At 59.5% G+C, this 57,671-nt stretch carries 48 protein-coding genes (1 of these 48 running past the window's edge); 31 read left to right on the top strand and 17 right to left on the bottom strand.

Annotation, left to right across the window (positions count from 1 at the left end):
- Positions 1–1,222: the 5' portion of an ATP-dependent Clp protease ATP-binding subunit ClpA gene (clpA, locus tag FBY01_RS22585; protein ID WP_007946437.1), read on the bottom strand. 1,049 nt of this gene lie to the left of the window's left edge; the window shows 1,222 of its 2,271 coding nt (coding positions 1–1,222); the start codon lies at positions 1,220–1,222; its stop codon lies off the left edge, out of view.
- 30 nt (positions 1,223–1,252) lie between these two features.
- Positions 1,253–1,636 (bottom strand): ATP-dependent Clp protease adapter ClpS, encoded by a 384-nt coding sequence (gene clpS, locus FBY01_RS22580; protein ID WP_010458899.1) that lies wholly within the window; start codon positions 1,634–1,636, stop codon positions 1,253–1,255.
- 224 nt (positions 1,637–1,860) lie between these two features.
- On the opposite strand from clpS, the gene FBY01_RS22575 reads away from it, so the two are divergent.
- On the top strand, positions 1,861–2,142 hold the full coding sequence (locus FBY01_RS22575; protein WP_042932186.1) for a cold shock domain-containing protein: 282 nt from the start codon (positions 1,861–1,863) through the stop codon (positions 2,140–2,142).
- Between the two features lie 74 nt (positions 2,143–2,216).
- Here the strand turns inward: FBY01_RS22575 and icd are convergent, their stop codons facing one another.
- Entirely contained in the window at positions 2,217–3,473 is a 1,257-nt protein-coding gene (gene icd / locus FBY01_RS22570) for an NADP-dependent isocitrate dehydrogenase (protein WP_010458895.1), read from the bottom strand.
- 494 nt (positions 3,474–3,967) lie between these two features.
- On the opposite strand from icd, the gene FBY01_RS22560 reads away from it, so the two are divergent.
- The 25 genes from FBY01_RS22560 (at position 3,968) to FBY01_RS22430 (ending at position 32,692) form a co-directional block, all read left to right on the top strand.
- A complete protein-coding gene (locus tag FBY01_RS22560) occupies positions 3,968–6,193 on the top strand; it encodes an NADP-dependent isocitrate dehydrogenase (RefSeq protein WP_083377163.1) in 2,226 nt (741 codons plus the stop codon).
- A 213-nt stretch (positions 6,194–6,406) separates the two neighbouring features.
- Positions 6,407–6,853, top strand: a complete 447-nt coding sequence (locus tag FBY01_RS22555; protein WP_010458891.1) for an NUDIX hydrolase — start codon at positions 6,407–6,409, stop codon at positions 6,851–6,853.
- A 59-nt stretch (positions 6,854–6,912) separates the two neighbouring features.
- Positions 6,913–8,037: a tRNA 2-thiouridine(34) synthase MnmA gene (mnmA, locus tag FBY01_RS22550; RefSeq protein WP_010458889.1), complete on the top strand. Its 1,125-nt coding sequence runs from the start codon at positions 6,913–6,915 to the stop codon at positions 8,035–8,037.
- Positions 8,034–8,657 carry a high frequency lysogenization protein HflD gene (gene hflD, locus FBY01_RS22545; RefSeq protein WP_010458887.1) on the top strand — a complete coding sequence of 208 codons (624 nt, stop codon included), beginning with the start codon at positions 8,034–8,036 and terminating at the stop codon, positions 8,655–8,657. The genes mnmA and hflD overlap by 4 nt, the downstream gene beginning before the upstream one ends.
- Positions 8,658–8,783: 126 nt before the next feature.
- Positions 8,784–10,154: an adenylosuccinate lyase gene (purB, locus tag FBY01_RS22540; protein WP_010458886.1), complete on the top strand. Its 1,371-nt coding sequence runs from the start codon at positions 8,784–8,786 to the stop codon at positions 10,152–10,154.
- Positions 10,155–10,240: 86 nt separating this feature from the next.
- Positions 10,241–11,410 carry a cupin domain-containing protein gene (locus FBY01_RS22535; protein WP_010458883.1) on the top strand — a complete coding sequence of 390 codons (1,170 nt, stop codon included), beginning with the start codon at positions 10,241–10,243 and terminating at the stop codon, positions 11,408–11,410.
- A complete protein-coding gene (locus tag FBY01_RS22530; RefSeq protein WP_010458881.1) occupies positions 11,403–11,828 on the top strand; it encodes a GNAT family N-acetyltransferase in 426 nt (141 codons plus the stop codon). Before FBY01_RS22535 ends, FBY01_RS22530 begins: the two co-directional genes overlap by 8 nt.
- A gap of 252 nt (positions 11,829–12,080) precedes the next feature.
- Positions 12,081–12,842, top strand: coding sequence for a secretin N-terminal domain-containing protein (locus FBY01_RS22520; RefSeq protein ID WP_145309601.1), 762 nt, complete (start codon positions 12,081–12,083; stop codon positions 12,840–12,842).
- 499 nt (positions 12,843–13,341) lie between these two features.
- Positions 13,342–14,667, top strand: coding sequence for an isocitrate lyase (aceA, locus tag FBY01_RS22510; RefSeq protein ID WP_010458877.1), 1,326 nt, complete (start codon positions 13,342–13,344; stop codon positions 14,665–14,667).
- 642 nt (positions 14,668–15,309) lie between these two features.
- The gene (locus FBY01_RS22505; protein WP_003223812.1) at positions 15,310–15,723 is read left to right on the top strand and encodes an NADH-quinone oxidoreductase subunit A; all 414 of its coding nucleotides are present in this window, start codon (positions 15,310–15,312) and stop codon (positions 15,721–15,723) included.
- A gap of 10 nt (positions 15,724–15,733) precedes the next feature.
- Positions 15,734–16,408, top strand: coding sequence for an NADH-quinone oxidoreductase subunit B family protein (locus FBY01_RS22500; RefSeq protein WP_010458867.1), 675 nt, complete (start codon positions 15,734–15,736; stop codon positions 16,406–16,408).
- A gap of 72 nt (positions 16,409–16,480) precedes the next feature.
- Positions 16,481–18,265, top strand: coding sequence for an NADH-quinone oxidoreductase subunit C/D (gene nuoC / locus FBY01_RS22495; RefSeq protein WP_010458865.1), 1,785 nt, complete (start codon positions 16,481–16,483; stop codon positions 18,263–18,265).
- A 2-nt stretch (positions 18,266–18,267) separates the two neighbouring features.
- Positions 18,268–18,765: an NADH-quinone oxidoreductase subunit NuoE gene (nuoE, locus tag FBY01_RS22490; RefSeq protein ID WP_007946422.1), complete on the top strand. Its 498-nt coding sequence runs from the start codon at positions 18,268–18,270 to the stop codon at positions 18,763–18,765.
- On the top strand, positions 18,762–20,117 hold the full coding sequence (nuoF, locus tag FBY01_RS22485; RefSeq protein WP_010458862.1) for an NADH-quinone oxidoreductase subunit NuoF: 1,356 nt from the start codon (positions 18,762–18,764) through the stop codon (positions 20,115–20,117). Before nuoE ends, nuoF begins: the two co-directional genes overlap by 4 nt.
- Before the next feature lie 137 nt (positions 20,118–20,254).
- Complete coding sequence (gene nuoG / locus FBY01_RS22480; RefSeq protein WP_083377169.1) at positions 20,255–22,969, top strand: NADH-quinone oxidoreductase subunit NuoG; 2,715 nt, start codon at positions 20,255–20,257, stop codon at positions 22,967–22,969.
- On the top strand, positions 22,966–23,973 hold the full coding sequence (nuoH, locus tag FBY01_RS22475; protein WP_008146046.1) for an NADH-quinone oxidoreductase subunit NuoH: 1,008 nt from the start codon (positions 22,966–22,968) through the stop codon (positions 23,971–23,973). The genes nuoG and nuoH overlap by 4 nt, the downstream gene beginning before the upstream one ends.
- A 12-nt stretch (positions 23,974–23,985) precedes the next feature.
- On the top strand, positions 23,986–24,531 hold the full coding sequence (gene nuoI / locus FBY01_RS22470) for an NADH-quinone oxidoreductase subunit NuoI (RefSeq protein WP_007905075.1): 546 nt from the start codon (positions 23,986–23,988) through the stop codon (positions 24,529–24,531).
- A 9-nt stretch (positions 24,532–24,540) separates the two neighbouring features.
- The gene (gene nuoJ, locus FBY01_RS22465; protein ID WP_145309599.1) at positions 24,541–25,044 is read left to right on the top strand and encodes an NADH-quinone oxidoreductase subunit J; all 504 of its coding nucleotides are present in this window, start codon (positions 24,541–24,543) and stop codon (positions 25,042–25,044) included.
- 2 nt (positions 25,045–25,046) lie between these two features.
- On the top strand, positions 25,047–25,355 hold the full coding sequence (gene nuoK / locus FBY01_RS22460) for an NADH-quinone oxidoreductase subunit NuoK (RefSeq protein WP_010458852.1): 309 nt from the start codon (positions 25,047–25,049) through the stop codon (positions 25,353–25,355).
- Complete coding sequence (gene nuoL, locus FBY01_RS22455) at positions 25,352–27,205, top strand: NADH-quinone oxidoreductase subunit L (RefSeq protein ID WP_010458850.1); 1,854 nt, start codon at positions 25,352–25,354, stop codon at positions 27,203–27,205. The genes nuoK and nuoL overlap by 4 nt, the downstream gene beginning before the upstream one ends.
- Positions 27,206–27,245: 40 nt before the next feature.
- Positions 27,246–28,778, top strand: a complete 1,533-nt coding sequence (gene nuoM / locus FBY01_RS22450; RefSeq protein WP_010458848.1) for an NADH-quinone oxidoreductase subunit M — start codon at positions 27,246–27,248, stop codon at positions 28,776–28,778.
- A 7-nt stretch (positions 28,779–28,785) separates the two neighbouring features.
- On the top strand, positions 28,786–30,249 hold the full coding sequence (gene nuoN, locus FBY01_RS22445) for an NADH-quinone oxidoreductase subunit NuoN (protein WP_010458846.1): 1,464 nt from the start codon (positions 28,786–28,788) through the stop codon (positions 30,247–30,249).
- Between the two features lie 288 nt (positions 30,250–30,537).
- On the top strand, positions 30,538–30,888 hold the full coding sequence (locus FBY01_RS22440) for a toxin (protein ID WP_083377329.1): 351 nt from the start codon (positions 30,538–30,540) through the stop codon (positions 30,886–30,888).
- Positions 30,878–31,192, top strand: coding sequence for a DNA-binding transcriptional regulator (locus FBY01_RS22435; RefSeq protein ID WP_010458842.1), 315 nt, complete (start codon positions 30,878–30,880; stop codon positions 31,190–31,192). Before FBY01_RS22440 ends, FBY01_RS22435 begins: the two co-directional genes overlap by 11 nt.
- Positions 31,193–31,366: 174 nt before the next feature.
- Positions 31,367–32,692: an OprD family porin gene (locus FBY01_RS22430; protein ID WP_145309597.1), complete on the top strand. Its 1,326-nt coding sequence runs from the start codon at positions 31,367–31,369 to the stop codon at positions 32,690–32,692.
- 168 nt (positions 32,693–32,860) lie between these two features.
- Here the strand turns inward: FBY01_RS22430 and FBY01_RS22425 are convergent, their stop codons facing one another.
- The 5 genes from FBY01_RS22425 to FBY01_RS22405 all read right to left on the bottom strand — a co-directional run bounded on the left by FBY01_RS22425 (position 32,861) and on the right by FBY01_RS22405 (position 39,396).
- A complete protein-coding gene (locus FBY01_RS22425; protein ID WP_077748809.1) occupies positions 32,861–33,193 on the bottom strand; it encodes a DUF2790 domain-containing protein in 333 nt (110 codons plus the stop codon).
- 79 nt (positions 33,194–33,272) lie between these two features.
- Entirely contained in the window at positions 33,273–33,473 is a 201-nt protein-coding gene (locus FBY01_RS22420; RefSeq protein ID WP_145309595.1) for a co-regulatory protein PtrA N-terminal domain-containing protein, read from the bottom strand.
- A 235-nt stretch (positions 33,474–33,708) separates the two neighbouring features.
- Positions 33,709–36,864, bottom strand: a complete 3,156-nt coding sequence (locus FBY01_RS22415) for a CusA/CzcA family heavy metal efflux RND transporter (protein WP_145309593.1) — start codon at positions 36,862–36,864, stop codon at positions 33,709–33,711.
- 41 nt (positions 36,865–36,905) lie between these two features.
- The gene (locus tag FBY01_RS22410; protein WP_145309591.1) at positions 36,906–38,099 is read right to left on the bottom strand and encodes an efflux RND transporter periplasmic adaptor subunit; all 1,194 of its coding nucleotides are present in this window, start codon (positions 38,097–38,099) and stop codon (positions 36,906–36,908) included.
- A gap of 49 nt (positions 38,100–38,148) precedes the next feature.
- On the bottom strand, positions 38,149–39,396 hold the full coding sequence (locus FBY01_RS22405) for a TolC family protein (protein WP_010458831.1): 1,248 nt from the start codon (positions 39,394–39,396) through the stop codon (positions 38,149–38,151).
- 410 nt (positions 39,397–39,806) lie between these two features.
- On the opposite strand from FBY01_RS22405, the gene FBY01_RS22400 reads away from it, so the two are divergent.
- Positions 39,807–40,481 carry a heavy metal response regulator transcription factor gene (locus FBY01_RS22400; protein ID WP_010458829.1) on the top strand — a complete coding sequence of 225 codons (675 nt, stop codon included), beginning with the start codon at positions 39,807–39,809 and terminating at the stop codon, positions 40,479–40,481.
- Complete coding sequence (locus tag FBY01_RS22395; RefSeq protein WP_145309589.1) at positions 40,478–41,887, top strand: heavy metal sensor histidine kinase; 1,410 nt, start codon at positions 40,478–40,480, stop codon at positions 41,885–41,887. The genes FBY01_RS22400 and FBY01_RS22395 overlap by 4 nt, the downstream gene beginning before the upstream one ends.
- 126 nt (positions 41,888–42,013) lie before the next feature.
- On the opposite strand, the gene FBY01_RS22390 is transcribed toward FBY01_RS22395, so the two are convergent.
- From FBY01_RS22390 to FBY01_RS22365, 6 genes are read right to left on the bottom strand one after another with little or no spacing between them, the layout of a single operon-like run.
- Positions 42,014–43,756, bottom strand: coding sequence for an ABC transporter substrate-binding protein (locus FBY01_RS22390; RefSeq protein WP_145309587.1), 1,743 nt, complete (start codon positions 43,754–43,756; stop codon positions 42,014–42,016).
- A gap of 48 nt (positions 43,757–43,804) precedes the next feature.
- A complete protein-coding gene (locus FBY01_RS22385) occupies positions 43,805–44,077 on the bottom strand; it encodes a DUF2160 domain-containing protein (protein ID WP_010458826.1) in 273 nt (90 codons plus the stop codon).
- A gap of 10 nt (positions 44,078–44,087) precedes the next feature.
- Positions 44,088–44,888: a carbohydrate ABC transporter permease gene (locus tag FBY01_RS22380; RefSeq protein WP_010458825.1), complete on the bottom strand. Its 801-nt coding sequence runs from the start codon at positions 44,886–44,888 to the stop codon at positions 44,088–44,090.
- An 8-nt stretch (positions 44,889–44,896) separates the two neighbouring features.
- A complete protein-coding gene (locus tag FBY01_RS22375) occupies positions 44,897–45,763 on the bottom strand; it encodes a carbohydrate ABC transporter permease (protein ID WP_010458824.1) in 867 nt (288 codons plus the stop codon).
- On the bottom strand, positions 45,760–46,857 hold the full coding sequence (locus tag FBY01_RS22370) for an ABC transporter ATP-binding protein (RefSeq protein WP_010458823.1): 1,098 nt from the start codon (positions 46,855–46,857) through the stop codon (positions 45,760–45,762). The genes FBY01_RS22375 and FBY01_RS22370 overlap by 4 nt, the downstream gene beginning before the upstream one ends.
- The gene (locus tag FBY01_RS22365; protein WP_010458822.1) at positions 46,857–47,951 is read right to left on the bottom strand and encodes an ABC transporter ATP-binding protein; all 1,095 of its coding nucleotides are present in this window, start codon (positions 47,949–47,951) and stop codon (positions 46,857–46,859) included. Before FBY01_RS22365 ends, FBY01_RS22370 begins: the two co-directional genes overlap by 1 nt.
- A gap of 375 nt (positions 47,952–48,326) precedes the next feature.
- On the opposite strand from FBY01_RS22365, the gene FBY01_RS22360 reads away from it, so the two are divergent.
- Positions 48,327–50,174 carry a sigma-54-dependent Fis family transcriptional regulator gene (locus FBY01_RS22360; protein ID WP_145309585.1) on the top strand — a complete coding sequence of 616 codons (1,848 nt, stop codon included), beginning with the start codon at positions 48,327–48,329 and terminating at the stop codon, positions 50,172–50,174.
- Positions 50,175–50,390: 216 nt separating this feature from the next.
- Here the strand turns inward: FBY01_RS22360 and cysS are convergent, their stop codons facing one another.
- Together cysS and FBY01_RS22350 are read right to left on the bottom strand one after the other, a co-directional pair.
- Positions 50,391–51,773, bottom strand: coding sequence for a cysteine--tRNA ligase (gene cysS / locus FBY01_RS22355; RefSeq protein ID WP_145309583.1), 1,383 nt, complete (start codon positions 51,771–51,773; stop codon positions 50,391–50,393).
- Between the two features lie 15 nt (positions 51,774–51,788).
- Positions 51,789–53,486, bottom strand: coding sequence for a glutamine--tRNA ligase/YqeY domain fusion protein (locus tag FBY01_RS22350; RefSeq protein ID WP_010458817.1), 1,698 nt, complete (start codon positions 53,484–53,486; stop codon positions 51,789–51,791).
- A gap of 260 nt (positions 53,487–53,746) precedes the next feature.
- On the opposite strand from FBY01_RS22350, the gene FBY01_RS22345 reads away from it, so the two are divergent.
- Both FBY01_RS22345 and lpxH read left to right on the top strand, forming a co-directional pair.
- Positions 53,747–54,253: a peptidylprolyl isomerase gene (locus FBY01_RS22345; protein WP_145309581.1), complete on the top strand. Its 507-nt coding sequence runs from the start codon at positions 53,747–53,749 to the stop codon at positions 54,251–54,253.
- Positions 54,250–55,002, top strand: coding sequence for a UDP-2,3-diacylglucosamine diphosphatase (gene lpxH, locus FBY01_RS22340; RefSeq protein WP_077748731.1), 753 nt, complete (start codon positions 54,250–54,252; stop codon positions 55,000–55,002). Before FBY01_RS22345 ends, lpxH begins: the two co-directional genes overlap by 4 nt.
- A gap of 941 nt (positions 55,003–55,943) precedes the next feature.
- Here the strand turns inward: lpxH and FBY01_RS22315 are convergent.
- Positions 55,944–57,473: a DHA2 family efflux MFS transporter permease subunit gene (locus tag FBY01_RS22315; RefSeq protein ID WP_145309579.1), complete on the bottom strand. Its 1,530-nt coding sequence runs from the start codon at positions 57,471–57,473 to the stop codon at positions 55,944–55,946.
- Positions 57,474–57,671: the final 198 nt, after the last annotated feature.

Here is a 57,671-nt window from a genome sequence, read left to right as displayed (position 1 = left end):
CGTCGATGACATCGATGGCCTTGTCCGGCATGTGCCGGTCATTGATGTAGCGCGACGCCAGTTCAGCGGCGGCACGCAACGCCTCATCGCTGTATTCGATGTTGTGGTGCGCTTCAAAACGCCCTTTCAGGCCGCGCAGGATGCCGATGGTGTCTTCAACCGAAGGCTCCGACACATCGACCTTCTGGAAGCGCCGGGCCAAGGCACGGTCCTTCTCGAAGATCCCGCGGAATTCCTGGAACGTGGTTGAGCCGATGCAACGGATATCGCCCGACGACAGCAGCGGTTTGAGCAGGTTCGAGGCATCCATGACGCCACCGGACGCGGCACCCGCACCAATGATGGTGTGGATCTCGTCGATGAACAGGATCGCCTGCGGACGTTTTTTCAGCTCATTGAGCAGCGCCTTGAAGCGCTTCTCGAAATCGCCACGGTATTTGGTCCCGGCCAGCAAGGCCCCCAGATCGAGGGAATAGACCACGCTGTTGGCCAGCAAGTCCGGCACCTGGTTGTCGACAATGCGTTTAGCCAGGCCTTCGGCAATCGCGGTTTTACCCACGCCCGCCTCGCCCACCAGCAGCGGGTTGTTTTTGCGACGACGCGCCAGGATCTGCGCGACACGCTCGACTTCCAGCTCACGGCCTACCAACGGATCGATACGACCCTGGCGCGCGAGTTCGTTGAGGTTGCTGGCATAAGCATCCAGAGGATTGCCTGAAGAAGAAGACTCACCGCCCTCGTCGTCCTGCATATCTTGCTCACCTTCAGAGTGATCGCCATGCCCCGGCACTTTGGAAATGCCATGGGCGATGTAGTTGACGACATCAATGCGCGCAACGCTCTGCTGTTTCAGCAGGAACACTGCCTGACTCTCTTGCTCACTGAAGATGGCGACCAGCACGTTAGCGCCAGTCACTTCGCGTTTGCCCGAGCTCTGTACGTGGAAAACAGCACGTTGCAGGACACGCTGGAAGCCCAGGGTTGGCTGGGTTTCGCGATCTTCGTCATGGACGGGGATCAAGGGCGTGGTGGAGTCGATGAACTCCTGCAGATCGTGCTTGAGTTTGTCGAGGTTTGCGCCGCAGGCACGCAAAACGGTGGCGGCAGCCTCATTGTCCAATAGGGCCAGCAGGAGGTGTTCGACGGTCATGAATTCATGACGCTTCGATCTAGCCTCCTTGAAGGCAAGATTGAGGGTGACTTCGAGCTCGCGGTTTAACATAGCTTCACCTCATACCCAAGTGGTCGGCGATTAACCGTCCTTCTCGATTTCACAGAGTAGCGGATGCTGGCTTTCCCTGGCGTACTGGTTGACCTGCATGGCCTTAGTCTCGGCGATGTCGCGGGTAAACACTCCACATACTGCCCGTCCTTCTGTGTGGACGGCCAGCATGACCTTGGTCGCCAGCTCCCGATTCAGGTTAAAAAACACCTCGAGCACTTCGACGACGAAATCCATCGGTGTGTAGTCATCGTTGAACAAAACCACCTTGTACATCGGCGGCGCCTGTAATGCAGGCTTTGCCTCCTGAACAGCAATGCCTGCGGAATCGTCGTCGTGGGGCTCCGGGTGATCTTTTTGGAGAGCCGGGCGATCCTGATTGAATGTTAGTCGAATCTGGCTGATTGCATGCATGGAAGGAAAGGTTCGTCAGTTGTTCAAATACAGTGGTGGGGGCGGCTATGGACGATTTCAACTCCGACCGCCCGGTCACCTTGACTATCGGCAAAACGGTGTTACAACCAATAGAGCCCACAGTGGGTAAAAAAGGTCCGCGGAGTCAATCTTATTTCGAGATTCGACTGCGGATGTACTGGATGATACTCCAGTGATGGAGTCTGTTGCAGAGGGATATGGGTATGTCAGTCGGCAAGGTGAAATGGTTCAACAATGCCAAGGGGTTCGGTTTCATTAACACCGACGCCAGAGAAGGTCGTGACGAAGATGGAAAAGATATCGACTTCTTTGCCCACTACTCGGCCATTGAGATGGACGGATATAAAACCCTCAAGGCCGGGCAAATCGTGAGTTTCCAGATTGTTCAGGGCCCCAAGGGGCTGCATGCCGTCGAAATCAAGGCTGCGACAACCGAAAATGAACAGACTGCCGCTGTCACCCCGCAGGAAACAGTAACGAGCTGACGCATCATTCAGTCATAAAAAAACCGCCCGACTCAATCACTGAATCGGGCGGTTTTTGTTATGCGGGAACTCGCTTACATATGCGAGATGAGCGCATCACCAAACGCAGAAGAAGACAGCAGCTTCGCGCCTTCCATCAGACGATGGAAATCATAGGTCACGGTTTTGGCGGAAATCGCGCCGTTGGTGCCCTTGATGATCAGGTCTGCCGCTTCGGTCCAACCCATGTGGCGCAGCATCATCTCTGCGGACAGGATCAGCGAACCCGGGTTGACCTGGTCCTTGCCGGCGTATTTCGGCGCAGTACCGTGGGTCGCTTCAAACATGGCAATGGTGTCGGACAGGTTGGCGCCCGGTGCAATACCGATACCGCCCACTTCCGCCGCCAGGGCGTCAGAGAGATAGTCGCCGTTCAGGTTCAGGGTCGCGATCACATCGTATTCGGCCGGGCGCAGCAGGATTTGCTGGAGCATGGCGTCGGCGATGGCGTCCTTGACGATGACGTTCTTGCCGGTTTTCGGGTTCTTGAACTGCATCCACGGACCGCCGTCGAGCAGGGTCGCACCGAATTCTTCAGCGGCCACTTCGTAGGCCCATTCCTTGAAGGCACCTTCGGTGAACTTCATGATGTTGCCTTTGTGCACGATGGTCAGCGAGTCGCGGTCGTTGTCGACCACATACTGCAACGCCTTGCGCGCCAGACGTTTGGTGCCTTGCAGGGAAACCGGCTTGATGCCGATACCGCAGTTTTCGTCGAAACGGATCTTGGTGACGCCCATTTCATCTTTGAGGAACTTGATGACCTTGGTCGCTTCCGGCGAACCGGCTTTCCATTCGATACCGGCGTAGATGTCTTCCGAGTTCTCACGGAAGATCGTCATATCGACATCGCCTGGCTTCTTGACCGGGCTAGGCACGCCTTCGAACCAGCGCACCGGGCGCAGGCACACATAAAGGTCGAGTTGCTGACGCAGGGCCACGTTCAGGGAGCGGATACCGCCACCGACCGGGGTGGTCAGAGGGCCCTTGATGGAAACCACGTAATCCTTGACTGCGTCCAGGGTTTCCTGGGGAAGCCAGGTGTCCTGATCGTAAACCTGAGTCGCTTTCTCCCCGGCATAGACTTCCATCCAGGAAATTTTGCGCTCGCCGCCGTAAGCCTTCTTAACAGCAGCATCGACAACCTTGATCATGACCGGGCTGATATCAACGCCAATACCATCACCTTCGATGAAGGGGATGATCGGGTTGTTAGGAACATTGAGAGAATGGTCCGCGTTGACGGTGATTTTGTCGCCGACTGCTGGAACCTGAATCTTCTTGTATCCCATGCTGAACTCCATTGTTTGGATTGAACATCTGGCTTCGTTCGAGCGTACCCCAGTTAAATCGGCACGCAAACCCTATGTTCCATCCATCTGCCGCAAAGCTGCACAGTTCGCGACGTACAAGCCTGAAAGCAAAGGGAAAAGCGCCAAACTCAAGCACGGTGCAAGACTCTACGCCCCCCTCGCCCCTGCGACCTTTAGACCAATGGACGAGAATCGTTGCATATGAACCATCGGCAGATTGCCAGCTACCTATGTATAATGCCGCCCGCTGACCGCAGAGTCACGATGGCCGACCTCTCTACTACGAGGCGTGGGGCCTGAAAAAGCAGGGTTGTTACCGCAACCCACCCGCTTGACGCTCGACCGATGCACCCAACATCACCGCAAAGAAACCTCGACATTCGGCTCATGGATGACTTTGAACGAACGCGCTTACCCGGCGCCCCTCGAGTTTCTGCGCACGCTTTAGCAAAGAAGAGAGAGTTAATCCGAATATGCCCACCCGCTCGAAGATCATCTATACCTTCACCGACGAAGCTCCCGCCCTCGCCACCTATTCACTGTTGCCTATCGTAGAAGCGTTCACCGCTTCGGCTGATATCGCCGTGGAAACCCGCGATATCTCTCTTGCAGGGCGCATCCTGGCCAGCTTCCCCGAGCAATTGGGTGACAAAGCCGTAGCCGACCACCTCGCCGAACTGGGCGATCTGGCCGTTACGCCTGAAGCCAACATCATCAAGCTGCCGAACATCAGCGCCTCGGTTCCGCAACTGCAAGCCGCAATCAAAGAGCTCCAAGCCCAGGGCTTCGCCCTGCCGGACTACCCGGAAACCGTGGCCACCGACGCCGACAAGCTCGCCAAGTCGCGTTACGACAAGATCAAGGGCAGCGCCGTGAACCCGGTTCTGCGCGAAGGCAACTCTGATCGTCGTGCACCGCTGTCGGTCAAGAACTATGCACGCAAGCACCCGCACAAAATGGGCGCCTGGGCTGCGGACTCCAAGTCCCATGTCGCACACATGAGCACCGGTGATTTCTACGGCAGCGAAAAAGCTGCCCTGATCGACGCCGCTGATGCCGTCAAAATCGAACTGATCGCTCAAGACGGCACCACCACCGTCCTGAAAGAAAAAACCACCGTGCAAGCCGGTGAGATCCTCGATTGCGCGGTCATGAGCAAAAACGCTCTGCGCAGCTTCATCGCTGCCGAGATCGAAGACGCCAAGCAAAAAGGCGTGCTGCTGTCGGTTCACTTGAAAGCCACCATGATGAAGGTCTCCGACCCGATCATGTTCGGCCAGATCGTTGCCGAGTTCTATAAAGACGCACTGGCCAAGCACGCTGACGTGCTGGCACAGATCGGTTTCAACCTGAACAACGGCATCGGCGACCTGTACGCTCGCATCAAGGCCTTGCCGGCCGAGCAACAAGCGCAGATCGAAGCGGACATCCAGGCGGTCTACGCCGTTCGTCCGTCGTTGGCCATGGTCAACTCCGACAAAGGCATCACCAACCTGCACGTGCCGAGCGACGTGATCGTCGACGCCTCGATGCCGGCGATGATCCGTGACTCCGGCAAAATGTGGGGCACTGACGGTCAGCTGCACGACACCAAGGCGGTGATCCCGGATCGCTGCTACGCCACCATCTACCAGGCGGTGATCGAAGACTGCAAGCTGCACGGCGCTTTCGATCCAACCACCATGGGCAGCGTGCCAAACGTTGGCCTGATGGCGAAAAAAGCCGAAGAGTACGGTTCCCACGACAAAACGTTCCAGATCAAGGCCAACGGCGTGGTTCGGGTTTCCGACGGCGCTGGCCGCACTCTGCTGGAGCAGTCGGTTGAAGCCGGCGACATCTTCCGCATGTGCCAGACCAAAGACGCGCCGATCCAGGATTGGGTCAAACTGGCCGTCAACCGTGCCCGTGCAAGCGCAACCCCGGCTATTTTCTGGCTGGACCCGATGCGCGCCCACGACGGTGTAGTGATCGAGAAAGTTCAGGCCTACCTGAAGGATCACGACACCTCCGGCCTGGACATCCGCATCATGTCGCCAGTCGACGCGATGGCCTTCACCCTGGGCCGTACCCGCGAAGGCAAGGACACCATCTCGGTGACCGGCAACGTACTGCGCGACTACCTGACCGACCTGTTCCCGATCATGGAACTGGGCACCAGCGCCAAGATGCTGTCGATCGTTCCGCTGATGAATGGCGGCGGTCTGTTCGAAACCGGCGCCGGCGGTTCGGCACCGAAGCACGTTCAACAGCTGCTGGAAGAGAACTTCCTGCGCTGGGATTCCCTGGGCGAGTTCCTGGCCCTGGCCGCTTCCCTTGAGCATCTGGGTGTTACTTACAACAACCCGAAAGCGCTGGTGCTGGCCAAGACCCTGGATCAGGCCACTGGCCAGTTCCTGGACAACAACAAGTCGCCATCGCGCAAAGTCGGCAATATCGACAACCGCGGCAGCCACTTCTACCTGGCGCTGTACTGGGCCCAGGCCCTGGCCGCCCAGACCGAAGACGCTGCACTGCAAGCGCAGTTCGGCGAACTGGCCAAGACCCTGGCCGAGAACGAAGCAACCATCGTTGCCGAGCTCAACGCCGTTCAGGGCAAGCCAGTGGACATCGGCGGTTACTACCACGCTAATGCCGAGCTGATCAGCAAGGCCATGCGCCCAAGCAACACCTTCAACGCCGCGATCGCTGCGTTGGTTTAAGGTTGTAAGGATGCAAAGAAGCCCCGGCCCAGTGCCGGGGTTTCTGTTTGTGCCCCACACTTTTCATCTATGAAATACGCACCAATGTGGGAGCGAGCCTGCTCGCGATAGCGATATATCATTCAACATTGATGTCGACTGACCCACCGTCATCGCGAGCAGGCTCGCTCCCACACTGTTCTTTATTCCAATATTAGAAACCGAGGAAGCTTCATGGATTGGCTACCCCACATCACCGTCGCCACCATCGTCGAAGACAATGGTCGCTTTCTGATGGTCGAAGAACTCAAGCACGGACGAACGGTGCTCAACCAGCCGGCCGGCCATCTGGACCCGGACGAAACCCTGATCGAAGCCGCCGTGCGCGAAACCCTGGAAGAAACCGGCTGGGACGTCGAACCGACCGGCGTGGTGGGCATTTACCTCTACACCGCCCCCAGCAACGGCGTGACCTACCAGCGGGTCTGTTTCACCGCAAAGCCGCTCAAACATTACCCCGACTATCAACTGGATGACGGCATCGTCGGCGCAAAATGGCTGACGCGTGACGAATTGCTGGCACAGCGCGCAAACTGGCGCAGTGAGCTGATCATCCGCTGTATCGATGATTATCTGGACGGCCAGCACTACAGTCTCGAACTGATCCGCCCTTCTCTTTAGCCTTGCGGGCTTCGGCCTGTTAGAATCGCGTCCTTTTTCAAGACACTCATTGAATCCCTATGCGTGATCCAGCCCCTTCTGACACACAAAAGAAGCGCGTCATTGTCGGCATGTCCGGCGGCGTGGACTCTTCCGTTTCCGCTCTCCTGCTTATCGAGCAGGGTTATGAGGTGGAAGGCCTGTTCATGAAGAACTGGGAAGAAGACGATGGAACGGAATACTGCACCGCCATGGACGACCTGGCGGATGCCCAGGCCGTGTGCGACAAGATTGGCATCAAGCTGCACACCGCCAATTTCGCCGCCGAGTACTGGGACAACGTGTTCGAGCACTTCCTGGCCGAGTACAAGGCCGGTCGCACGCCAAACCCGGACATCCTGTGCAACCGCGAGATCAAGTTCAAGGCGTTCCTCGACTACGCCATGGTGCTCGGCGCCGACCTGATCGCTACCGGCCACTACGTGCGCCGCCGCGACATCGATGGGCGCACCGAACTGCTCAAGGGCCTGGACCCGAACAAGGACCAGAGTTATTTCCTGCACGCCGTCGGCGGCGAACAGATCGCCAAGACGCTGTTCCCGGTCGGTGAACTGGAAAAGCCCGAAGTGCGCGCGATTGCCGAGAAACACGAACTCGCCACCGCGAAGAAAAAGGATTCCACAGGGATCTGCTTTATCGGCGAACGCCGCTTCAGTGACTTCCTCAAGCAATACCTGCCGGCCCAACCGGGCGAGATCAAGACCACCGAAGGTGAAGTCATCGGCCGTCACCACGGCTTGATGTATCACACCATCGGCCAGCGTCAGGGCCTGGGCATCGGCGGCTTGAAAGACGCCGGTGACGAGCCATGGTACGTGCTGATCAAGGACCTGGAACACAACGAGCTGATCGTCGGCCAGGGCAATGACCATCCGTACCTGTTCTCCCGCGCCCTGCTCGCCTCGGACATCTATTGGGTCAACCCGATCGATCTGACCGAGCCGCGCAAGTTGACCGCCAAGGTTCGTTATCGCCAAAGCGATCAGCCCTGCACGCTGGAAAAAACCGCCACCGGCTATCGCGCCACCTTCGATGACCCACAGCGCGCGGTCACCCCGGGCCAGTCCGTGGTGTTCTACGACGGTGAAATCTGCCTCGGCGGCGGCGTGATTGAAGTCGCAGAGCCATGGAGCAGCAAGGCATGAACCCCACTCAGGAGCAACTGACGGCGCTGGGCGGCGTGTTTCTCGCCGCCGTCCTCGTCGACAAGATTGCCAAGACCGGCCAGACCACCGAAGCCGGCCTGACCTGCATGCTCGGCAGCCTGCTGATCCGCGACCCCAAGGACACCCTGGAAGTGTACGGCGGCGACGACCTCAATCTGCGCGAAGGCTATCGCGCATTGATCGGCGCTCTGGAACGCGACCCGAGCACCCTGCAGCGCGAACCGCTGCGTTACGCCCTGGCCATGCTGGGCCTGGAGCGTCAGCTGGCCAAGCGCGACGACTTGCTCGATGTGATCGGCAAGCGTTTGCCGCAGATTCAGTCCCAGGTCGAGCACTTCGGCCCGGCCCACGAAAACGTGATTGCGGCCTGCGGTGCGCTGTACCAGGACACCCTGAGCACCTTGCGCCAACGGATTCAGGTCCACGGCGACATGCGCAACCTGCAGCAACCGAGCAACGCCTCGAAAATCCGCGCCCTGTTGCTGGCCGGGATTCGTTCGGCGCGCCTGTGGCGGCAGTTGGGCGGCCATCGCTGGCAGCTGGTGATCAGCCGTCGCAAGTTGCTCAAAGAGCTTTACCCGCTGATGCGCAGCAGCTGAACCGCGCCCGCAACACCGCTTTAGATCTGTAACGCGTAATACGCCGGTCAGTTGGCAACGGACCGGCGGATTTTTTCATGTATGATACGCGCCCCATTTCGTTGCCCGACTGTCCGAGAACACCCCATGCAGCTTTCTTCGCTCACTGCGGTTTCCCCTGTTGACGGCCGCTACGCCGGCAAAACCCAGGCCCTGCGCCCAATTTTCAGCGAGTACGGCCTGATCCGTGCTCGCGTTCTGGTTGAAGTGCGCTGGCTCCAGCGCCTGGCCGCTCACCCAGGCATCAGCGAAGTGCCGGCGTTCTCCGCCGAAGCCAACGCGGTGCTGAACACCCTGGCGGAGAACTTCGCTCTGGAGCACGCCGAGCGTGTCAAAGAGATCGAGCGCACCACCAACCACGACGTCAAAGCCATCGAATACCTGCTCAAAGAGCAGGCGGCCAAGCTGCCGGAACTGGCCAAGGTCAGCGAGTTCATCCACTTTGCCTGCACCAGCGAGGACATCAACAACCTGTCCCACGCCCTGATGCTGCGCGAAGGTCGTGATGACGTGATGCTGCCGCTGATGCGCCAGACCGCTCAAGCTATCCGCGAACTGGCCATCCGTTTCGCTGACGTGCCAATGCTGTCGCGCACCCACGGTCAACCGGCCTCGCCGACCACCCTGGGCAAAGAGCTGGCGAACGTGGTTTACCGTCTAGAGCGTCAGATCGCTCAAGTCGCTGCCGTTCCGCTGCTGGGCAAGATCAACGGCGCTGTCGGCAACTACAACGCTCACCTGTCGGCCTACCCTGAGATCGACTGGGAAGAGAACGCCCGCGCCTTCATCGAAGACGAGCTGGGCCTGGGCTTCAACCCGTACACCACACAGATCGAACCGCACGACTACATCGCCGAGCTGTTCGACGCGATCGCCCGCTTCAACACCATCCTGATCGACTTCGACCGCGACATCTGGGGCTACATTTCCCTGGGTTATTTCAAGCAGCGCACCATCGCTGGCGAAATCGGTTCGTCGACCATGCCGCACAAGGTCAACCCGATCGACTTCGAGAACTCCGAAGGCAACCTGGGTATCGCCAACGCGCTGTTCCAGCATTTGGCGAGCAAGCTGCCGATCTCCCGCTGGCAGCGTGACCTGACCGACTCCACCGTGCTGCGCAACCTCGGTGTCGGCTTCGCCCACAGCGTGATCGCGTACGAAGCCAGCCTCAAGGGCATCAGCAAACTGGAGCTCAACGCTCAGAAGATCGCAGCTGACCTGGACGCGTGCTGGGAAGTGCTGGCCGAGCCGATCCAGACCGTGATGCGTCGCTACAACATCGAAAACCCGTATGAAAAGCTGAAAGAGTTGACGCGTGGCAAGGGCATCAGCCCTGAAGCACTGCAAACTTTCATCGACGGCCTGGACATGCCAGCCGCTGCCAAGGCCGAGCTGAAATTGCTCACCCCGGCGAACTACATCGGTAACGCCGTGGCACAAGCCAAACGCATCTGATCGACCGTTTTACCCGTTTGAGACGCCCGGCAGCGCCGGGCGTTTTTATTCCCGTCTGAAAAGTGCATTTTTTCAATAGGTTACACATGAATCCTGACATTCCTCTTCAACTTCTGGGCGGCATCACGGCGCGCGAATTCCTGCGCGACTACTGGCAGAAAAAACCCCTGCTGATCCGTCAGGCGATTCCTGAATTCGAAAGTCCGATTGACGCCGACGAACTGGCTGGCCTGGCGCTGGAAGAAGAAGTTGAATCGCGCCTGGTAATCGAAAACGGCGAGCGCCCTTGGGAATTGCGTCGCGGTCCGTTCGCCGAAGACGAATTCAGCAAACTGCCGGAACGTGACTGGACCCTGCTGGTTCAAGCGGTTGACCAGTTCGTCCCGGAAGTTTCTGAGCTGCTGGAAAACTTCCGCTTCCTGCCGAGCTGGCGCGTCGACGACGTGATGATCAGCTTCGCCGCCCCGGGTGGCAGCGTCGGTCCGCACTTCGATAACTACGATGTGTTCCTGCTGCAGGGTCACGGCAAGCGCAACTGGAAAATCGGCCAGATGTGCGATTCCGAGAGCAAGTTGCTGCAACACGCGGACCTGCGCATCCTCGCTGATTTCGAAGCCACCGATGAGTGGGTCCTGGAACCTGGCGACATGCTCTACCTGCCGCCGCGCCTGGCCCACTGCGGTGTTGCGATTGATGACTGCATGACCTACTCGGTCGGCTTCCGCGCCCCGAGCGCTTCTGAAGTGCTGACTCACTTCACTGACTTCCTCAGCCAGTTCCTGACCGACGAAGAGCGCTACACCGATGCCGACGCCCTGCCGGCAGTCGATCCGCACCAGATTCAGCACGACGCCCTTGATCGCCTGAAAGCCTTGCTGGCCGAGCACATGAGCGACGAGCGCCTGCTGCTGACCTGGTTTGGCCAGTACATGACCGAGCCGCGCTACCCGGAACTCGTGGTAGGCCCGGAAGAGATCGAAGAAGACGACCTGCTTGCCAGCCTGGAGCAAGGCGCAATACTGATCCGCAACCCGAGCGCACGCCTGGCCTGGTCCGAAGTCGATGACGACCTGCTGCTGTTCGCCAGCGGCCAGAGCCGTTATCTGCCAGGCAAGCTGCGTGAGCTGCTGAAAATGATCTGCGCTGCCGACTCCCTGCACGCTGACAATCTGGGCGAGTGGCTGACCGACGAAGACAGCCGCGGCTTGCTGTGCGAACTGATCAAGCAAGGAAGCCTGGGGTTTGCCGATGAATAAAATTCACGTTCGTGTCGCAGACTGGCAAAAGGACAACGCCGAGATCCGGCGCATTCGTGAGACGGTGTTCATTGCCGAGCAATCCGTTCCGCCAGAATTGGAATGGGATGCGGATGACGCAACGGCGGTGCATTTCCTGGCCTTCGAAGGCGACTTTCCGATTGGCACCGCCCGCCTGCTGCCCGATGGGCACATTGGCCGGGTCTCGGTGCTGAAAGACTGGCGCGGTTTGAAAGTCGGCGATGCGCTGATGCAAGCGGTGATCGGTGAAGCCGAGAAGCGCGATCTGAAGCAGCAGATGCTGAGCGCACAGGTCCAGGCCACGGCGTTCTATGAGCGCCTGGGCTTCAGACAGGTCAGTGAGGAATTCCTGGAAGCCGGGATTTCTCATGTGGACATGGTGCGGCACTCCGCTTAATTCCTTGTGATGGGAGATTACTGTGGCGAGGGAGCTTGCTCCCGCTGGGGCGCGAAGCGGCCCCAAGATTTTTAGGGCTGCTGTGCAGCCCAGCGGGAGCAAGCTCCCTCGCCACAAAAGCCCGCCAGAACACCACAAAACGCCTCGCCATCGACCGATGCCGGGGCGTTTTGCTGTCTACGATTCAACTTGCCCCACGCCGGGCCGACAAACTGGCAATATCAACACTTCAAGATGTCGGAGATAACGGATATGTCCCTACGCACCCTGCTCACCACGCTGCTGCTGACGTGCAGTTTTTCAGTCATGGCAGCCACCGAGATCGTGCCCCTGAATTACCACACCAGCGCCGATATGCTACCCATGGCACAGGATTTCATCGGCAAGGACGGCCAGGTCAGCGCTTACGGCAACCAACTGATTGTCAACGCAGAACAGCGCAAGATCGACGAACTTAAGGCCCTTGTTGCACAACTCGACGTTGCTGCAAAGCGCCTGCTGATCACGGTCGACACTAACGAAAACAACTTCCAGGGCGACCAGGGCTACTCGGTCAACGGCGCCAAACCGAGCCAGACGCGCATCATCAATCGCAGCACCGATAGCCGTGATGGCGGCATCCAGCAGATTCAGGCCAGTGAAGGCACACCGGCGCTGATTCAGGTCGGCCAAAGCGTCCCGCTCACCAGCACTCAGACCGATTCCTATGGTGATCTGCGCAGCCAGACCGAGTACCGCAACGTCACTCAGGGCTTCTACGTCACCGCCAGCGTTACCGGCGACATCGTTCACCTGGCGATCAGTACCAACCGTGACCGCATGAGCCAGGAACGTCCCGATGTAGTGAATGTGCAAAGTACCGACACAACTGTCACAGGACGCTTGGGCGAGTGGATCACCCTGGCCGGTGTGAATCGTCAGACCCAGGCCGATAAACAGGGCCTGACCCGCAGCCACTCGACTCAGGGCCGGGATGACATGACGTTGCGGGTGAAAGTCGATACTTTGGACTAAACCACCGAAAACTGACTGATTAGTCGTATTAGACCAAAGATGTAGTGCCCGAAAAAAAGCACTACAAAACGTTTGACGATACAAAAAAGCAAAGGCATGATGGCCTCGCTCCCGCTAATCAGGGGCCCTGGCAAGGGCCTTCGAGGCGCTGCTCGCATCTACCCCGCGAGCCGCTTCGTGTCTGTACCGCCCACAAGGTGTGTTTGACGAGGTTGCCGACTGGAACGAAGTTGTCCCGAGGGACGGAAGCGTAATTAGGTAACCCGGCTCCACACTGAAGTTCGTACCAAGGCCCACGACGCCCGAATGCGCTCGCCAGTTCGCCCTTACCTGCTCACTTCCCCTCGAGCCCATCGTTCATCCCGTCGCCAATCCCGCCGAATCCGACTTGACCACCTAAGCTTCTGGTCAGCGAGCAGCCTCTTACGCCCCAATTGAATCGCGTACTTGGCAGGAGCAGGAATTTTCCACACAGACCTATGCGACGAGGTTTATCTCCATGGCACTGACACGCGAACAGCAAATTGCAGCCCTCGAAAAAGATTGGGCTGAAAACCCACGCTGGAAAGGCGTGACACGCGCTTACTCCGCTGCTGACGTCGTCCGCCTGCGTGGCTCGGTTCAACCTGAGCACACCTTTGCAAAACTGGGCGCCGAGAAGCTGTGGAACCTGGTCACCCAGGGCGCCAAGCCATCCTTCCGTCCTGATAAAGATTTCGTCAACTGCATGGGCGCCCTGACCGGCGGCCAGGCTGTACAACAAGTCAAAGCCGGTATCCAGGCAATCTACCTGTCGGGCTGGCAGGTTGCTGCGGACAACAACTCCGCCGAATCGATGTACCCGGACCAGTCGCTGTACCCGGTGGACTCGGTTCCAACCGTGGTCAAGCGCATCAACAACTCGTTCCGTCGTGCCGACCAGATCCAGTGGAAAGCCGGCAAAGGCCCGGGCGATGAAGGTTACATCGACTACTTCGCACCGATCGTGGCTGACGCTGAAGCCGGTTTCGGCGGCGTTCTGAACGCTTACGAGCTGATGAAGAGCATGATCGAAGCAGGCGCCGCCGGCGTTCACTTCGAAGACCAACTGGCTTCCGTGAAAAAATGCGGCCACATGGGCGGCAAAGTACTGGTTCCTACCCAGGAAGCTGTACAGAAGCTGACCGCTGCTCGTCTGGCAGCTGACGTTGCTGGCACACCGACCATCATTTTGGCTCGTACCGACGCTAACGCGGCTGACCTGCTGACTTCCGATTGCGACCCATACGACCAGCCGTTCGTGACTGGCGAACGTACTCAGGAAGGCTTCTACAAAGTACGCGCCGGCCTGGACCAGGCGATCGCTCGCGGCCTGGCTTACGCTCCGTACGCCGACCTGATCTGGTGCGAAACCGCCAAGCCGGACCTGGACGAAGCGCGTCGTTTCGCTGAAGCGATCAAAAAGGAATACCCGGACCAACTGCTGTCGTACAACTGCTCGCCTTCCTTCAACTGGAAGAAAAACCTGGACGACGCGACCATCGCCAAGTTCCAGCGCGAACTGTCCGCCATGGGTTACAAGCACCAGTTCATCACCCTGGCCGGCATTCACAACATGTGGCACAGCATGTTCAACCTGGCGCACGACTACGCCCGCAACGACATGACTGCCTACGTGAAACTGCAAGAGCAAGAGTTCGCTGACGCTTCGAAGGGCTACACCTTCGTGGCTCACCAGCAGGAAGTGGGCACCGGCTACTTCGACGACATGACCACCGTGATTCAAGGTGGCACGTCTTCGGTAACCGCCCTGACCGGTTCGACTGAAGAAGAACAGTTCCACTGATCTGATTCGCCTGAGCAAACGGCCGTTGCGGACCGAATAGAAAGCTAACCGCAACGTCGCACATCTGACGCCCCGACTGGTTCGGGGCGTTTTTTTTGCCTGCATTTTTTGAAACACCACCGCCCCCCCCCCGTAGGGGCGAGGCTTGCCCGCGAAGAACGATGACGCGGTAAGTCTGGAGCACCGCGGCGTATTCTTCGCGGGCAAGCCTCGCTCCTACGGGGGAACGCGTGCAGCCAAAAACCTTGATTCAGAGCAGTTTCAAGATCAGGAAAGCAGGGTAAAACAACCCCGCCCGCTACTTGTAGTAACGCGCATATAAGACAACTTCCCCGCCCCAACCTGGATAACCAGTTTAAAAACCATCGCAAACAATAATGATTGTCATTTGGCGGCAACTATGTTCGTTACATTCCCTACAAAACAATATTGATGAAAACCCGGCTAATGCCCGCAACGCATGGGCTGCGTGGCATTGGAGGTGCGCTATGTCCTTATTCCTGTAAATAATTTCGCTATAGGAATTTTACTTGCACGGTGTTGTGCCATAAAATCAGCGGGATTGATTGCTGCGACATATCGTCACTGCGTTGTTTCTTTTTCAAGCTCAGAGACCTTTGCTCTCTGTTAAGGATTTCCAGCATGCCCGAAGCGACAGGACTCATGGCCCACAACTGGGGCTTTGCCATTTTCCTTCTGGGCGTTGTCGGCCTCTGCGCCTTCATGCTCGGCGTCTCCAGCCTCCTCGGGTCAAAAGCCTGGGGCCGCAGCAAAAACGAACCGTTCGAGTCAGGCATGCTACCTACAGGTGGCGCCCGCTTGCGGCTCTCAGCCAAATTCTATCTGGTCGCGATGCTCTTCGTGATCTTCGATATCGAAGCCCTCTTTCTCTTTGCCTGGTCTGTGTCCGTCCGCGAAAGCGGCTGGACCGGATTCGTCGAAGCTCTCGTTTTCATAGCAATTCTGTTGGCAGGTCTTGTCTACCTGTTCCGAGTGGGCGCCCTTGACTGGGCTCCGGAAGCTCGTCGCAAGCGGCAGGCGAAGCTGAAACAATGAGGCTTTGGCAATGCAATACAATCTCACCAGGATCGACCCCGATGCTCCTAACGAGCAGTATCCGATTGGCGAACGGGAAACCGTTTCCGATCCGTTAGAAGATCAAGTCCACAAAAACATCTTCATGGGCAAGCTCGAAGACGTGCTTAACGGCACAGTCAACTGGGGGCGCAAGAACTCCCTGTGGCCGTATAACTTCGGTCTTTCGTGCTGCTACGTGGAAATGACCACCGCCTTCACGGCGCCCCACGACATCGCGCGCTTTGGCGCCGAGGTTATCCGGGCATCGCCGCGCCAGGCGGATTTCATGGTTATCGCTGGTACCTGCTTCATCAAGATGGCGCCGATCATTCAGCGTCTCTACGAGCAAATGCTCGAACCTAAATGGGTTATCTCCATGGGTTCGTGCGCCAACTCCGGTGGCATGTACGACATCTACTCCGTCGTTCAAGGGGTGGACAAGTTCCTGCCCGTGGACGTCTACGTGCCTGGCTGCCCGCCCCGCCCTGAAGCTTTTTTGCAAGGCTTGATGCTCTTGCAAGAGTCGATTGGACAGGAGCGTCGTCCGCTTTCCTGGGTCGTCGGTGATCAAGGCGTGTACCGCGCCGAGATGCCTTCGCAAAAGGAACAGCGCCGCGAACAGCGAATCGCAGTCACCAACCTGCGCAGCCCCGACGAAGTCTGATCCAGCTCTGCTTCTTTAATAGAACGAGAACCTGGCTTCATTCTTTACGTTGACCGAAAGCGATAAATAACCATGACTACAGGCAGTGCTCTGTACATCCCGCCTTATAAGGCAGACGACCAGGATGTGGTCGTCGAACTGAACAACCGTTTTGGCCCCGAGGCGTTCACCGCCCAGCCTACCCGCACCGGCATGCCGGTGCTTTGGGTTGCCCGTGCCAAACTCGTCGAAGTCCTGACCTTCCTGCGCAACCTGCCCAAGCCGTACGTCATGCTCTATGACCTGCACGGCGTGGACGAGCGTCTGCGCACCAAGCGTCAAGGGCTGCCAAGCGGCGCCGACTTCACTGTGTTCTATCACTTGATGTCGATCGAACGTAATAGTGACGTCATGATCAAGGTCGCCTTGTCCGAGAGCGACCTTAGCGTGCCGACCGTGACCGGTATCTGGCCGAACGCCAACTGGTACGAGCGTGAAGTGTGGGACATGTACGGCATCAACTTTGCCGGTCACCCGCACCTGACCCGCATCATGATGCCGCCGACCTGGGAAGGTCACCCGCTGCGCAAGGACTTCCCGGCCCGTGCCACCGAGTTCGATCCGTTCAGCCTGACCCTGGCCAAGCAACAGCTTGAGGAAGAAGCCGCGCGCTTCAAGCCTGAAGACTGGGGCATGAAGCGTTCTGGGGCGAACGAGGACTACATGTTCCTCAACCTCGGTCCTAACCACCCTTCTGCGCACGGTGCGTTCCGCATCATCCTGCAGCTGGACGGTGAAGAGATCGTCGACTGCGTGCCGGACGTCGGTTACCACCACCGTGGTGCCGAGAAGATGGCCGAGCGTCAGTCCTGGCACAGTTTCATTCCGTACACCGACCGTATCGACTACCTCGGCGGCGTGATGAACAACCTGCCGTACGTGCTCTCGGTCGAGAAGCTGGCCGGCATCAAGGTGCCCGAGAAGGTCGACGTCATCCGCATCATGATGGCCGAGTTCTTCCGGATCACCAGCCACCTGCTGTTCCTGGGGACTTACATCCAGGACGTCGGCGCCATGACCCCGGTGTTCTTCACGTTCACCGACCGTCAGAAGGCGTACACGGTGATCGAAGCCATTACCGGTTTCCGTCTGCACCCGGCGTGGTACCGCATCGGCGGCGTCGCTCACGACCTGCCACGCGGCTGGGAAAAACTGGTGAAAGACTTCGTCGAGTGGATGCCAAAGCGCCTGGACGAATACCAGAAAGCCGCGCTGGACAACAGCATCCTCAAAGGCCGGACCATCGGTGTCGCCGCCTACAACACCAAAGAAGCCTTCGAATGGGGCGTCACTGGTGCAGGCTTGCGTTCGACCGGTTGCGACTTCGACCTGCGCAAAGCGCGCCCGTACTCCGGTTACGAGAACTTCGAATTCGAAGTGCCGCTGGCCGTCAATGGCGATGCCTACGATCGTTGCATCGTGCGCGTCGAAGAAATGCGCCAGAGCATCAAGATCATCGAGCAGTGCATGCGCAACATGCCGGAAGGCCCGTACAAGGCGGATCACCCGCTGACCACGCCGCCACCGAAAGAACGCACGCTGCAGCACATCGAGACCCTGATCACGCACTTCCTGCAAGTTTCGTGGGGCCCGGTCATGCCGGCCAACGAATCCTTCCAGATGATCGAAGCGACCAAGGGCATCAACAGTTATTACCTGACGAGCGATGGCGGCACCATGAGCTACCGCACCCGGATTCGCACCCCAAGCTTCCCGCACCTGCAGCAGATCCCTTCGGTGATCAAAGGCAGCATGGTCGCGGACTTGATCGCGTACCTGGGTAGTATCGATTTCGTTATGGCCGACGTGGACCGCTAAGCATGAACAGCACGCTTATCCAGACAGACCGTTTCACCTTGAGTGAAACCGAGCGCTCGGCCATCGAGCACGAGCTGCATCACTACGAAGACCCGCGCGCGGCGTCGATCGAAGCCCTGAAGATCGTCCAGAAGGAACGTGGCTGGGTGCCTGACGGCGCGCTCTACGCCATCGGCGAGATCCTCGGCATCCCGGCGAGCGACGTTGAAGGCGTGGCAACGTTCTATAGCCAGATCTTCCGTCAGCCGGTCGGCCGTCACATCATTCGCGTCTGCGACAGCATGGTCTGCTACATCGGCGGCCATGAATCGGTGGTCAGCGAAATCCAGAGCAATCTGGGTATCGGCCTGGGTCAGACCACCGCCGACGGTCGTTTCACCCTGCTGCCGGTCTGCTGCCTCGGCAACTGTGACAAGGCGCCGGCGTTGATGATCGACGACGACACTTTCGGCGATGTGCAGCCTGCCGGCGTTGCCAAATTGCTCGAGGGCTACGTATGACCCTGACTTCCTTCGGTCCAGCCAACCGCATCAAGCGTTCGGCCGAGACTCACCCGCTGACCTGGCGTCTGCGCGACGACGGCGAAGCTGTCTGGCTCGACGAGTACCAGGCCAAGAACGGTTACGCGGCAGCGCGCAAAGCGTTCGCTGACATGGCTCAGGACGACATCGTCCAGACCGTGAAAGACGCCGGCCTTAAAGGTCGCGGCGGTGCAGGCTTCCCCACGGGCGTGAAGTGGGGCCTGATGCCCAAAGACGAATCCATCAACATCCGCTACCTGCTGTGCAACGCGGACGAGATGGAACCGAACACCTGGAAAGACCGCATGCTGATGGAGCAACTGCCCCATCTGCTGATCGAAGGCATGCTGATCAGTGCTCGCGCGCTGAAAACCTACCGTGGCTACATCTTCCTGCGTGGCGAATACACCACCGCCGCCAAGCACCTCAACCGTGCCGTGGAAGAAGCCAAGGCAGCCGGTCTGCTGGGCAAGAACATCCTGGGCAGCGGCTTCGATTTCGAGCTGTTCGTCCACACCGGCGCCGGGCGTTACATCTGCGGTGAAGAAACCGCACTGATCAACTCCCTGGAAGGCCGTCGCGCCAACCCGCGTTCCAAGCCGCCCTTCCCTGCGGCCGTTGGCGTGTGGGGCAAGCCAACTTGCGTGAACAACGTTGAAACCCTGTGCAACGTGCCGGCGATCATTGCCGACGGCGTGGACTGGTACAAATCGTTGGCCCGCGAAGGCAGCGAAGACATGGGCACCAAGCTCATGGGCTTCTCCGGCAAGGTCAAGAACCCGGGCCTGTGGGAATTGCCGTTCGGCGTCACCGGTCGCGAGTTGTTCGAAGACTACGCCGGCGGCATGCGCGATGGCTTCAAGCTCAAGTGCTGGCAGCCAGGCGGCGCCGGTACCGGTTTCCTGTTGCCGGAACACCTGGACGCACAAATGTACGCCGGCGGCATCGCCAAAGTGGGCACCCGTATGGGTACCGGCCTGGCCATGGCGGTGGACGACAGCGTCAACATGGTGTCCCTGCTGCGCAACATGGAAGAGTTCTTCTCCCGTGAATCGTGCGGTTTCTGCACCCCGTGCCGTGACGGTTTGCCGTGGAGCGTCAAGCTTCTGCGCGCCATCGAAAACGGTGAAGGGCAAGCCGGCGATATCGAGACCCTGCTGGGTCTGGTCGGTTTCCTCGGCCCAGGCAAGACCTTCTGTGCTCACGCACCGGGCGCCGTGGAGCCGTTGGGCAGCGCAATCAAATACTTCCGCCACGAGTTCGAAGCCGGCATCGCGCCCACCAGCGCCGTCGTCCCGCCTCTGGCAAGGCCGATCGTAGTCGGCGCGTAAACGCTTAAAAAAGCGAAGGGTCCGTGCCCTTCGCTTTGTCGTGTGATGACGCCGTAAACGGCTGTGTTGATTCACGCGAATAACAAGATTCCATTAGCCACGCCCGCTGACACCGGGCCAACGAAGAACTTTGAACCATGGCCACTATCCACGTAGACGGCAAAGAGCTCGAAGTCGATGGGGCAGACAACCTGTTACAGGCGTGTCTGTCGCTAGGCCTCGATATCCCTTATTTCTGCTGGCACCCAGCCCTAGGCAGCGTTGGCGCTTGCCGCCAGTGCGCGGTCAAGCAGTACACCGACGAGAACGACAAGCGTGGTCGGATCGTCATGTCCTGCATGACCCCCGCCACCGACGGCAGCTGGATCTCCATCGACGACGAAGAAGCGAAAGTGTTTCGCGCCAGCGTCGTCGAATGGCTGATGACCAACCACCCTCACGACTGCCCGGTCTGTGAAGAAGGCGGTCACTGCCACCTGCAAGACATGACGGTGATGACCGGCCACAACGAGCGCCGTTATCGCTTCACCAAGCGTACCCACCAGAACCAGCAACTGGGCCCGTTCATTTCCCACGAAATGAACCGCTGCATCGCCTGCTACCGCTGCGTGCGCTTCTATAAGGATTACGCCGGCGGCACCGACCTCGGTGTGTTCGGCGCCCACGACAACGTGTACTTCGGTCGCGTTGAAGACGGCACCCTGGAAAGCGAGTTCTCCGGCAACCTCACCGAGGTCTGCCCGACCGGTGTGTTCACCGACAAGACTCACTCCGAGCGCTACAACCGCAAGTGGGACATGCAGTTCTCGCCGAGCATCTGCCATGGCTGCTCCAGCGGTTGCAACATCTCCCCGGGCGAGCGCTACGGTGAACTGCGTCGTATCGAAAACCGCTTCAACGGTTCGGTCAACCAGTACTTCCTGTGCGACCGTGGCCGTTTCGGCTATGGCTACGTCAACCGCGAAGACCGCCCGCGTCAGCCATTGCTGGCCAACGGCGCCAAGCTGGGCCTGGACGAAGCGCTGGATAAAGCCGCCGACCTGCTGCGTGGTCGCAACATTGTCGGTATCGGTTCGCCACGTGCCAGCCTCGAAAGCAACTACGCGTTGCGCGAACTGGTCGGCGCCGAGCACTTCTACTCCGGTATCGAAGCCGCCGAGCTGGAACGCATTCGCCTGGTCATGCAGGTGTTGAAAGACAGCCCGCTGCCGATCCCGAACATGCGCGACATCGAAGATCACGATGCGATTTTCGTCCTCGGCGAAGACCTGACCCAGACCGCTGCACGTATGGCCCTGTCCCTGCGTCAATCGGTCAAAGGCAAAGCCGAAGACATGGCCGATGCCATGCGCGTTCAGCCTTGGCTCGACGCGGCAGTGAAGAACATCGGTCAGCACGCGCTGAACCCGCTGTTCATCGCCAGCCTGGCTGAAACCAAGCTCGACGACATCGCTGAAGAATGCGTTCACGCCGCTCCAGACGACCTGGCGCGCATCGGTTTCGCCGTGGCTCACGCCCTCGACGCCAGCGCCCCGGCGGTTGAAGGCCTCGATGCTGAAGCCCTCGAACTGGCCAAGCGCATCGCCGACGCCCTGCTCGCGGCCAAGCGCCCGCTGATCATTGCCGGCACTTCCCTGGGCTCCAAAGCCCTGATCGAAGCCGCCGCCAACATCGCCAAAGCCTTGAAGCTGCGCGAGAAGAACGGCTCCATCAGCCTGATCGTGCCAGAGGCCAACAGCCTCGGCCTGGCCATGCTCGGTGGTGACTCGGTCGACGCAGCGCTGCAAGCCGTGATCGACGGCAAGGCCGACGCCCTCGTCGTGCTGGAAAACGATCTGTACACCCGCACCGACAAAGCCAAGGTTGATGCTGCCCTGACCGCCGCGAAAGTGGTGATCGTTGCAGACCATCAGAAAACCGCCACCAGCGATCGCGCGCACCTGGTTCTGCCAGCGGCCAGCTTCGCTGAAGGCGACGGTACGTTGGTCAGCCAGGAAGGTCGCGCCCAGCGCTTCTTCCAGGTGTTCGACCCGACTTACCTCGACGCGAGCATCCTGGTTCACGAAGGCTGGCGCTGGCTGCATGCCCTGCGCGCCACCCTGTTGAACCAGCCGATCGACTGGACCCAACTGGACCACGTCACCGCCGCCGTCGCCGCCAGCACACCGCAACTGGCGGGCATCGTCGACGCTGCGCCGTCCGCCGCGTTCCGCATCAAAGGCCTGAAACTGGCTCGCGAACCGCTGCGTTACTCCGGCCGTACCGCCATGCGCGCCGACATCAGCGTGCACGAACCGCGTACTTCCCAGGACATCGACACCGCGTTCTCCTTCTCCATGGAAGGTTACTCGGGCTCGGTCGAACCGCGTCAGCAAGTGCCATTCGCCTGGTCTCCGGGCTGGAACTCGCCGCAGGCCTGGAACAAGTTCCAGGACGAAGTCGGTGGTCACATCCGCGCTGGCGACCCGGGCACCCGCCTGATCGAAAGCACCGGTGATTCGCTGAACTGGTTCGCGGCTGTTCCACGTGCATTTAACCCGGCGCCGGGCACTTGGCAGGTTGTGCCGTTCTTCCACCTGTTCGGCAGCGAAGAGACCTCTTCCAAAGCCGCGCCGGTTCAGGAACGCATCCCGGCCGCTTACGTGTCGCTGGCCAAGTCCGAAGCCGATCGCCTGGGTGTCAATGACGGCGCCCTGCTCAGCTTGAACGTGGCTGGCCAGACCTTGCGTCTGCCGCTGCGCATCAACGAAGAGCTGGGTGCCGGTCTGGTCGCATTGCCGGCCGGTATCGCCGGCATTCCGCCAGCGATTTTTGGCAAAACCGTTGACGGTCTGCAGGAGGCAGCTCAATGACCTGGTTCACGCCTGAAGTGATTGACGTGATCATCGCGGTCCTCAAGGCCATCGTGATTCTGCTCGCCGTGGTGGTGTGCGGCGCGCTGCTGAGCTGGGTCGAGCGTCGTCTGCTCGCGCTCTGGCAGGACCGTTACGGTCCGAACCGCGTCGGCCCGTTCGGCGCATTCCAGATTGCAGCCGACATGATCAAGATGTTCTTCAAGGAAGACTGGACGCCACCGTTCGCCGACAAGGTGATCTTCACCCTGGCACCGGTCGTGGCCATGAGCGCCTTGCTGATTGCCTTCGCGATCATCCCGATCACCCCGACCTGGGGTGTGGCGGACATCAACATCGGCATCCTGTTCTTCTTCGCCATGGCCGGTCTGTCGGTCTACGCGGTGCTGTTTGCCGGCTGGTCCAGTAACAACAAGTTCGCCCTGCTGGGCAGCTTGCGGGCCTCGGCGCAAACCGTGTCGTACGAAGTGTTCATGGGCCTGTCGCTGATGGGCATCGTGATCCAGGTCGGCTCGTTCAACATGCGCGACATCGTTGAATACCAGGCGCAGAACCTGTGGTTCGTGATTCCGCAGATCTTCGGTTTCCTGACCTTCTTCATCGCCGGCGTCGCCGTGACTCACCGTCACCCGTTCGACCAGCCGGAAGCGGAGCAGGAACTGGCCGACGGTTACCACATTGAATATGCCGGCATGAAATGGGGCATGTTCTTCGTCGGCGAGTACATCGGCATCGTGTTGATTTCGGCGCTGCTGGTGACCTTGTTCTTCGGCGGCTGGCACGGTCCGTTCGGCATTCTGCCGCAGATCCCGTTCATCTGGTTCGCGCTCAAAACCGCGTTCTTCATCATGTTCTTCATCCTGCTGCGCGCCTCGATCCCGCGCCCACGGTATGACCAAGTGATGGATTTCAGCTGGAAGTTCTGCCTGCCGCTGACCCTCGTCAACATGCTGGTGACCGCTGCGATCGTGTTGCTCAACACGCCCGCCGTCGCGGCTCAGTGAGGATAGAGAATCATGAAGTACATATTTGACATCGTGCATGGCTTCTTCACCCAGCTTCGCAGCCTGGTGATGATCTTCGGCCATGCCTTCCGCAAGCGCGACACGCTGCAGTACCCGGAAGAAGCCGTGTACCTGCCGCCGCGCTTTCGTGGCCGTATCGTCCTGACCCGCGACCCTGATGGCGAAGAGCGTTGTGTCGCCTGCAACCTGTGCGCCGTGGCGTGCCCGGTTGGCTGCATCTCGCTGCAGAAAGCTGAAACCGAAGACGGTCGCTGGTACCCGGACTTCTTCCGCATCAACTTCTCGCGCTGCATTTTCTGCGGCCTCTGCGAGGAAGCCTGCCCGACCACCGCGATCCAGCTGACACCGGATTTCGAGATGGCCGAGTTCAAACGTCAGGACCTGGTTTACGAGAAAGAAGATCTGCTGATCTCCGGCCCCGGTAAAAACCCTGATTACAACTTCTATCGTGTTGCAGGTATGGCGATTGCCGGGAAGCCTAAAGGCTCCGCGCAGAATGAAGCCCAGCCGATCAACGTGAAGAGCTTGCTGCCTTAAGGAAGAAAGATGGAATTCGCTTTCTATTTCGCATCGGGTATCGCTGTGATGTCCACGCTTCGCGTGATCACCAACACTAACCCTGTGCACGCCCTGCTCTACCTGATCATTTCGCTGATCGCCGTGGCCATGACGTTCTTCGCCCTCGGCGCACCGTTTGCCGGTGTGCTGGAAGTGATCGCCTACGCTGGCGCCATCATGGTGCTGTTCGTGTTCGTGGTGATGATGCTGAACCTGGGCCCTGCCTCGGTTCAGCAAGAGCGCGTCTGGCTCAAGCCCGGCATCTGGCTCGGACCGGTCGCCCTCGGCACCCTGCTGCTGGTTGAACTGTTGTACGTACTGTTCAGCGACGCCAGCGGCCAGGCCATCGGCCACACCACCGTAGACGCCAAGGCCGTGGGCATCAGCCTGTTCGGTCCTTATCTGCTGGTGGTCGAACTCGCCTCGATGCTGCTGCTTGCCGCAGCCGTCACGGCGTTCCACTTGGGCCGCAACGAAGCCAAGGAGCAATGACGATGCCTGCTATCCCTTTGGAGCATGGTCTGGCGGTCGCCGGCATCTTGTTCTGCCTCGGTCTGGTCGGCCTGATGGTCCGGCGCAACATTCTCTTCGTGCTGATGAGCCTGGAGATCATGATGAATGCCTCCGCCTTGGCCTTCATCGTCGCCGGTAGCCGCTGGGGTCAGCCGGATGGACAGATCATGTTCATCCTGGTGATCAGCCTGGCAGCCGCCGAGGCCAGTATTGGCCTGGCGATTCTGTTGCAGCTGTATCGCCGCTTCCACACTCTCGATATCGACGCTGCCAGCGAGATGCGCGGATGAATCTTCTCTATCTGACTTTCGTATTCCCTCTCATAGGTTTCCTGCTGCTGTCGTTCTCACGCGGCCGCTTCTCGGAAAACCTGTCGGCGCTGATTGGCGTCGGTTCCATCGGCTTGTCTGCCATTGTCACGGCCTACGTGATCTGGCAATTCAACGTCGCCCCGCCGGAAGGCGGTCACTACACGCAAGTGTTGTGGCAGTGGATGGCGGTGGAAGGCTTCACGCCGAACTTCGCGCTGTACCTGGATGGCCTGTCCGTGACCATGCTCGGCGTGGTCGTCGGTGTCGGCTTCCTGATCCACCTGTTTGCGTCCTGGTACATGCGCGGTGAAGCCGGTTACTCGCGCTTCTTCGCCTACACCAACCTGTTTATCGCCAGCATGCTGTTCCTGGTCCTGGGCGATAACCTGTTGTTCCTGTACTTCGGTTGGGAAGGCGTGGGCCTGTGCTCGTACCTGTTGATCGGTTTCTACTACAGCAACCGCAACAACGGTAATGCGGCACTCAAAGCCTTCATCGTGACCCGTATCGGCGACGTGTTCATGGCGATCGGCCTGTTCATCCTGTTCCAACAGTTGGGCACGCTGAACATCCAGGAACTGCTGGTGCTGGCACCGCAGAAATTCCAGGCCGGCGACTTCTGGATGGTCATGGCCACCCTGATGCTGCTGGGCGGCGCTGTCGGTAAATCCGCGCAACTGCCACTGCAAACCTGGCTGGCGGACGCAATGGCCGGTCCTACCCCTGTTTCGGCACTGATCCACGCCGCAACGATGGTGACCGCGGGCGTCTACCTGATTGCCCGTACCCACGGCCTGTTTGCGTTGGCGCCGGACATCCTGCAGCTCGTTGGCATCGTCGGCGGCGTGACCCTGGTACTCGCCGGTTTTGCCGCACTGGTCCAGACCGACATCAAACGTATCCTCGCCTACTCGACCATGAGCCAGATCGGCTACATGTTCCTGGCGCTGGGCGTTGGCGCATGGGATGGCGCGATTTTCCACCTGATGACCCACGCCTTCTTCAAGGCACTGTTGTTCCTTGCGTCCGGTGCGGTGATCGTTGCCTGCCACCATGAGCAGAACATCTTCAAGATGGGCGGCCTGTGGAAGAAACTGCCGCTGGCCTACGCCAGCTTCATCGTCGGCGGCGCGGCACTGTCCGCCCTGCCACTGGTGACCGCAGGCTTCTACTCCAAGGACGAAATCCTCTGGGAAGCGTTTGCCAGCGGCAACCACGGTCTGCTCTACGCAGGTCTGGTCGGCGCGTTCATGACTTCGCTGTACACCTTCCGCCTGATCTTCATCGCGTTCCACGGTGAAGCGAAGACTGAAGCGCACGCCGGTCACGGCATCGCTCACTGGTTGCCGCTGTCGGTGCTGATCGTGCTGTCGACCTTCGTCGGCGCCATGATCGTTCCGCCACTGCACGGCGTGCTGCCGGAAAGCGTCGGCCATGCCGGCGGCGAAGCCAAGCACAGCCTGGAAATCGCCTCGGGCGCCATCGCCCTGGCCGGTATCCTGCTGGCCGCGCTGCTGTTCCTCGGCAAGCGTCGTTTCGTCACTGCAATCGCCAACAGCGGCATCGGCCGCTTCCTTTCGGCCTGGTGGTTCGCTGCCTGGGGCTTCGACTGGATCTACGACAAACTGTTCGTCAAGCCATACCTTGCGATCAGCCACGCACTGCGCAAAGACCCGCTCGACCAGACCATCGGTCTGATCCCGCGTATGGCCAAAGGCGGTCACACCGCCCTGAGCCGTACCGAAACCGGTCAACTGCGTTGGTACGCGGCATCGATGGCAGCCGGCTCCGTGCTGGTCATCGGCGCCATCGTGCTGGTAGCGGTCTGAATATGAACCTTGCGAACTTGCGAAAGGAATTGAGCCCGTCATGATTCTGCCTTGGCTAATCCTGATCCCCTTCATCGGCGGCCTGCTGTGCTGGATGGGTGAGCGCTTCGGCGCTACCCTCCCCCGCTGGATTGCGCTGTTGACCATGACCCTGGAACTCGCGCTCGGCCTCTGGCTGTGGGCCCACGGTAATTATTCATTTGCTCCGGCGCCTGGCGCCGATCCGACCTGGGCGCTTGAGTTCAAGCACATCTGGATCGAGCGCTTCGGCATCAGCGTGCACCTGGCGCTCGACGGCCTGTCGCTGCTGATGATCCTGCTGACCGGTCTGCTGGGTATCCTCTCGGTACTCTGCTCGTGGAAAGAGATCCAGCGTCACGTTGGCTTCTTCCACTTGAACCTGATGTGGATCCTGGGCGGTGTCGTCGGCGTGTTCCTCGCTCTCGACCTGTTCATGTTCTTCTTCTTCTGGGAAATGATGCTGGTGCCGATGTACTTCCTCATCGCGCTCTGGGGTCACAGTTCTTCGGACGGCAAGAAAACCCGGATCTACGCGGCGACCAAGTTCTTCATCTTCACTCAGGCGTCCGGCCTGATCATGTTGGTGGCGATCCTGGGTCTGGTGTTGGTCAACTTCAACAGCACCGGCGTGATCACGTTCAACTACGCCGACCTGCTGAAAACCAAGATGTCGCTCACCACCGAGTACATCCTGATGCTCGGCTTCTTCATCGCCTTCGCGGTGAAGCTGCCGGTGGTGCCGTTCCACTCCTGGCTGCCTGACGCTCATGCCCAGGCACCAACCGCAGGTTCGGTCGACCTGGCCGGTATCTTGTTGAAGACGGCGGCTTACGGTCTGCTGCGTTTCGCCCTGCCGCTGTTCCCGAATGCCTCGGCCGAGTTCGCGCCGATTGCCATGACCCTGGGCCTGATCGGGATCTTCTACGGTGCGTTCCTGGCCTTCGCCCAAACCGACATCAAGCGTCTGATCGCCTACTCCTCCGTTTCCCACATGGGCTTCGTGTTGATCGGCATCTACTCCGGCAGCCAACTGGCGCTGCAGGGCGCGGTGATGCAGATGCTGGCGCACGGTCTGTCGGCCGCGGCACTCTTTATCCTCAGCGGTCAGTTGTACGAACGCACCCACACCCGCGACATGCGTGAAATGGGTGGCCTGTGGTCGAAGATCGCTTACCTGCCAGCCATCAGCCTGTTCTTTGCCGCCGCGTCCCTAGGCTTGCCGGGTACCGGTAACTTTGTGGGTGAGTTCCTGATCCTGATCGGCACGTTCCCGGCCGCCCCATGGATCACGATCATCGCGACGTCCGGTCTGGTGTTCGGTTCGGTCTACTCGCTGATCATGATCCACCGTGCCTACTTCGGCCCGTCCAAATCGGACGCGGTGCTGCATGGCATGGATGGTCGCGAACTGATCATGGTGGTCGGTCTGGCGGCACTGCTGATTTACATCGGCGTGTACCCGCAACCGTTCCTCGATACCTCTGCTGCGACGATGCATGGCGTGCAGCAATGGCTCGGCACCGCCTTCACTCAACTCGCTTCGGCCCGGTAAGAGCGCTATGGAATTCACGACTCAACACTTTATTGCGCTTGCGCCGTTGTTGATCACCAGCGCCACGATCATCGTGGTGATGCTGGCAATCGCCTGGCGCCGCAACCACTCACAGACCTTCCTGATCTCCGTGGCGGGTCTGAACCTGGCGTTGCTGTCGATCCTGCCAGCCCTGAAAGTCGCGCCCCTGGCCGTGACTCCGTTGCTGCAGATCGACACCTTCGCTTGCCTGTACATGGCGCTGATCCTGGTCGCCACCCTCGCCTGTGTAACCCTCGCCCACGCCTACCTCGGCGATGGCGGTTCGGGTTACCCGGGCAACCGTGAAGAACTTTACCTGCTGATCCTGATGGCCGCCGCCGGTGGCCTGGTCCTGGTCAGCGCGCAGCACCTGGCCGGGTTGTTCATCGGTCTGGAACTGCTTTCGGTGCCGGTCTACGGTCTGGTGGCGTATGCCTTCTTCAACAAGCGCTCGCTGGAAGCCGGTATCAAGTACATGGTGCTGTCGGCGGCCGGTTCGGCGTTCCTGTTGTTCGGCATGGCCCTGCTCTACGCCGACTCCGGCAGCCTGAGCTTCGTCGGTATCGGCCAGGCCCTCGCGGCCACCGGCCTGCCAAGCTCGCTGGCACAACTGGGCCTGGGCATGATGCTGATCGGTCTGGCGTTCAAACTGTCGCTGGTTCCGTTCCACCTCTGGACCCCGGACGTCTACGAAGGTGCTCCGGCACCGGTGGCGGCGTTCCTGGCGACCGCGTCCAAAGTGGCCGTGTTCGCGGTGATGGTGCGTCTGTTCCAGATCTCCCCGGCGGCAAGCAGCGGTGTGCTGAGCGACGTGCTGACCATCATCGCCATTGCGTCGATCCTGTTCGGTAACCTGCTGGCACTGACCCAGAGCAACCTCAAGCGTCTGCTGGGTTACTCGTCCATCGCTCACTTCGGTTACCTGCTGATTGCCCTGGTGGCAAGCAAGGGTCTGGCCGTGGAAGCCATCGGCGTGTACCTGGTCACCTACGTCATCACCAGCCTCGGCGCGTTCGGCGTGATCACGCTGATGTCCTCGCCGTACAACGGCCGTGACGCCGATGCCCTGTACGAATACCGCGGCCTGTTCTGGCGCCGTCCGTACCTGACCGCCGTCATGACCGTGATGATGCTGTCCCTGGCCGGCATTCCGCTGACCGCGGGCTTCATCGGCAAGTTCTACATCATCGCCACCGGTGTCGAGTCGCACCAATGGTGGCTGGTCGGTTCCCTGGTACTGGGCAGCGCCATCGGCGTCTTCTACTACCTGCGCGTCATGGTCACCTTGTACCTGATCGAACCGAACCTGCGTCGCCACGATGCGCAACTGCACTGGGAACAACGTGCAGGCGGCGTGATGCTGCTGGCCATCGCTCTGGTGGCATTCTTCCTCGGCGTCTACCCGCAGCCATTGCTGACCCTGGTTCAGCAGGCGGGTCTGGCGGGCTGATCGCATAGCGACACTCGGTAGAAAACAGAAACGGCACCTTCGGGTGCCGTTTTTGCGTTTGTGGGATCGTGATGTTCAGGCATCGTTTTATGCACCGCCTCAGAGGTCAGTCCCACTGCGAAGTATCCCCTCTCTTTTATCGAACGCTCTCACTGCACGGGTCGATTCGTCCTACAGGTGTTTTTACAACCGGGGTCTACCGTTGAAAACGGGAACGAAAAGGATGGCTTCGATGCCTTGACCGATTCGATTATCGAGACAAAACTATACGTAGGTAGCGTACAGAACATGGATGCTCTTTTCATCGAATTACGTATGTTCCAGAAACATCGAGACGAGTACCTGGATGACGATCTGTTTCGCAGCTTTCAACTGGAGTTGCTGAAAAATCCAGAAGCGGGCGATCTCATTGAGGGCACCGGTGGGCTGCGCAAAATCCGCTTCTGCGATCAACGACGAGGCAAGGGCAAGCGCGGCGGATTGCGGGTGATTTATTACGGGTGGTCAGGCTTCGATCAATTCTGGCTGTTCACCGTGTACAGCAAAAACGAGCAAGACGACCTGTCGCCCTCCCAGAAAAACATTTTCAGACAAGCGCTAGATAGAGAAATCAACACGAGATCCCACTATGAAACGTGACATTTTTTCCGAACTGATGGATGGCCTCGAAGCGCTGGCCGAAGAGCGCCAAGGCAAGATCACTCTGCGCACCCACAAGGTCCAGCTGCCAAAACTGATGCCCATCACGGCTGAGGAAGTGGTTGCCATCCGCCAACAGCTCAACCTCTCCCGGCCAGTGTTCGCCATGTATCTGCGCACCAACACCCGAACCCTTGAGAACTGGGAACAGGGACGGGCAATACCCAATGCCCAAGCCACGACCCTGATACGTCTGGTTGAGCGCTTTCCGCAAACGATCGAACAGCTCGCAGCCCTGACCTGAATGCTCAGGGCTGTTACTCCAGCCACATAACGAAATTGTAATTCCCCCATCACCTTGGCGTTATCCGCAGCTTGCAACGATGTCACCCGGCGACCATGCCGGCGGGCCTTCTCCGCCGAACAATAAAACCCACGCCGAAGCACGTTCCCGTCTGCCGAACCCAAGGAGTGATTGATGGTTAAGAATACAAAAATGTCGATGGCCGCTTTAGCGGTGGTGGTCGGCTCCGGACCGTCCATGGTAATGGCGGATGATAAAGCCGAAGGGTTTATCGAGGGCAGCAGCCTGACGGTGCTCAACCGTAATTTCTACTTCAACCGTGATCACCGCAATGGCCAGTCCAGCCCCACCGGCAATGGTTATTCAGAAACCTGGGCCCATGCAGTGATCAGCAAGTTCGAATCCGGGTTTACCCAAGGCACTGTCGGCGTCGGTGTCGATGCGTTTGCGATGATCGGCTTGAAGCTCGACACCGGTGACGGCCGCAACGGTGGCCGTAGTTCGTTTGATGTGCTGCCCGTCAACAGTGATGGCGAGGCGCGGGACGAGTACACCAAGGTCGGTGGAGCCGCCAAAGTGCGAGCCTTCGATACCGTGGTCAAGGTCGGTGACGTGTTCCCGGCCAACCCGGTGGTGGCGGCAGGTGACTCGCGATTGCTGCCGGAGAGCTTTCGCGGTGTAACGGCGGTCAACACCAGCCTCGAGGGTCTGTCGGTTCAGGGCGGTCGGCTGCATGCGATGAGCCAACCCGTGTCCAGCGATATGCGCGAGAACTTCGCCACGTTTTATGCCGGCCCGGTCAATTCGCCATGGATCGCTTACGGTGGCGGCGACTATGCACTGAACAAGAACCTCAGCTTCAGCCTCTACTCCAGCCGCCTCAAGGATGCCTGGAATCAGTACTACGCCGGCACTGCCTGGACCTATCCGCTATCGGATGACCTGTCGCTGTTTGGCGGCCTGAACTATTACAAGGCGGTCGACGAAGGCAAACAACTGCTCGGCAAGTTCGACAACAACATCTGGAGCGGCCGGGTGGGCGTGAAACTCGGCGCGCACTCCGTTGCACTTTCACACCAGCGCAACAACGGCAACGACGACTTCGATTACCTGCGTCAATCCGACTCGATCTTCCTCGACAACTCCATCCAGTACAACGACTTCAACTCGCCCAAGGAACGTTCGTGGATGGCGCGCTACGACCTCGACATGACCACTTACGGCGTACCGGGGCTCTCGTTCATGACTCGTTACGCCCGAGGCACCGACGCCGATTACACCAACGCCAACGCCGTGTACATGCGCCGCGATGCTGACGGCAATCCACTGACCGACCAGAAGCGCTGGGAACGTGATGTCGAAGTCAAATACGTGGTGCAGAGTGGTTCAATGAAAGACCTGTCGCTGCGTTTGCGCCAGGCCACGACGCGCGCCACGGCATTTGAATCGGATCTGAATGAAGTGCGGGTGATTGTCGAGTACCCGTTGGCGATTCTCTGATCAAGCGGCTGATACACATTCACCTTTAGAAGCTCCTTGCTCCTTTGGTAAGAGGTGAATCTTTGGCGTCCTTCGGGGCGCCTTTTTTTCGCCTGAGTAAAACCTGCAGACGTTGCCGAAGGTTCGGCAGCGCCTGCAGGGAATCCGGCCCTGGCCATCAGGGCGGTGTCAGCTGCCGCGATTGCGGCAATCCCCCGCCACGGTGTATCTGATGGTGTTGAGTTGGCCTTTCGAGTCTTCATAGGTCATGGCGGCGGGCACCACAGCGCAAGCCACTTGCGGACGCACAACGCTTACCACTTTAGCCACGTCCAGCTTCATTCCGTATTCGTAGTCCTTGACCTGCGGCGCCGGTTTTCCCTGGTTGGCCGCGTACTGCTCCATGGCTTTGGTGTTAGCACTCAGCGCCCGTTCGAACGTCCGGTCACCTCCCCCCTCGGCAAACACATTCAGGGACATCGCCAGCATGCCGGCGAACGTCATCAACTGAAGTACTTTCATATCCACTCCCTTCCAATCCTGGCTCAAAAAAAAGCCCGGCATCGGGACTCGATGACAGGCCTGTTCAAGTGCGATGCGCTTACAAGTCGTTGGTGTTGTCGTCTTTCTTTTCATTGACGACGACCGGGTCGCGCGCTTTTTCCTTGGCGACGAACAGCTCTACGGAGCGGTCATTGGCAGTCATCATTCGTTGGAACGTTCGATCACCGCCGCCTTCGGCCAAAGTCAGGGAAGACATCGCCAACGCTGCTGCAAAGGTACTGATGTGTGCAAATTTCATGTTTGATTCCTCGTTTGGTAGCTGACGGAATCAAGGTAACAATCCGAACCTTTCGTGACGGTGGCGCACAAATTACATATCCGTTATGTGGGGTAGGCAGGTCAGGCCTGAGAAAGAACTGTGGCGAGGGAGCTTGCTCCCGCTGGGGCGCGAAGCGGCCCCCGCTCTTCATCTGAAAAGCGGGGCCTGCTGCGCAGTCCAGCGGGAGCAAGCTCCCTCGCCACAGGGTTTGTGTTCACGGTTGGGTGGGGATCGTGTCCTCATCGCGGCGATGGGCGAGCTGATACAACGCCGGCAAGATCAGCAACGTCAGGATGGTGGAGGACAGGATTCCACCGATCACTACGGTTGCGAGCGGTCGCTGCACTTCCGCGCCAGTACCGGTCGCCAGGGCCATCGGAATAAAGCCCAGGGACGCCACCAGCGCCGTCATCAACACCGGGCGCAAACGTGTCAGCGCTCCCACGTTGATCGCATCAGACAGTGAACGCCCCTCCTCCCGCAGGTTGCGGATGAACGCGATCATCACCAGCCCGTTGAGCACCGCGACCCCCGACAGCGCGATGAAGCCCACCCCCGCCGAGATCGACAACGGAATATCCCGCAACCACAGCGCCATGACCCCGCCGGTCAACGCAAACGGAATCCCGGTGAACACCAGCAAGCCATCCTTGAGGTTGTTGAACATCATGAACAGCAACCCGAACACCAGCAGCAACGCCACCGGCACCACGATCCGCAGGCGCTTGGCCGCCGATTGCAGTTGCTCGAACTGCCCGCCCCAACTTGTCCAGTAACCCGCGGGCACCTGCACCTCTCGCTCGATCACCTCGCCCGCCTCTGCGACGAACGAACCGATATCGCGCCCGCGCACGTTGGCGCTGACGATCACCAGGCGCTTGCCGTTCTCACGGCTGACCTGATTGGGTCCCAGCACCAGATCAAGGCTGGCGACTTCCTTCAAGGCAATAAAACCAATCTGATCGGCCGCGGCATTGAGCGGTGCCGGCACCGGAATCAACAGCGCCGACAAACCGTCGATGTCCTTGCGCATGGCATCGGACAATCGCACCACCATGTCGAACCGTCGGTCGCCCTCATACAGCGTGCCGGCCTGACGCCCACCCACCGCGACGGCAATGGTGTCCTGCACATCGCCGATGTTGAGCCCGTAACGCGCTGCCTTGTCGCGGTCGATGTTGATGGTCAGCACCGGCAGCCCGGTGGTTTGTTCGACCTTGACCTCGGACGCACCGTTGACCTTCTGCATCGCGGCGGCAATCTTCGCTGCCGTGGCATTGAGCACGTCCATGTCATCGCCGAACACTTTGACCGCGACGTCGCTGCGCACACCGGAGATCAGTTCGTTGAAGCGCAACTGGATCGGCTGCGACAGTTCATAGTTGCTGCCCGGCAACGTCGCAGCGGCCTGTTGCAGTTGCGCCATCAGGGTTTCGCGAGACTTGCCCGGGTCCGGCCATTGCTCTTTTGGCTTGAGCATCACGTAGCTGTCGGAGATGTTCGGCGGCATCGGGTCGGAGGCGATTTCCGCGGTGCCGGTGCGGGCGAACACCCGCTCGACTTCCGGCACTTTGTTGAGGATCAACGTCTCCAGACGCTGCTGCATGTCCACCGATTGCGTGAGGCTGGTGCCCGGCACGCGCAAGGCTTGCAGGGCGAAATCACCTTCACTGAGGCTCGGCACAAACTCGCTGCCCATGCGGCTGGTCAGCACGCCGCTGAGCACGATCACACCCAGCGCTGCGCCCACCGCCACGGCGCGATGGTTCATCACCCACGCCAGCGCCGGCGCATACACCCGGCGCGCACCGCGCATCACGATGCCCTCTTCTTCCTTGACCTTGCCCGTGACAAACAACGCAATCGCCGCCGGCACAAAGGTCACCGACAGCAGCATGGCGCCGAGCAACGCGATCACCACCGTGAACGCCATCGGGTGGAACATTTTCCCTTCGACGCCGCTCAAGGCGAAGATCGGCAGGTACACGACCATGATGATCAACTGACCGAATATCAGCGGTCTCCGCGCCTCTTTGGCCGCCGCAAACACTTCATGGAAGCGCTCGGAACGGGTCAGCAATCGTCCGTGATGCTGCTGCGCATGGGCCAGCCGTCGCAGGGTGTTTTCGACAATCACCACCGCGCCGTCGACGATGATGCCGAAGTCGAGTGCCCCCAGGCTCATCAGGTTGGCGCTGACCTTGTTGCTGAACATGCCGGTGAAAGTGAACAGCATCGACAGCGGAATCACCATCGCGGTAATCAATGCCGCACGGATGTTGCCCAGGAACAGGAACAGAATTGCGATCACCAGAATCGCACCTTCAATCAGGTTCTTTTTCACGGTAGCGATGGCTTTGTCCACGAGGTGCGTGCGGTCGTACACCGGCACCGCGATCACGCCTTTGGGCAGCGATCGGTTGATCTGTTCCAGCTTGCTGGCGACGGCCTGGGACACGGTGCGGCTGTTTTCGCCGATCAGCATGAACACGGTGCCGAGCACCACTTCACGGCCGTTCTCCGTGGCCGCGCCGCTGCGCAGTTCGCGGCCGATGTCCACGGTGGCGACGTTCTTCACCCGGATCGGCGTGCCATCGACGTTGGCCATGACGATATTGGCGATGTCCTCGGTGCTCGCCACTTGTCCCGGCGCACGAATCAGCAACTGCTCACCGCTGCGCTCGATGTACCCGGCGCCGACGTTGGCGTTATTGCGCTCAAGCGCCGTGATCAGGTCGGTGAGGGTCAGCTTGTACGCCGCCAGCCGTTTCAGATCGGGAGCGATCTGGTATTCCTTGGCAAAGCCGCCGATGGTGTTGATCTCGGCCACGCCAGGGACGTTGCGCAGTTGCGGCTTGATGATCCAGTCCTGAATCACCCGCAGATCCGTCGGTGTGTAGGCGCTACCGTCGTCCTTGAGCGCGCCGTCTCTGGCTTCCACGGTCCACAGGAAAATTTCGCCGAGGCCGGTGGAAATCGGCCCCATCACCGCTTCGGTGCCCTCGGGCAATTGCTCCTTGGCGATCTGCAACCGCTCATTGACCAATTGCCGGGCGAAGAACAGGTCGGTGCCGTCCTTGAAAATCACCGTGACTTGCGACAGCCCCGAACGCGACAGCGAACGGGTCTGTTCCAGCGCCGGCAGACCGGCCATGGCGGTTTCAATCGGGAAGGTGATGCGCTGCTCGGTTTCCAGCGGCGAGAACCCGGCGGCGCCGGTGTTGATTTGCACCTGGACATTGGTGATGTCGGGCACGGCGTCGATCGGCAGTTTTTGATAACTGGCGATCCCGAGGCCGGCCATGAGCAGAACGGCGAGCAGCACGATAATGCGCTGCTCGATGGCAAACTGGATCAGGCGTTCGAACATGAGAACCTTCCACGGATTAATGGGCGTCTTCAGCGCGCTTTTTAATGACTGTGCTCGGCCGAGGCTTTGCCCAGTTCCGATTTGAGAACGAAGCTGCCGGCGCTGGCGACTTGCACACCGGCGTCCAGCCCTTGAGTGACTTCCACCAAACCGGCCGCGCGGCTGCCCAACTCCACCGCCTGCGCCTTGAAGCCATCGTCGGTGCGCAAGAACACCGTGGGTTTGTCCTCGACGGTCTGGACAGCGGCTTCAGGCACGGTGACCCTGGCCTGACGGCTGTCGGTCGCTACACGCGCCGTGACGAACAACCCCGGACGCCACGAGCCCTGCGGATTCTCCAGGGTCACGCGAACGGTGGCCGTGCGGGTCTGTTCGCCGAGCAGGCTGCCGACATAGGCCACCGTGCCGGTGACCTCGGCGTTGAGTTCCGGCGCGTTGACAGTGACGGATTTGCCCACTTGCACCTTGTTCAGATCCTTGGGCGAAACGCCGAACGTCACCCAGACCCGCGACAGATCCGAGAGCGTGAAGGCCGCCGTGGTTTCATCGACCACCTCACCCGGTGCCAGGTGTTTTTCCACCACCATCCCGTCGAACGGCGCGCGCAGTTCATAGCGATTGCCGCCGGTGGCGACCACGCTCCCGCTGAGCACGCTGATTTTCTGTCGGGCGTTGTTCACGGCGATTTCGGCTTCTTCCAACGCCTGTTTTGCCTGCAACACGTCCTGCTCGGCGGAGATCTTGTCTTCCCATAGCTTTTTCTCGCGCTCATAGGTGGTGCGGGCCAAGGCTAAACGACGTTGCGCGGCCGCCTGTTCGCTACGCTGATCGGAAATCTGCTGACTGGCGATCACCGCTAGCAACTGGCCCTTTTTCACCGGCTGCCCGAGGTTGACCGCCACCGACTCGACCACCCCGGGAACCCGCGGCACAACGTGGGCGGTGCGATCCTCGTCAAAGCGCACTTCGCCCGGGAACGACAGGCCGGAACTGATGCTCTGCGCCCGCGCTTCGGCCAGTTCAATACCCGCCGCCGCAATCTGTTCGGCACTCAACTTGATGCGCCCTTCTTCGCCATGCTCGCCCTCGGCTGCCGCGTTTTCTTCAGCGTGATCCGCGTGTTCGGCCGCTTCATCGGCGTGGGCCTCAAGCGGTGCCTTGCCCGCCCACATCGAACCGATACCCATGCCCAGCACCAACGTCGCCACCACGACACCCATCAGTTTTTTATCCATGGAAACTCCTCTGCGCCGTACCGTCGCGCAGTGATCAAAAGGGTGAAATTCAAGGGTTGACGACGAGGTCGCCGAAGATCCGTTCGATGCGCACGCGAGCGTCTGTCGCCTCGCTGACGGCCTGGATGTATTGGCTGCGGGCGCTGATCAGAGTGCGCTGGGCATCGAGCACGTCGAGAAAACCGAACTTGCCCATTTCGAAGCCGCGCGTGGCGCTTTCAACCGCATTTTGTGCGGCGGGCAGAATGGTCTGGTTGAACGCCTGGACTTCGCCGTTGGCGGTCTGCCACTGCTCAAGGGTGGTCTGGATTTCGGTGCGCAAGCGCAGTTCGGTGGCGTTGCGCAGATCCCGCGCCTGATCGGTGCGGCGTGCCGCCGCCAGCACGTTGCCCTGATTGCGGTTGAACAGGGGAATCGGCATCGACAGGCCGACGACGTTGACCCGCTCACGCTCGGTTTCGCTGTATTGGCTGCCGATGCTCACGGTCAGGTCGGGGATGCGCCGGGACTTTTCCAGCCCCAGCGACGCTTCGCGCTGGTTGATCTGGAGCTTGGCCAGGCGCAGCTCGGCGGTCTCGTCGAGACGCTCAAGCAAACGGGTCGGCGGCGGCACTGTCGGCAGGTTTTGCGTGGCGGTCTGTACGGTGGCCGAAGTCGGCAACGGTGCGCCCATGACCTGCGCCAGTTGTTGATAAGCGTTGGCCTGATCGCGCTCGGCGCGGCTCAGTTCCAGGCGTACTTCCGAGCGTTGCACATGCGCCCGCGTGCCTTCGACCGGCGACGACTTGCCCGCCTCGATTCGCCCCTTGGCCACGCGCAAGCCATCCTCGGCCAGTTGCAGCGACTGGCGGGACAGTTGCAGTCTTTGCTGCGCGGTTTGCGCACGGTTGAACGCCTGAATCACATCGGCGCGCAGGGCATTGCGCTTGCGCTCCAGCTCAATCCCGGCGGCGTCCTGGGCGCGGCTGGCGACATCGATCCGCGCACCGCGCTTGCCACCCAGCTCAATCGGCTGGCTGAGCATCACGGTGGTGGTGCGCGAATCGCGGCGGGTGTCCTCGGCTTCCCACGACAATTCGGGATTGGGGATCAGTCCGGCCTGTTTGCGCTCACCCTCGGCGATGCCAATTTCCCATTGGGCCGCAGCCAGATCCGGGTTGCCGGCAAAGGCTGTTTGCAGGGCCTGATCCAGGGTCAGGGTCGATGCCCCCGCAAGGCTTGTACTGGCCAACAACAGAATGCCGCTGGCTGTTTTTTTCAGGCGTGACCGCGCCGTCAGGTGTATTAAACCGGGCAATTGGAAGTCTTCCTTTATTCAAGAATCTTTGATGCCGCCACGGTAGGGTTTTGAACTTATCGACAAGGTGACAGGAGCATTACAAATCCGTTATCCACGGTTGGCGGAAGTTGTTTTGTTCTAGGATGCGAAGTGCACCAGGGCTTTGTCGCAATGTATGGAAACAAATACTCGGCACTTATCTGCCGAACAGCACTTGCTGGATGCAATACATGGCTATTGACGCATTCTTGCTGCGACAGGCTGTCGCAGACCGCCGATTTAAAGGCCTCGGACGTTGACCCTGTAGCCACTACAGCCTTTACCGTATCCGCCATTCAGTGATCGAAACTCATTCGGACCCGCTACAAAAACAACAACTTTCCGCTCAACTTAATTAAATATCCCTTAAATAAAAGTGGTGATAGATCATGCGAATCCTTGTCGTCGAGGACGAGCTTAAAACTGCCGAATACTTGCATCAGGGTTTGACCGAAAGTGGTTATATCGTTGACCACGCGGCCACCGGCGCGGATGGATTGCATCTGGCGCAACAGCAGGCCTATGACCTGATTATTCTCGACGTGAATCTGCCGGAACTGGACGGCTGGGACGTACTGGAACAACTGCGCCGCACTCACTCCACCCGGGTGATGATGCTCACGGCGCGCGGGCGTCTGGCGGACAAGATTCGTGGCCTCGATCTGGGCGCGGATGATTATCTGGTCAAGCCGTTCGAGTTTCCCGAACTTCTCGCACGGGTGCGCACCCTGATGCGCCGCAGCGAGAACATCCCGCTGCCACAGGTACTGAAAGTCGCCGATCTGGAACTCGACCCCTGCCGTCATCGTGCATTTCGTGGCAAGCAACGCATCGACCTGACCACCAAGGAGTTCGCCCTGCTGCATCTGTTGATGCGCCAGTCCGGCGAGGTGCTGACACGCACGCAGATCATTTCGCTGGTGTGGGACATGAACTTCGACTGCGACACCAACGTGGTCGAAGTGTCGATCAGGCGTTTGCGGGCAAAGATCGATGACCCGTTCGACAACAAGTTGATCCACACCCTGCGCGGTGTCGGTTACGTGCTGGAGTCGCGGGAATGAAGCCGGCCAGCCTGTCGATGCGGCTGGGGCTGACGGTCAGTATTCTCGGCGCGCTGCTGGTGGTGTCCCTGGCGATCCTGGCGTATTTCGCACTGACCCATGAGCTGAACGCGTTATCCAGGGACAGTCTCGAGAAGAAGATGGAGCAGGTCGAACACAGCCTGTCGCTGTACACCGACACCGGCGAAATCAGTGCGAAACCGCACATTCTGCTCGATCAGGTCATGGGCCATGACAACCTCACGCTAACGATTTACGACCGCAGCAACCTGCGCACGCAACTGCTCAAATCCGGCACCGGCTTGGCCGATCCACGGCTTGAATTGAAGGTGGTGCGGGCCGTCAGCGACGAGTTGGCCTACGCCACCAGCACTGACGCCGAGGGGGCGAAATTCCTCACGGCGTCCAGGCTGATCAGCCTCAAGGACGGCACCCGTGTCCCGGTGCTGTTGTCGATGGACAACGCCCACAATGAGGCCTTGCTCAGCGCCTATCTGCGCTCGACCCTGATTGCCTTGCCGTTGCTGCTGATCTTTATCGGACTGAGCGCCTGGGGTGCAGTGCAGCGTGGTCTGGCGCCGATGCGCGAGTTTCGCAAAGTGGCGGCGATGGTCTCGACTCAGGATCTGGATCATCGGCTGTCGGTGGTGAATATGCCCCAGGAGCTGAGTGAGTTGGCGCAGGGCATCAACTTCATGCTGCATCGCCTCGATACCGGTGTGCAGCAGCTGTCACAGTTCTCCGATGATCTGGCGCATGAGCTGCGCACGCCGATCAACAATTTGATGGGCAAGGCGCAGGTGACGTTGTCTCGCGAACGCAGCGTGGATGAGTACAAGGATGTGCTGGTGTGCTGCACTGAAGAACTGGAGCGCGTGGCGCGGATCGTCTCGGACATGCTGTTTCTGGCACAGGTCAGTCACCCGTCGGCACTCGTGCCGTTCGAGTCGGTTGCCCTGGAAGAAGAAGCCTGGAAAGTCGCCGAGATGTTCTTCCTGTCGGCGCAGGACAAGCAGATCCATTTGAACGTGGTCGGCCGTGCGCGGGTGATGGGTGACCGGTTGATGATTCAACGCGCGATCTCGAACTTGCTGTCCAACGCGCTACGCCACTGCCCGGTCGGGAAAACCGTGACGCTGCTGATTGAGCGCGGCGCGACCCAGGTTTCGTTGCTGGTCAGCAACCCGGGCGTGGGGATTGAGGCACAGCATCTGCCGCACCTGTTTGATCGGTTCTACCGAGTCGATAGCAGCCGCTCGCGTTCACAAGGCAGCACCGGGCTGGGGTTGGCGATAGTGCGGTCGATCATGAGCCTTCATCAGGGCGTGGCCGAGGTGAAGAGCTTGCCGGGTGCGATGACGGTGTTTCGGTTGGGATTTCCCGCGGTTGACGGGGTGGAGCGCTGAGCCGGTCACACAGGCTGTGAACACCGCAGCTCATTGTGGGCGTGAGCCTGCTCGCGATGGCAATGGATCAGACGCTAAAGAAAACGGCACCTCTCGGTGCCGTTCTGCTTCACACGATCGAGCTATTTATTTACGCGCCGCCTCCCACGATTTCAGCAGTTCGGCATAACTCACGGTTTCACCCTTGGCCTTCTCGTTCGCCAGTTTCGGCTTCGGTGCACCCGGCTGATCGAACCAGTACTGAGCATCGCGCTCAGGGTTCATTTTCGGTGCGCAGGTGGCTTGAGCCTTCGAGCGTTCCAGACGCGCCATGATCGCGTCCTGATCCTTGGCCAGGCCATCCAGCGCCTGTTGCGGAGTCTTCTCGCCGCTGGCCGCTTCCGCGATGTGGCTCCACCACAGTTGAGCCAGACGTGGATAATCCGGCACGTTGGTCCCGGTCGGGGTCCATTGCACGCGGGCCGGGCTGCGATAGAACTCGACCAGACCGCCGAGTTTCGGTGCCAGGTCGGTCATGGCTTGCGAGTTGATGTCCGACTCACGAATCGGCGTCAGGCCGATAATGGTTTTCTTCAACGACACGGTTTTCGACGTCACGAATTGCGCATAAAGCCAGGCCGCCAGTTTCTGCTTCTCAGGCGTGGACTTCATGAACGTCCACGAACCCACGTCCTGATAACCGAGCTTCATGCCCTCTTCCCAGTACGGTCCGCGTGGCGATGGCGCCATGCGCCATTTCGGCGTGCCATCGGCGTTCATCACCGGCAGGCCCGGTTTGGTCATGTCGGCGGTGAACGCGGTGTACCAGAAGATCTGTTGGGCGATGTTGCCTTGGGACGGCACCGGGCCGGATTCGGAGAAGGTCATGCCCGCTGCTTCCGGTGGCGCATAGGCCTTGAGCCAGTCGACGTATTTCTGCGTCGCGTAGACCGCCGCCGGGCCGTTGGTGTCGCCACCACGGGTCACGCTGGATCCGACCGGGTGGCAATCCTCGACGCGGATGCCCCACTCGTCCACCGGCAAGCCATTGGGAATGCCTTTGTCGCCGGCACCGGCCATGGAGAACCAGGCATCGGTGAAGCGCCAGCCGAGGGACGGGTCTTTCTTGCCGTAGTCCATGTGACCGTAGACGCGCTTGCCGTCGATTTCCTTGACGTCTTCGCTGAAGAACTTGGCGATGTCTTCATAAGCCGACCAGTTCACCGGCACGCCCAGTTCATAACCGTATTTTTCTTTGAATTTCGCTTTCAAATCCGCCCGCTCGAACCAGTCGGCGCGAAACCAGTACAGGTTGGCGAACTGTTGGTCAGGCAATTGATAGATCTTGCCGTCCGGTGCAGTGGTGAACGAAATGCCGATAAAGTCCTTGAGGTCCAGGGTCGGCGAGGTGAAGTTCTTGCCTTCGTTGGCCATCAGGTCGGTGATCGATTCGGTCTTGCCGTAGCGAAAGTGCGTACCGATCAGGTCCGAGTCGTTGACCCAACCGTCATAGATGTTTTTGTCCGACTGCATCTGGGTTTGCAGCTTTTCCACCACGTCGCCTTCTTGCAGCAAGTCGTGGGTCAGCTTGATCCCGGTGATTTCGGTGAAGGCCTTGGCCAGGGTTTTGGATTCATATTCGTGGGTCGCGATGGTTTCCGAAACCACCTTGATGCTCATCCCGCGAAACGGCTCGGCGGCCTTGATGAACCACTTCAGCTCTTCGAGCTGCTGCTCTGGCGTAAGGGTGGACGGCTTGAACTCGCTGCCAATCCATTTCTTCGCGGCGTCTTCGTAGGCATCGGCCCAGGCCGAAGCGCTCAGACCGCTGAGTGCCAGCATGGCTGCCAATGAAATGCTATGTCGCAGCTTATTGTTTTTGTCGAACATAGAGACCTCCTGTTTGGTTTTCGGAGCAACATTGCCGATCGATTTCGACTAGCCCCAACGCATCACAGCCAACAGCCACACCAGGGACAACGCGAACGCAACCCAGATGCTCCAGTCGGTGACGCCGATTACCAGCAAATGCAGGTAGGCGCTGCCGAGAAGACCGATAAACAGCCGATCGCCACGGGTAGTGGCAATCGGCAAGAAACCACGCCGAGGGACACTCGGCGAACGTAATTCCCAGGTCGTCATGCCCGTCAGAATCAGGCCAATGACAATGAAGAACGCCGCAGTGGGGACCGTCCAGCTCATCCATTCCATCATCAGCTCCTCAGACCCGGCCCAGGGCAAAGCCCTTGGCCACGTGGTTGCGAACAAACCAGATCACCAGCATGCCCGGCAGGATGGTCAACACCCCCGCCGCTGCCAGCACGCCCCAGTCGATACCCGACGCCGAGACCGTGCGGGTCATCACCGCTGCGATCGGCTTGGCATTCACCGATGTCAGCGTTCGCGCCAGCAGCAGTTCGACCCAGGAAAACATAAAGCAGAAGAACGCCGTGACGCCGATCCCGGAACCAATCAGCGGGACGAAAATCTTCACGAAGAACTTGGGGAAACTGTAGCCGTCAATGTAGGCGGTCTCGTCGATTTCTTTCGGAACGCCGGACATGAAGCCTTCCAGAATCCAGACCGCCAACGGCACGTTGAACAGGCAATGAGCCAGCGCCACGGCGATGTGCGTGTCGAACAGACCAATCGAGGAATACAGCTGGAAGAACGGCAACAGGAACACCGCCGGCGGCGCCATGCGGTTGGTCAGCAGCCAGAAAAACAGGTGCTTGTCACCGAGAAAGCGGTAGCGCGAGAACGCGTAAGCCGCTGGCAACGCCACGCTCAGGGAAATGATCGTGTTCAGGCTCACGTAGTACAGCGAGTTGAGGTAGCCGTTGTACCAACTCGGATCGGTGAAGATCACCTTGTAGTTGGCGAAGGTGAAATCCTGCGGAAACAGCGTCAGACCGCCGAGGATTTCAGTGTTGCTCTTGAAGGACATGTTCAGTAGCCAGTAGATCGGCACCAGCAGGAACAGGATGTAGATCAGCAGTGGAATGAGCTTTCTTTTACTCATGGCAGACCTCAGCGGTTGGCGTCAGAGTGAGTCATGGCGGTGTAGAACAGCCAGGACACCAACAGAATGATCAGGAAATACACCAGCGAGAAAGCCGCCGCCGGACCGAGGTCGAATTGCCCTACGGCCATCTGGGTCAACGTCTGACTCAGGAAGGTCGTGGCATTCCCCGGACCACCGCCCGTGAGGACGAAGGGCTCGGTGTAGATCATGAAACTGTCCATGAACCGCAGCATCACGGCGATCAACAGCACGCTCTTGAGTTTGGGCAACTGGATGTGTCGGAAAACTGCCCAGGCCGAGGCCCGATCAATCCGCGCCGCCTGGTAGTAGACGTCCGGAATGGCCCGCAAACCGGAAAAGCACAACAGCGCCACCAGTGACGTCCAGTGCCAGACGTCCATCACCAGCACCGTGACCCAGGCGTCCATGGTATTGGCCGCATAGTTGTAGTTGATGCCCATGGCCTTGAGGCTGGCACCGAGCAGACCGATGTCCGCACGACCGAAAATCTGCCAGATGGTGCCGACCACGTTCCACGGGATCAGGAGCGGAATCGCCAGAATGATCAGCACCAGCGATGACCAGCGGCCCTTGGTCGGCATGGTCAGGGCGATGGCGATGCCCAGCGGGATTTCGATCAGCAGCACGCAGCCGGAATAGATGAACTGGCGCAGCAGCGAGTCGTGCAGCCGTGGGTCGAGCAGCACCTGTTTGTACCAGTCGGCACCGACGAAGTAGCGGCTGGACTGGTCGAAGATGTCCTGCACCGAGTAGTTGACCACGGTCATCATCGGGATCACCGCACTGAACGCCACCAGCAGAAACACCGGCAGGACCAGCCACCAGGCCTTGTTGTTCTGCACCTTGTTCATGGCTGCACCTCCAGAAGGAAATCGTCCGCATAGACCATCAACCACTGCGCCGGGAAGCTGATCCAGGCCGTGCCCTCCGGTACCGGTTTGTCTTCGGCCAGGCGCACTTTCAACGGCGCACCGTCGAGGTTCAGGGTCATGATCTTGTAGGTGCCGAGGTCTTCGACGTGTACGACTTGTGCCTGCATCGCGTCATCGAACGGCTCGTCCCACACATGCACGAACTCCGGACGGATGCCGACCTTCAGGGTTTTCCACTCGGACTCGGCGATACGTTTCTGTTGTGCGTCGGATAAAGGCAGATGCGTCGAAGCAAAACCGACGCCGCCCGGTTGTGGCTGCACCTCGATCAGGTTCATCCCCGGGCTGCCAATGAAATAGCCGACAAAGGTGTGGGTCGGCCGCTCGAACAATTCCCGCGGGGTGCCGAACTGCACGATCTGGCCGCCGTACATCACCGCGATCTTGTCGGCGAAGGTCGACGCTTCGAGTTGATCGTGGGTGACGTAGACCATGGTGATGTTGAACTGCTCGTGGATCTGCTTGAGCTTGCGCCGCAGTTTCCACTTCAGGTGCGGGTCAATCACCGTCAGCGGTTCATCAAAGAGGATGGCCGAAACGTCGTCGCGGACCAGTCCACGGCCCATCGAGACTTTCTGTTTTTCGTCGGCGGTGAGGTTGCGCGCCTTTTTGCTCAGCAGCGCCTGAAGGTCAAGGACCTCGGCAATTTCCTGCACCTTGCTGTGAATTTTCGCCTCGGCCATGCCCTGATTGCGCAGGGGGAAGGCCAGGTTGTCGAACACCGTCATGGTGTCGTAGACCACCGGAAACTGGAAAACCTGGGCGATGTTGCGCTTCTCGGGAGTCAGGTCGTTGACCACTTTGCTGTCGAACAGCACTTGGCCCTGGGACGGGCTGAGCAACCCGGAAATGATGTTGAGCAGCGTCGACTTGCCGCAGCCCGAAGGCCCGAGCAAGGCATAAGCACCGCCCTGTTCCCAGACGTGGTCCATCTCGCGGATCGCGTAATCCTCGGGGCCGGTCGGCGTGCTGGTGTAGCTGTGGGCGAGGTTCTGCAAACGGATTTCGGCCATCAGGCAACCCTCGCGATGCGGCGACCGGGCGCCTGGACCAGCCGCCCCTGCGCATCGAATACAAACAGTTTATGGGTCGGGATATAGATGCGGATCGGCGCATCGACGTCGTATTCGTGGACGCCGGGCAAGTGCAGCACCAGCAGGAAATGCTCGTTGCGCACGTGCAGGAAGGTTTCTGAGCCGCTGATCTCGGCGACCTCGACGGTCACCGCGAGTTCGAGGTCATCGTCGTTGCTCGGCACCAGTGAGATATGGCTTGGGCGCACGCCAAAACGGAACTCGCCCTCGCCCACCGGGCGCAAATCGACGTTCAACGGGAAGTGCACAAAATTGGCGAAGCTCACTTCGTTACCGGCAATCCGTCCCGGCATCAGGTTGATCGGCGGCTCGGAGAACAATTCGGCAGCCAGCACGGTTTTTGGCTGGTGATAGACCTCGGAGGATTTACCGCTCTGGACCACCCGGCCTTCGTGAAGAATGGTGGTGGTGCCACCCAATGCCAGCGCTTCGTTGGGTTCGGTGGTGGCATAAATCGCAATGGTGTGCCGGGCCTTGAACAGCTCGCGCATTTCCTGGCGCAGTTCTTCACGCAGTTTGTAGTCGAGGTTCACCAGCGGCTCGTCGAACAGAATCAGCTCGGCATCCTTGACCAACGCCCGGGCCATCGCGGTGCGCTGCTGTTGGCCGCCAGAAAGCTCCAGCGGATAGCGCTTGAGGAATTTCTCGATGCGCAGCATCTTCGCGGTTTCCAGCACTTTGCTCTGGATCAACTCGTTGGAGACACCGCCCTGGCGCAATGGCGAAGCGATGTTGTCGAAGACGGTCATGGTCGGGTAGTTGATGAACTGCTGATAGACCATCGACACGTTGCGCAAACGCACCGGGCGTTGTGTGACATCGACACCGTTCATCAGGATCCGGCCGCTGTCGGGCTTGTCCAGGCCCGCCATCAGGCGCATCAGACTGGTCTTGCCGGACAGCGTGCGCCCGAGCAAAACGTTGAAGGATCCGGGTTCGAAACTCAGGCACGCATCGTCGATCCAGGTCTGGCCCTCGACGGTACGGCTGACGTGCTCCAGGGTTAATGACATGGCTCGGCCTTTTTATTATTTGGAGTCAAGCGACCCAGGCTGTAGAGCGAGTTTCATGCCAGAAAATGCAAGCTATTGATCTGCTTTGAAAATGTTTGAAGTGATGGCAAATCAACGTTCGTTGCTGAACAGAAATGAACAACGGCGACTGAACAATTGAACAATCCAGCCGTTGACAATGAACAATAGTGAACAACACTCTACGGATGCTTTTTGCCTTCCCGCGAGCAAAAACCTGTGGGAGCGAGCCTGCTCACGATAGCGGTGGATCAGTCGACATCAGTATTGACTGACCCACCGCTATCGCGAGCAGGCTCGCTCCCACAAGGGAATACCTATAACAACAATAAAAGCGTTATTCAGAGGCTGACTGTCATGGCCGCACCTGCCCCCGTTTTGTCCCACGACACCATCATCCAGGACTCCTGGTCCCGTTGCCGCGCGTTCGGCCTCAATCATCAAAGCGCACCGGCGTTCGATCAGTTGCCTGCCGATGGCATTGCCCAGTTGCTGGAAAGCCAGCATTCGCTGGTGCAGACCACGCACCAGGAAGTCCTGCCGTATTACGAAAACATCCTGAGCAATTCCAACTGCCTGATCATGCTCGCCGACAATCAGGGCCAGGTGCTGACGTCCTGGGGCACCCAGCGCTTCATCGAGCCGAGCCTGACCCGCGGCTTTAGCGCCGGGGCCAGCTGGATGGAGCGTTGCAGCGGCACCAACGCCATCGGCACCGCCCTCGCCTGCGAGCAGGCCGTGCATATCGAACACGATGAACACTTCCTGAAAGCCAACCGCTTCATGACCGGTTCCGCCGCGCCGATTTTCGATGCCGAGCGCAAGGTGATCGCGGTGCTGGACGTGTCCAGCGACAGCTATCTACCGCCGTCCCACACCCTCGGCATGGTCAAGATGATGAGCCAGACCGTGGAAAACCGGCTGATCCTCAACCTCTTTCACGGCCAGCATTTTCAACTGACGTTCAACACCGGGCTGAACAACCTCGACAGCCAATGGGCCGGATTGTTGATCTTCGATGAAACCGGCCAGGTGCTGTCGGCTAACCGCCGGGCTGACAATCTGCTGGGGATCAGCCTGTCCCGGGTCAGTGTCGAGAGCCTGTTCAAGGTGTCGTTGCTGGAATTGCTGAACCAGCCGGAAGGCCTGCCTTTTGCGTTGCAAGCCTCCGGGCGCAACCGTTTTCAATGCCTGTTGAAGCGGCCGAAACAGGTGTCGATTCAGGCTCGACTGTTTTCTGAGGCCAAGAGCGCGGAACCGGCCGCGACCGTGCCCGCCACAATCAGCCTCAGCACCTTGCATTTCGGCGACAGTCGCGTGGAAAAAGCCGTGCGCCAGGCCGAGCGCTTGCTGGAAAAAGATATTCCGCTATTGATCCACGGTGAAACCGGGGTCGGCAAGGAGGTCTTCGTCAAAGCGCTGCATCAGGCCAGTTCGCGAAGCAAACAACCGTTCATTGCCGTCAACTGTGCAGCGATCCCCGCCGAACTGGTGGAGTCCGAGCTGTTTGGCTACGAGAAAGGCGCATTCACCGGCGCCAATCAGAAAGGCAGCATCGGACTGATCCGCAAGGCCGACAAAGGCACCCTGTTCCTTGACGAAATCGGTGACATGCCATTGCCGACACAAGCTCGCCTTCTAAGGGTCTTGCAGGAACGGTGCGTGCAACCGGTGGGCAGCAGCGAGTTGTTCCCGGTGGACATCCGCATCATTTCCGCGACCAACCGTTCGTTGCGCGAGCAAGTGCAGCTCGGGCGGTTTCGCGAGGACCTTTATTACCGAATCGGCGGTTTGACCCTGGAATTGCCGCCGTTACGGGAACGCACAGACAAACAGGCGCTGTTCAAGCGCTTGTGGGAACAGCATCGCGAGCCATCGCAGTGGGCCGGGTTGAGCCGTGAGGTGATGGAGTTGTTCGGCCGTCATCCGTGGCCGGGGAATTTAAGGCAGGTCAGCAGCGTCATGCAGGTGGCGCTGGCCATGGCCGAAGAACAACCGGTGCGGCCGGAGCATTTGCCGGATGATTTTTTTGTCGATCTGGAGATGGAGCCGGTGGATTCGCCGGAACCGCTGGCGGTGGATTTGAATGATGCCGAGGATTTGAACCGGTTGTTGCAGGCGGCTGGGGGGAATATTTCGCACCTTGCCCGGCGTCTTGGCGTTAGCCGCAATACTCTTTACAAGCGGTTGCGCCAGGCTGATTGACGAGTGAGCACTCGTGGCTGGGGCCGGCTGGAGACCCTTCGCGGGCAAGCCTCGTTCCTACAAGGTCGCGTCGTTCGACAATATTGTGTACGACGCGACCTTGTAGGAACGAGGCTTGCCCGCGAAGGCGCCAGATCAAACACCACATAACCTCGCGGACTGCCTAAAAACAAAAACCCGCACAAGGCGGGTTTTGTTTTGCGGCATTCGAAGCAGTCAGTCAGCCAACCGCCAGGTCGTGCCGCCCTTCCCGTCTTCCAGCACCACGCCCATCGCGGTCAACTGGTCGCGGATACGGTCGGACTCAGCCCAGTCCTTGTTGGCACGGGCAGTCAAACGCGCCTGAATCAGCGCATCAACCTCAGCCGCATCCACGCGCCCTTCAGCGCCGGCCTGCAAGAAGTCATCGGCCTCAAGCTGCAGCACGCCCAGCACGCTGGCCAGTTCCTTCAAGCGCGCCGCCAAACCTGCCGCCGCATTGAGATCGCTCTCGCGCAGACGGTTGATCTCGCGAACCATCTCGAACAGCACCGCGCAGGCTTCCGGCGTGCCGAAGTCGTCGTTCATCACCTGGGTGAAACGCTCGACGAAGGCTTCGCCGCCAGCCGGCGCCACGCTCGGCAGGCCTTTCAACGCATGGTAGAAACGCTCGAGGGCGCCCTTGGCGTCCTTGAGGTTGTCTTCCGAATAGTTGATCGCGCTGCGGTAGTGGCTCGACACCAGCAGGTAACGCACGACTTCCGGGTGGTACTTTTCCAGCACGTCGCGAATGGTGAAGAAGTTGTTCAAGGACTTGGACATCTTCTCGCCATTGATGCGAATCATGCCGCAATGCATCCACGCGTTGGCGTAGGTCTTGCCGGTGGCCGCTTCGCTCTGGGCGATTTCGTTTTCGTGGTGCGGGAACTCGAGGTCGCTACCGCCGCCATGAATGTCGAAGGTCTCGCCGAGGCAGCAGGTCGACATCACCGAGCACTCAATGTGCCAGCCCGGACGCCCGTCGCCCCACGGCGAAGGCCAGCTCGGCTCGCCCGGCTTGGCGCCTTTCCACAGCACGAAGTCCAGCGGGTCCTGCTTGGACTCGTCGACTTCGATCCGCGCGCCGATGCGCAAGTCTTCGATTTTCTTGCGCGACAGCTTGCCGTAGCCCAAGAACTTGGCGACGCGGTAGTACACGTCGCCGTTGCCCGGTGCGTAGGCGTAACCCTTGTCGATCAGGGTCTGGATCATGGTCTGCATGCCAGCGATGTGATCGGTGGCCCGCGGCTCCATGTCCGGCTTGAGGATATTGAGCCGCGCCTCGTCCTCATGCATCGCGGTGATCATGCGTTCGGTCAGCACGTCGAACGGTTCGCCGTTCTCCTTGGCCCGATTGATGATCTTGTCTTCAATGTCGGTGATGTTGCGCACGTACGTCAGGTTATAACCGCTGAACCGCAACCAGCGGGTCACCAGGTCGAACGCGACCATGCTGCGGCCATGGCCAATGTGGCAGTAGTCGTACACGGTCATCCCGCAGACGTACATGCGCACATTGTTGCCATCCAGCGGCTTGAAGACTTCTTTGCTCTTGGTGAGCGTGTTGTAGATCGTAAGCACTTTAGTTTCCTTGAATCACTGGCCCCACGAATCACGCAAGGTCACGGTACGGTTGAATACCGGAGCACCTGGTTTCGAGTCCTTGATATCCGCGCAGAAGTAACCTTCGCGCTCGAACTGGAAACGGTCTTCCGGCTGTGCATTGCCCAGCGAGGGTTCAGCACGACAACCGGTGAGCACTTGCAGCGAGTCAGGGTTGATGTTGTCCAGGAAACTGGCGCTGTCTTCGGCCTTCTCAGGGTTCGCAGAGCGGAACAGGCGATCGTACAGACGCACTTCGCACTCGACGCTGGCCGCGGCCGGCACCCAGTGCACCACGCCTTTGACCTTGCGGCCTTCAGGGTTCTTGCCCAATGTTTCCGGGTCGTAGGAGCAACGCAGTTCGACGATGTTGCCCTCGGCGTCCTTGATCGCTTCGTCGGCGCGGATCACGTAGCTGCCGCGCAGACGCACTTCGCCGTTCGGCTCCAGGCGCTTGTAGCCTTTCGGCGGCTCTTCCATGAAGTCTTCACGGTCGATGTAGATCTCACGGGCGAACGGCAGAACGCGCATGCCCATGTCTTCTTTCGGGTGGCACGGCAGTTCGAGGTTCTCGACCTGGCCTTCCGGGTAGTTGGTGATCACGACTTTCAGCGGACGCAACACGCACATGGCGCGCGGGGCGCTGTGGTCGAGGTCGTCACGGATGCTGAATTCGAGCATGCCGAAGTCGACCACGCCGTCGGAACGGTTGGTGCCGACCATTTCGCAGAAGTTGCGGATCGATTTCGGCGTGTAGCCACGACGACGGAAGCCCGACAGCGTGGACATGCGCGGATCGTCCCAACCGAAGACGTGCTTTTCATCGACCAGTTGCTTGAGTTTGCGCTTGCTGGTGATGGTGTAGTTCAGGTTCAGACGGCTGAACTCGTACTGGCGCGGCTTTGCCGGAACCGGCAGGTTCTCGAGGAACCACTCGTACAGCGGACGGTGGCTTTCGAACTCCAGGGTGCAGATCGAGTGAGTGATGCCTTCGATGGCGTCCGACTGACCATGGGTGAAGTCATAGTTCGGGTAGATGCACCACTTGTCGCCGGTCTGGTGGTGATGGGCGTGACGGATGCGGTACATGATCGGGTCGCGCAGGTTCATGTTCGGCGAGGCCATGTCGATCTTGGCCCGCAGCACGCGTGCGCCGTCCGGGAATTCGCCGGCACGCATGCGGGCGAACCAGTCGAGGTTTTCTTCCACGGAGCGATCACGGAACGGGCTGTTCTTGCCCGGTTCGGTCAGGGTGCCGCGGTATTCCTTGGCCTGTTCAGGGCTCAGGTCATCAACGTAGGCCTTGCCGGCCTTGATCAGCTCGACGGCCCAGTCGTGCAACTGGTCGAAATACTGCGAGGCATAGCGCACTTCGCCGGACCATTCAAAGCCCAGCCATTTGACGTCGCTTTCGATCGCGTCGATGTATTCCTGGTCTTCCTTGGCCGGGTTGGTGTCGTCGAAACGCAGGTGCGTGACGCCGCCAAATTCCTGGGCCAGGCCGAAGTTCACGCAAATCGACTTGGCGTGACCGATGTGCAGGTAGCCGTTGGGCTCAGGCGGGAAACGGGTGACGATCTGCGTGTGCTTACCCGAGTCCAGGTCCGCCTGGATGATCGGGCGCAGGAAATTGACCGGCACGGCAGGGCCGGTCTTGGAATTCGAGGTAGGGTCGACAGTGGGCTTGCTCATAGGATCCTTGAACGTACAAGTGCGCGGCCAGTTGGCCAAATCAAAGCGGCTGTTAAAACAAAGGGGCTTATCATAGCCGATGCCGTCAAGTCGCTGACAGAGCAGGCCCGAAAACGGGTGCATTTAATCGGATGCAAATGAAAAACAGCCTCGAAATTCGCGCCCGGCACGCTAAACTGCGCTCCTTGGCCGACATTGGCCGGACCGGTTGAGGGCTTAAATGCCCCGAAACCCACGAATTCATTGAATGAGTAGTAATCATGACCCAAGTCAAACTGACCACCAACCATGGCGACATCGTCCTGGAACTGAACGCTGAAAAGGCACCGCTGACCGTTGCCAACTTCATCGAGTACGTCAAAGCCGGTCACTACGAAAACACCGTTTTCCACCGCGTCATCGGTAACTTCATGATCCAGGGCGGCGGTTTCGAGCCAGGCATGAAAGAAAAGAAAGACAAGCGCCCAAGCATCCAGAACGAAGCCGACAACGGCCTGCCGAACGACAAGTACACCGTCGCCATGGCCCGCACCATGGAGCCGCATTCGGCATCCGCCCAGTTCTTCATCAACGTGGCTGACAACAGCTTCCTGAACCACAGCGCCAAAACCACTCAGGGCTGGGGCTACGCAGTATTCGCCAAAGTCGTTGAAGGCACCGACGTTGTCGACAAGATCAAAGGTGTTTCCACCACCATGAAATCCGGCCACCAGGACGTGCCAGCAGAAGACGTGATCATCGAGAAAGCCGAGATCATCGAAGCGTGATACTGCTGATTTCAGACTTGCATCTGGAAGAGGAGCGCCCGGACATCACCCGGGCGTTTCTGGATTTGCTCGCCGGACGCGCCCGCTCGGCGAGTGCGTTGTACATTCTGGGCGACTTTTTCGAGGCGTGGATTGGCGACGATGCCATGACGCCGTTCCAGCGTTCCATCTGCCAGGCCCTGCGCACCCTTAGCGACAGCGGCACGGCCATATTTCTGATGCACGGCAATCGCGACTTCATGCTCGGCCAGGCCTTCTGCAAACAGGCCGGCTGCACGTTGCTGAAGGACCCGAGTGTCGTGCAGTTCAACGGCGAACCGGTGCTCTTGATGCACGGCGACAGCCTCTGCACCCGCGACGAAGCTTATATGAAGCTGCGTCGCTACCTGCGCAACCCGATCACCCTGTTCATCCTGCGGCACCTGCCGTTGCGCACTCGCCATAAACTGGCGCGCAAACTGCGCAGCGAAAGCCGGGCCCAGACGCGGATGAAGGCCAATGACATCGTCGATGTCACGCCGGACGAAGTGCCGCGGATCATGCAGGAATTTGGCGTAAAAACCTTGATCCATGGGCACACCCATCGCCCGGCCATTCACAAGTTGCAGATTGGCGAGCAAGCGGCCAAGCGCATTGTGCTGGGGGATTGGGACCGTCAGGGCTGGGCGTTGCAAGTGGATGAGCAAGGGTTTGCCCTCGCCCCCTTCGACTTCGCCCCACCGCCACAACTCGCAGCCCCCACGAACTAAAAGGCCACCACAGACCCCATTGTGGGAGCGAGCCTGCTCGCGAAGGCGGTGTGTCAGTTGAGATAGATGTTGACTGACAGGATGCTTTCGCGAGCAGGCTCGCTCCCACATTTTTGATCTTCATGAGACGCAAATCCTGTGTCGCCGAAAATACCCTGTGGGAGTGAGCCTGCTCGCGAAGGCGGTGTGTCAGTTGAGATAGACGTTGACTGACAAACCGCTATCGCGAGCAGGCTCACTCCCACATTTTTGATCTTCATGAGACGCAAATCCTGTGTCGCCGACAATACCCTGTGGGAGCGAGCCTGCTCGCGAAGGCGGTGTGTCAGTTGAGATAGATGTTGACTGACAGGACGCTTTCGCGAGCAGGCTCGCTCCCACATTTTTGATCTTCATGAGACGCAAATTATGTGTCGCCGACCATACCCGGTGGGAGCGAGCCTGCTCGCGATGGCGGTGTGTCAGTTGAGATAGATGTTGACTGACAGGACGCTATCGCGAGCAGGCTCACTCCCACATTTTTGATCTTCATGAGACGCAAATTATGTGTCGCCGACAATACCCTGTGGGAGTGAGCCTGCTCGCGATGGCGGATTCACATTCAACACTTTTATTGACTGACCCACCGCTTTCGCGAGCAGGCTCGCTCCTACATTTTTGATCTTCATGAGACGCAAATTATGTGTCGCCGACAATACCCTGTGGGAGTGAGCCTGCTCGCGATGGCTGTGCGTCAGTTGAGATAGATGTTGACTGACAGGACGCTTTCGCGAGCAGGCTCGCTCCCACTTTTTTGATCTTCATGAGACGCAAATTCTGTGTCGCCGACAATACCCTGTGGGAGTGAGCCTGCTCGCGATGGCGGATTCACATTCAACACTTTTATTGACTGACGGGACGCTATCGCGAGCAGGCTCGCTCCTACAGGGTTTGTGTTTGGCTTAGTGGCCGGAGGCCGCCGGCCCCGCCTTCGCCGCAAACGGCGGTTTTGCCAGCCACACAATCACGATCAAGGCCATGAATGCCCAACCCAGCAACGTGAAGTAATCCACGGTGGAGAGCATGTACGCCTGACTGGTCAGCACATGATCCAACTGCGCATACGCCGGGTTGCTCGGCCCGCCCAGGGCATTCAGTGCCTCGCGGGTCGCCGGCTCATAAGTGCTGATGCTTTCGCTCATATAGGCATGATGCTGATCCGCCCGACGAATCCAGATCCACGTGGTCAGCGACGCCGCAAAACTGCCGCCCAAGGTCCGCAGGAACGTTGCCAGGCCCGCGCCATCGGCGATCTGGCTCGGTGGCAAGTCGGACATCAGAATGCTCAACGTCGGCATGAAGAACAGCGCCACGCCAATGCCCATGAACAATTGCACCAGCGCGATGTGCTGGAAGTCCACTTCGTTGGTAAACCCGGCGCGCATGAAACAGCTCAGGCCAATCGCCAGGAACGCCAGTCCGGCCAGCAGCCGCAGGTCGAACTTGTGCGCGTACTTGCCGACAAACGGTGACATCAACACCGGCAGAATCCCGATTGGCGCCACCGCCAGCCCCGCCCACGTTGCCGTGTAACCCATCTGGGTTTGCAGCCATTGCGGCAGGATCAGGTTGATGCCAAAGAACCCTGCGTAACCCAACACCAGCACGATGGTGCCGATTCGGAAGTTGCGATACGCAAACAGCCGCAGATTGACCACCGGGTGCTTGTCGGTCATTTCCCAGATCACGAACACCGCCAGTGCGACCACTGAAATCGCCGCGCCGATGAGGATGAAGTTCGACTCGAACCAATCGAGGTCATTGCCCTTGTCGAGGATCACCTGCAACGCCCCGACGCCAATGATCAAGGTGATCAGCCCGACGTAGTCCATCGGCTGGCGGCTGGTTTCCACCGGACGCGCTTTGAGCTGCTGGCGCACCACCATCACCGCGAAAATGCCGATTGGCACGTTGATAAAGAAGATCCACGGCCAGCTGTAACTGTCGGTAATCCAACCGCCGAGGATCGGACCGGCAATCGGCGCCACCACCGTGACCATCGCCAGCAATGCCAGGGCCATGCCGCGCCTGGCCGGCGGATAGACCGCGATCAGCAGCGTCTGGGTCATCGGGTACAACGGACCGGCGACCAGGCCTTGCAGCACCCGGAAGCCAATCAGCTCGGGCATCGAGGTCGAGATACCGCAGAGAAACGAGGCCAGCACAAACAGAATCGTCGCCCAGAGAAATAGCTTCACCTCACCAAACCGGCGGCTGAGCCAACCGGTCAGCGGCAGCGCAATCGCATTGCTCACCGCAAACGAAGTGATCACCCAGGTGCCCTGCTCCGAACTCACGCCCAGGTTGCCGGAAATCGTCGGCAGCGCAACGTTGGCGATGGTGGTGTCGAGCACCTGCATGAAAGTCGCCAGCGACAGGCCGATGGTGCTGAGCAGCAGGCTGGGCGGCGTGAAAGACGCGTTATTGCTCATCGTGAATCCCTTGAAGCTGGGCAGGCGCGGCGCCTTTCAAAGGGCGCCGCTGACCTTGTGGGAGCGAGCTTTTGTGGGGGGGGGGGGTGGGGCCCCCCCCCCAAAGCAAGCGCCCACACGGGGGGGGTGAGAGGGGGGCGGGGTTTGTGGGGGCCCCGGGGGTGGAGTGGTAGGACAGGGTGAGGAAAGGGGCGGGCG

Source organism: Pseudomonas sp. SJZ077, assembly GCF_007993905.1.
Taxonomy (GTDB): domain Bacteria; phylum Pseudomonadota; class Gammaproteobacteria; order Pseudomonadales; family Pseudomonadaceae; genus Aquipseudomonas; species Aquipseudomonas mandelii.
This window is presented reverse-complemented; position numbering and strand designations above follow the sequence as displayed.

Excerpts from the sequence above, each read along its gene's own strand:
- nuoN (WP_010458846.1), top strand. The coding sequence starts at position 28,786 with ATGGAATTCACGACTCAACACTTTATTGCGCTTGCGCCGTTGTTGATC.
- FBY01_RS22520 (WP_145309601.1), top strand. The coding sequence starts at position 12,081 with ATGTCCCTACGCACCCTGCTCACCACGCTGCTGCTGACGTGCAGTTTT.
- FBY01_RS22370 (WP_010458823.1), bottom strand. The coding sequence starts at position 46,857 with ATGGCCGAAATCCGTTTGCAGAACCTCGCCCACAGCTACACCAGCACG.
- nuoJ (WP_145309599.1), top strand. The coding sequence starts at position 24,541 with ATGGAATTCGCTTTCTATTTCGCATCGGGTATCGCTGTGATGTCCACG.
- nuoL (WP_010458850.1), top strand. The coding sequence starts at position 25,352 with ATGAATCTTCTCTATCTGACTTTCGTATTCCCTCTCATAGGTTTCCTG.
- FBY01_RS22345 (WP_145309581.1), top strand. The coding sequence starts at position 53,747 with ATGACCCAAGTCAAACTGACCACCAACCATGGCGACATCGTCCTGGAA.
- nuoI (WP_007905075.1), top strand. The coding sequence starts at position 23,986 with ATGAAGTACATATTTGACATCGTGCATGGCTTCTTCACCCAGCTTCGC.
- FBY01_RS22315 (WP_145309579.1), bottom strand. The coding sequence starts at position 57,473 with ATGAGCAATAACGCGTCTTTCACGCCGCCCAGCCTGCTGCTCAGCACC.
- FBY01_RS22575 (WP_042932186.1), top strand. The coding sequence starts at position 1,861 with ATGTCAGTCGGCAAGGTGAAATGGTTCAACAATGCCAAGGGGTTCGGT.
- icd (WP_010458895.1), bottom strand. The coding sequence starts at position 3,473 with ATGGGATACAAGAAGATTCAGGTTCCAGCAGTCGGCGACAAAATCACC.
- FBY01_RS22375 (WP_010458824.1), bottom strand. The coding sequence starts at position 45,763 with ATGAACAAGGTGCAGAACAACAAGGCCTGGTGGCTGGTCCTGCCGGTG.
- FBY01_RS22415 (WP_145309593.1), bottom strand. The coding sequence starts at position 36,864 with ATGTTCGAACGCCTGATCCAGTTTGCCATCGAGCAGCGCATTATCGTG.
- FBY01_RS22430 (WP_145309597.1), top strand. The coding sequence starts at position 31,367 with ATGGTTAAGAATACAAAAATGTCGATGGCCGCTTTAGCGGTGGTGGTC.
- FBY01_RS22435 (WP_010458842.1), top strand. The coding sequence starts at position 30,878 with ATGAAACGTGACATTTTTTCCGAACTGATGGATGGCCTCGAAGCGCTG.
- nuoH (WP_008146046.1), top strand. The coding sequence starts at position 22,966 with ATGACCTGGTTCACGCCTGAAGTGATTGACGTGATCATCGCGGTCCTC.
- FBY01_RS22555 (WP_010458891.1), top strand. The coding sequence starts at position 6,407 with ATGGATTGGCTACCCCACATCACCGTCGCCACCATCGTCGAAGACAAT.
- nuoG (WP_083377169.1), top strand. The coding sequence starts at position 20,255 with ATGGCCACTATCCACGTAGACGGCAAAGAGCTCGAAGTCGATGGGGCA.
- nuoE (WP_007946422.1), top strand. The coding sequence starts at position 18,268 with ATGAACAGCACGCTTATCCAGACAGACCGTTTCACCTTGAGTGAAACC.
- aceA (WP_010458877.1), top strand. The coding sequence starts at position 13,342 with ATGGCACTGACACGCGAACAGCAAATTGCAGCCCTCGAAAAAGATTGG.
- FBY01_RS22500 (WP_010458867.1), top strand. The coding sequence starts at position 15,734 with ATGCAATACAATCTCACCAGGATCGACCCCGATGCTCCTAACGAGCAG.
- FBY01_RS22425 (WP_077748809.1), bottom strand. The coding sequence starts at position 33,193 with ATGAAAGTACTTCAGTTGATGACGTTCGCCGGCATGCTGGCGATGTCC.
- FBY01_RS22420 (WP_145309595.1), bottom strand. The coding sequence starts at position 33,473 with ATGAAATTTGCACACATCAGTACCTTTGCAGCAGCGTTGGCGATGTCT.
- FBY01_RS22395 (WP_145309589.1), top strand. The coding sequence starts at position 40,478 with ATGAAGCCGGCCAGCCTGTCGATGCGGCTGGGGCTGACGGTCAGTATT.
- FBY01_RS22385 (WP_010458826.1), bottom strand. The coding sequence starts at position 44,077 with ATGGAATGGATGAGCTGGACGGTCCCCACTGCGGCGTTCTTCATTGTC.
- FBY01_RS22390 (WP_145309587.1), bottom strand. The coding sequence starts at position 43,756 with ATGTTCGACAAAAACAATAAGCTGCGACATAGCATTTCATTGGCAGCC.
- FBY01_RS22365 (WP_010458822.1), bottom strand. The coding sequence starts at position 47,951 with ATGTCATTAACCCTGGAGCACGTCAGCCGTACCGTCGAGGGCCAGACC.
- hflD (WP_010458887.1), top strand. The coding sequence starts at position 8,034 with ATGAACCCCACTCAGGAGCAACTGACGGCGCTGGGCGGCGTGTTTCTC.
- purB (WP_010458886.1), top strand. The coding sequence starts at position 8,784 with ATGCAGCTTTCTTCGCTCACTGCGGTTTCCCCTGTTGACGGCCGCTAC.
- clpS (WP_010458899.1), bottom strand. The coding sequence starts at position 1,636 with ATGCATGCAATCAGCCAGATTCGACTAACATTCAATCAGGATCGCCCG.
- nuoC (WP_010458865.1), top strand. The coding sequence starts at position 16,481 with ATGACTACAGGCAGTGCTCTGTACATCCCGCCTTATAAGGCAGACGAC.
- FBY01_RS22400 (WP_010458829.1), top strand. The coding sequence starts at position 39,807 with ATGCGAATCCTTGTCGTCGAGGACGAGCTTAAAACTGCCGAATACTTG.
- FBY01_RS22350 (WP_010458817.1), bottom strand. The coding sequence starts at position 53,486 with ATGAGCAAGCCCACTGTCGACCCTACCTCGAATTCCAAGACCGGCCCT.
- nuoM (WP_010458848.1), top strand. The coding sequence starts at position 27,246 with ATGATTCTGCCTTGGCTAATCCTGATCCCCTTCATCGGCGGCCTGCTG.
- FBY01_RS22360 (WP_145309585.1), top strand. The coding sequence starts at position 48,327 with ATGGCCGCACCTGCCCCCGTTTTGTCCCACGACACCATCATCCAGGAC.
- FBY01_RS22535 (WP_010458883.1), top strand. The coding sequence starts at position 10,241 with ATGAATCCTGACATTCCTCTTCAACTTCTGGGCGGCATCACGGCGCGC.
- FBY01_RS22530 (WP_010458881.1), top strand. The coding sequence starts at position 11,403 with ATGAATAAAATTCACGTTCGTGTCGCAGACTGGCAAAAGGACAACGCC.
- FBY01_RS22380 (WP_010458825.1), bottom strand. The coding sequence starts at position 44,888 with ATGAGTAAAAGAAAGCTCATTCCACTGCTGATCTACATCCTGTTCCTG.
- mnmA (WP_010458889.1), top strand. The coding sequence starts at position 6,913 with ATGCGTGATCCAGCCCCTTCTGACACACAAAAGAAGCGCGTCATTGTC.
- FBY01_RS22410 (WP_145309591.1), bottom strand. The coding sequence starts at position 38,099 with ATGGATAAAAAACTGATGGGTGTCGTGGTGGCGACGTTGGTGCTGGGC.
- nuoK (WP_010458852.1), top strand. The coding sequence starts at position 25,047 with ATGCCTGCTATCCCTTTGGAGCATGGTCTGGCGGTCGCCGGCATCTTG.
- FBY01_RS22440 (WP_083377329.1), top strand. The coding sequence starts at position 30,538 with ATGGATGCTCTTTTCATCGAATTACGTATGTTCCAGAAACATCGAGAC.
- nuoF (WP_010458862.1), top strand. The coding sequence starts at position 18,762 with ATGACCCTGACTTCCTTCGGTCCAGCCAACCGCATCAAGCGTTCGGCC.
- FBY01_RS22505 (WP_003223812.1), top strand. The coding sequence starts at position 15,310 with ATGCCCGAAGCGACAGGACTCATGGCCCACAACTGGGGCTTTGCCATT.
- FBY01_RS22560 (WP_083377163.1), top strand. The coding sequence starts at position 3,968 with ATGCCCACCCGCTCGAAGATCATCTATACCTTCACCGACGAAGCTCCC.